Annotated in this window: 51 protein-coding genes, 1 tRNA gene and 1 riboswitch (1 of these 53 only partly in view); of the genes, 18 read left to right on the top strand and 34 right to left on the bottom strand. The window is 65.1% G+C overall.

Features of this window, described 5'->3' with window-relative positions:
• Positions 1-9 carry the start of a L,D-transpeptidase family protein gene (locus tag GPL20_RS22105; protein WP_167533151.1) on the bottom strand. Its footprint begins 561 nt before the window's first position, so 9 of the gene's 570 nt are visible here — the first part of the coding sequence; its start codon is at positions 7-9; its stop codon lies off the left edge, out of view.
• A 202-nt stretch (positions 10-211) separates the two neighbouring features.
• On the opposite strand from GPL20_RS22105, the gene GPL20_RS22100 reads away from it, so the two are divergent.
• Together GPL20_RS22100 and GPL20_RS22095 are read left to right on the top strand one after the other, a co-directional pair.
• Complete coding sequence (locus GPL20_RS22100) at positions 212-898, top strand: response regulator transcription factor (RefSeq protein WP_157331609.1); 687 nt, start codon at positions 212-214, stop codon at positions 896-898.
• 57 nt (positions 899-955) lie between these two features.
• A complete protein-coding gene (locus GPL20_RS22095) occupies positions 956-1,399 on the top strand; it encodes a cyclic nucleotide-binding domain-containing protein (protein ID WP_157331608.1) in 444 nt (147 codons plus the stop codon).
• A gap of 120 nt (positions 1,400-1,519) precedes the next feature.
• Here GPL20_RS22095 and xth read toward each other — a convergent pair whose 3' ends face one another.
• The 12 genes from xth to GPL20_RS22030 all read right to left on the bottom strand — a co-directional run bounded on the left by xth (position 1,520) and on the right by GPL20_RS22030 (position 13,405).
• Positions 1,520-2,335 carry an exodeoxyribonuclease III gene (xth, locus tag GPL20_RS22090; protein ID WP_157331607.1) on the bottom strand — a complete coding sequence of 272 codons (816 nt, stop codon included), beginning with the start codon at positions 2,333-2,335 and terminating at the stop codon, positions 1,520-1,522.
• A gap of 131 nt (positions 2,336-2,466) precedes the next feature.
• Positions 2,467-3,222: an outer membrane lipoprotein carrier protein LolA gene (locus tag GPL20_RS22085; RefSeq protein WP_157331708.1), complete on the bottom strand. Its 756-nt coding sequence runs from the start codon at positions 3,220-3,222 to the stop codon at positions 2,467-2,469.
• 152 nt (positions 3,223-3,374) lie between these two features.
• Positions 3,375-5,852 carry a DNA translocase FtsK gene (locus GPL20_RS22080; protein WP_157331606.1) on the bottom strand — a complete coding sequence of 826 codons (2,478 nt, stop codon included), beginning with the start codon at positions 5,850-5,852 and terminating at the stop codon, positions 3,375-3,377.
• 9 nt (positions 5,853-5,861) lie between these two features.
• Positions 5,862-7,076, bottom strand: a complete 1,215-nt coding sequence (locus GPL20_RS22075) for an aminotransferase class I/II-fold pyridoxal phosphate-dependent enzyme (protein WP_157331605.1) — start codon at positions 7,074-7,076, stop codon at positions 5,862-5,864.
• 235 nt (positions 7,077-7,311) lie between these two features.
• A complete protein-coding gene (locus GPL20_RS22070) occupies positions 7,312-7,716 on the bottom strand; it encodes a GFA family protein (protein WP_157331604.1) in 405 nt (134 codons plus the stop codon).
• Positions 7,717-8,022: 306 nt separating this feature from the next.
• Complete coding sequence (locus GPL20_RS22060; RefSeq protein ID WP_157331602.1) at positions 8,023-9,471, bottom strand: ammonium transporter; 1,449 nt, start codon at positions 9,469-9,471, stop codon at positions 8,023-8,025.
• A 38-nt stretch (positions 9,472-9,509) separates the two neighbouring features.
• Positions 9,510-9,848 (bottom strand): P-II family nitrogen regulator, encoded by a 339-nt coding sequence (locus GPL20_RS22055; RefSeq protein ID WP_008142813.1) that lies wholly within the window; start codon positions 9,846-9,848, stop codon positions 9,510-9,512.
• A 422-nt stretch (positions 9,849-10,270) separates the two neighbouring features.
• Entirely contained in the window at positions 10,271-10,873 is a 603-nt protein-coding gene (locus GPL20_RS22050; RefSeq protein ID WP_157331601.1) for an ATP-dependent Clp protease proteolytic subunit, read from the bottom strand.
• 40 nt (positions 10,874-10,913) lie between these two features.
• Entirely contained in the window at positions 10,914-11,270 is a 357-nt protein-coding gene (locus tag GPL20_RS22045; protein WP_157331600.1) for an SRPBCC family protein, read from the bottom strand.
• 12 nt (positions 11,271-11,282) lie between these two features.
• Entirely contained in the window at positions 11,283-11,597 is a 315-nt protein-coding gene (locus GPL20_RS22040; protein ID WP_157331599.1) for an ArsR/SmtB family transcription factor, read from the bottom strand.
• 42 nt (positions 11,598-11,639) lie between these two features.
• Complete coding sequence (locus tag GPL20_RS22035; protein WP_157331598.1) at positions 11,640-12,941, bottom strand: ammonium transporter; 1,302 nt, start codon at positions 12,939-12,941, stop codon at positions 11,640-11,642.
• A gap of 125 nt (positions 12,942-13,066) precedes the next feature.
• Positions 13,067-13,405: a P-II family nitrogen regulator gene (locus GPL20_RS22030; protein WP_028176997.1), complete on the bottom strand. Its 339-nt coding sequence runs from the start codon at positions 13,403-13,405 to the stop codon at positions 13,067-13,069.
• A 237-nt stretch (positions 13,406-13,642) separates the two neighbouring features.
• Between GPL20_RS22030 and GPL20_RS22025 the strand changes: the two genes are divergently transcribed.
• Positions 13,643-14,524: a DUF4339 domain-containing protein gene (locus tag GPL20_RS22025; protein WP_157331597.1), complete on the top strand. Its 882-nt coding sequence runs from the start codon at positions 13,643-13,645 to the stop codon at positions 14,522-14,524.
• Positions 14,525-14,677: 153 nt separating this feature from the next.
• Here GPL20_RS22025 and tesB read toward each other — a convergent pair whose 3' ends face one another.
• Positions 14,678-15,541 carry an acyl-CoA thioesterase II gene (gene tesB, locus GPL20_RS22020; RefSeq protein WP_142250742.1) on the bottom strand — a complete coding sequence of 288 codons (864 nt, stop codon included), beginning with the start codon at positions 15,539-15,541 and terminating at the stop codon, positions 14,678-14,680.
• Positions 15,542-15,763: 222 nt separating this feature from the next.
• Between tesB and GPL20_RS22015 the strand changes: the two genes are divergently transcribed.
• Positions 15,764-16,984, top strand: a complete 1,221-nt coding sequence (locus tag GPL20_RS22015) for a ubiquinone biosynthesis hydroxylase (RefSeq protein WP_157331596.1) — start codon at positions 15,764-15,766, stop codon at positions 16,982-16,984.
• Positions 16,985-17,048: 64 nt separating this feature from the next.
• On the opposite strand, the gene GPL20_RS22010 is transcribed toward GPL20_RS22015, so the two are convergent.
• Positions 17,049-17,246, bottom strand: a complete 198-nt coding sequence (locus tag GPL20_RS22010) for a Trm112 family protein (RefSeq protein WP_027554015.1) — start codon at positions 17,244-17,246, stop codon at positions 17,049-17,051.
• 68 nt (positions 17,247-17,314) lie between these two features.
• Positions 17,315-17,845, bottom strand: a complete 531-nt coding sequence (locus GPL20_RS22005; RefSeq protein WP_157331595.1) for a TetR/AcrR family transcriptional regulator — start codon at positions 17,843-17,845, stop codon at positions 17,315-17,317.
• Between the two features lie 96 nt (positions 17,846-17,941).
• Here GPL20_RS22005 and GPL20_RS22000 point away from each other — a divergent pair, with 96 nt between their 5' ends.
• The 4 genes from GPL20_RS22000 (at position 17,942) to GPL20_RS21985 (ending at position 22,090) form a co-directional block, all read left to right on the top strand.
• Positions 17,942-18,292 (top strand): hypothetical protein, encoded by a 351-nt coding sequence (locus GPL20_RS22000; RefSeq protein WP_157331594.1) that lies wholly within the window; start codon positions 17,942-17,944, stop codon positions 18,290-18,292.
• 203 nt (positions 18,293-18,495) lie between these two features.
• Positions 18,496-18,774, top strand: a complete 279-nt coding sequence (locus GPL20_RS21995) for a PepSY domain-containing protein (protein ID WP_130216017.1) — start codon at positions 18,496-18,498, stop codon at positions 18,772-18,774.
• A 19-nt stretch (positions 18,775-18,793) separates the two neighbouring features.
• Positions 18,794-19,387, top strand: a complete 594-nt coding sequence (locus GPL20_RS21990; RefSeq protein ID WP_205751194.1) for a cytochrome b/b6 domain-containing protein — start codon at positions 18,794-18,796, stop codon at positions 19,385-19,387.
• Positions 19,388-19,588: 201 nt separating this feature from the next.
• Positions 19,589-22,090, top strand: coding sequence for an EAL domain-containing protein (locus tag GPL20_RS21985; RefSeq protein WP_157331592.1), 2,502 nt, complete (start codon positions 19,589-19,591; stop codon positions 22,088-22,090).
• 12 nt (positions 22,091-22,102) lie between these two features.
• Here the strand turns inward: GPL20_RS21985 and GPL20_RS21980 are convergent, their stop codons facing one another.
• Both GPL20_RS21980 and trxA read right to left on the bottom strand, forming a co-directional pair.
• Complete coding sequence (locus GPL20_RS21980) at positions 22,103-22,780, bottom strand: LON peptidase substrate-binding domain-containing protein (RefSeq protein WP_157331591.1); 678 nt, start codon at positions 22,778-22,780, stop codon at positions 22,103-22,105.
• Positions 22,781-22,886: 106 nt separating this feature from the next.
• Positions 22,887-23,810: a thioredoxin gene (gene trxA / locus GPL20_RS21975; protein ID WP_254125919.1), complete on the bottom strand. Its 924-nt coding sequence runs from the start codon at positions 23,808-23,810 to the stop codon at positions 22,887-22,889.
• Positions 23,811-24,085: 275 nt separating this feature from the next.
• Here trxA and GPL20_RS21970 point away from each other — a divergent pair.
• From GPL20_RS21970 to GPL20_RS21955, 4 genes are all read left to right on the top strand, one after another.
• Positions 24,086-24,160, top strand: a tRNA-Gly gene (locus GPL20_RS21970).
• Positions 24,161-24,236: 76 nt separating this feature from the next.
• Entirely contained in the window at positions 24,237-25,223 is a 987-nt protein-coding gene (locus tag GPL20_RS21965) for an NAD-dependent epimerase/dehydratase family protein (RefSeq protein WP_157331590.1), read from the top strand.
• Between the two features lie 373 nt (positions 25,224-25,596).
• Positions 25,597-26,877: a PQQ-dependent sugar dehydrogenase gene (locus tag GPL20_RS21960; RefSeq protein WP_157331589.1), complete on the top strand. Its 1,281-nt coding sequence runs from the start codon at positions 25,597-25,599 to the stop codon at positions 26,875-26,877.
• A gap of 190 nt (positions 26,878-27,067) precedes the next feature.
• Positions 27,068-27,661 carry a c-type cytochrome gene (locus tag GPL20_RS21955; RefSeq protein ID WP_157331588.1) on the top strand — a complete coding sequence of 198 codons (594 nt, stop codon included), beginning with the start codon at positions 27,068-27,070 and terminating at the stop codon, positions 27,659-27,661.
• A 195-nt stretch (positions 27,662-27,856) separates the two neighbouring features.
• Here GPL20_RS21955 and panE read toward each other — a convergent pair whose 3' ends face one another.
• The 4 genes from panE to GPL20_RS21935 form a co-directional block, all read right to left on the bottom strand.
• Positions 27,857-28,780 carry a 2-dehydropantoate 2-reductase gene (gene panE / locus GPL20_RS21950; RefSeq protein ID WP_157331587.1) on the bottom strand — a complete coding sequence of 308 codons (924 nt, stop codon included), beginning with the start codon at positions 28,778-28,780 and terminating at the stop codon, positions 27,857-27,859.
• Between the two features lie 108 nt (positions 28,781-28,888).
• The gene (locus GPL20_RS21945; RefSeq protein WP_167533146.1) at positions 28,889-29,503 is read right to left on the bottom strand and encodes a 2-hydroxychromene-2-carboxylate isomerase; all 615 of its coding nucleotides are present in this window, start codon (positions 29,501-29,503) and stop codon (positions 28,889-28,891) included.
• 90 nt (positions 29,504-29,593) lie between these two features.
• Positions 29,594-30,943 (bottom strand): MATE family efflux transporter, encoded by a 1,350-nt coding sequence (locus tag GPL20_RS21940; RefSeq protein ID WP_205751191.1) that lies wholly within the window; start codon positions 30,941-30,943, stop codon positions 29,594-29,596.
• 86 nt (positions 30,944-31,029) lie between these two features.
• Positions 31,030-31,626 (bottom strand): DUF2239 family protein, encoded by a 597-nt coding sequence (locus GPL20_RS21935; RefSeq protein ID WP_157331585.1) that lies wholly within the window; start codon positions 31,624-31,626, stop codon positions 31,030-31,032.
• Positions 31,627-31,775: 149 nt separating this feature from the next.
• On the opposite strand from GPL20_RS21935, the gene GPL20_RS21930 reads away from it, so the two are divergent.
• Positions 31,776-32,441 (top strand): glutathione S-transferase family protein, encoded by a 666-nt coding sequence (locus GPL20_RS21930; RefSeq protein WP_157331704.1) that lies wholly within the window; start codon positions 31,776-31,778, stop codon positions 32,439-32,441.
• Between the two features lie 98 nt (positions 32,442-32,539).
• Here the strand turns inward: GPL20_RS21930 and GPL20_RS21925 are convergent, their stop codons facing one another.
• The gene (locus tag GPL20_RS21925; RefSeq protein WP_157331584.1) at positions 32,540-33,835 is read right to left on the bottom strand and encodes an MFS transporter; all 1,296 of its coding nucleotides are present in this window, start codon (positions 33,833-33,835) and stop codon (positions 32,540-32,542) included.
• A gap of 97 nt (positions 33,836-33,932) precedes the next feature.
• On the bottom strand, positions 33,933-35,684 hold the full coding sequence (ggt, locus tag GPL20_RS21920) for a gamma-glutamyltransferase (RefSeq protein ID WP_157331583.1): 1,752 nt from the start codon (positions 35,682-35,684) through the stop codon (positions 33,933-33,935).
• 99 nt (positions 35,685-35,783) lie between these two features.
• Here ggt and GPL20_RS21915 point away from each other — a divergent pair, with 99 nt between their 5' ends.
• Complete coding sequence (locus tag GPL20_RS21915) at positions 35,784-37,169, top strand: MFS transporter (RefSeq protein ID WP_157331582.1); 1,386 nt, start codon at positions 35,784-35,786, stop codon at positions 37,167-37,169.
• A gap of 125 nt (positions 37,170-37,294) precedes the next feature.
• On the opposite strand, the gene purH is transcribed toward GPL20_RS21915, so the two are convergent.
• The 3 genes from purH to GPL20_RS21900 form a co-directional block, all read right to left on the bottom strand.
• Positions 37,295-38,887: a bifunctional phosphoribosylaminoimidazolecarboxamide formyltransferase/IMP cyclohydrolase gene (gene purH / locus GPL20_RS21910; protein ID WP_157331581.1), complete on the bottom strand. Its 1,593-nt coding sequence runs from the start codon at positions 38,885-38,887 to the stop codon at positions 37,295-37,297.
• Positions 38,888-38,912: 25 nt separating this feature from the next.
• A riboswitch (ZMP/ZTP riboswitch) is annotated at positions 38,913-38,994 on the bottom strand.
• Between the two features lie 58 nt (positions 38,995-39,052).
• Positions 39,053-40,771 (bottom strand): heparinase II/III family protein, encoded by a 1,719-nt coding sequence (locus GPL20_RS21905; RefSeq protein ID WP_157331580.1) that lies wholly within the window; start codon positions 40,769-40,771, stop codon positions 39,053-39,055.
• Positions 40,772-40,928: 157 nt separating this feature from the next.
• Entirely contained in the window at positions 40,929-42,275 is a 1,347-nt protein-coding gene (locus GPL20_RS21900) for an RsmB/NOP family class I SAM-dependent RNA methyltransferase (protein WP_157331579.1), read from the bottom strand.
• Positions 42,276-42,463: 188 nt separating this feature from the next.
• On the opposite strand from GPL20_RS21900, the gene GPL20_RS21895 reads away from it, so the two are divergent.
• A complete protein-coding gene (locus GPL20_RS21895) occupies positions 42,464-42,670 on the top strand; it encodes a DUF1674 domain-containing protein (protein ID WP_157331578.1) in 207 nt (68 codons plus the stop codon).
• Between the two features lie 36 nt (positions 42,671-42,706).
• On the opposite strand, the gene cysN is transcribed toward GPL20_RS21895, so the two are convergent.
• From cysN to GPL20_RS21875, 4 genes are all read right to left on the bottom strand, one after another.
• Positions 42,707-44,602 (bottom strand): sulfate adenylyltransferase subunit CysN, encoded by a 1,896-nt coding sequence (gene cysN, locus GPL20_RS21890; RefSeq protein WP_157331577.1) that lies wholly within the window; start codon positions 44,600-44,602, stop codon positions 42,707-42,709.
• Complete coding sequence (gene cysD / locus GPL20_RS21885) at positions 44,602-45,567, bottom strand: sulfate adenylyltransferase subunit CysD (protein ID WP_157331576.1); 966 nt, start codon at positions 45,565-45,567, stop codon at positions 44,602-44,604. Before cysD ends, cysN begins: the two co-directional genes overlap by 1 nt.
• A 5-nt stretch (positions 45,568-45,572) precedes the next feature.
• Positions 45,573-46,592, bottom strand: a complete 1,020-nt coding sequence (locus tag GPL20_RS21880) for a sulfotransferase family protein (protein WP_157331575.1) — start codon at positions 46,590-46,592, stop codon at positions 45,573-45,575.
• A gap of 157 nt (positions 46,593-46,749) precedes the next feature.
• Entirely contained in the window at positions 46,750-48,492 is a 1,743-nt protein-coding gene (locus GPL20_RS21875) for a methyl-accepting chemotaxis protein (RefSeq protein ID WP_157331574.1), read from the bottom strand.
• A 266-nt stretch (positions 48,493-48,758) separates the two neighbouring features.
• Between GPL20_RS21875 and GPL20_RS21870 the strand changes: the two genes are divergently transcribed.
• Positions 48,759-49,349 carry a thermonuclease family protein gene (locus tag GPL20_RS21870; protein WP_157331573.1) on the top strand — a complete coding sequence of 197 codons (591 nt, stop codon included), beginning with the start codon at positions 48,759-48,761 and terminating at the stop codon, positions 49,347-49,349.
• A gap of 55 nt (positions 49,350-49,404) precedes the next feature.
• Here GPL20_RS21870 and GPL20_RS21865 read toward each other — a convergent pair whose 3' ends face one another.
• Together GPL20_RS21865 and acs are read right to left on the bottom strand one after the other, a co-directional pair.
• Complete coding sequence (locus tag GPL20_RS21865) at positions 49,405-49,920, bottom strand: L,D-transpeptidase (RefSeq protein ID WP_157331572.1); 516 nt, start codon at positions 49,918-49,920, stop codon at positions 49,405-49,407.
• A gap of 450 nt (positions 49,921-50,370) precedes the next feature.
• Positions 50,371-52,317, bottom strand: coding sequence for an acetate--CoA ligase (gene acs, locus GPL20_RS21860; RefSeq protein ID WP_157331571.1), 1,947 nt, complete (start codon positions 52,315-52,317; stop codon positions 50,371-50,373).
• A gap of 402 nt (positions 52,318-52,719) precedes the next feature.
• Between acs and GPL20_RS21855 the strand changes: the two genes are divergently transcribed.
• Positions 52,720-53,889 carry a DNA topoisomerase IB gene (locus GPL20_RS21855; protein WP_157331570.1) on the top strand — a complete coding sequence of 390 codons (1,170 nt, stop codon included), beginning with the start codon at positions 52,720-52,722 and terminating at the stop codon, positions 53,887-53,889.
• Positions 53,890-54,017: 128 nt separating this feature from the next.
• On the opposite strand, the gene GPL20_RS21850 is transcribed toward GPL20_RS21855, so the two are convergent.
• The gene (locus GPL20_RS21850; RefSeq protein WP_157331569.1) at positions 54,018-54,473 is read right to left on the bottom strand and encodes an SRPBCC family protein; all 456 of its coding nucleotides are present in this window, start codon (positions 54,471-54,473) and stop codon (positions 54,018-54,020) included.
• A 101-nt stretch (positions 54,474-54,574) separates the two neighbouring features.
• Between GPL20_RS21850 and GPL20_RS21845 the strand changes: the two genes are divergently transcribed.
• On the top strand, positions 54,575-55,654 hold the full coding sequence (locus GPL20_RS21845; RefSeq protein WP_157331703.1) for an adenylate/guanylate cyclase domain-containing protein: 1,080 nt from the start codon (positions 54,575-54,577) through the stop codon (positions 55,652-55,654).
• Positions 55,655-55,851: the final 197 nt, after the last annotated feature.

Below are 55,851 nucleotides of genomic sequence, written 5' to 3'. Positions count from 1 at the left end.
GTTTTTCATGTGAACGTGCAATGTCGAATTCATTACAGGACATTCATCGAAACGCCCTGCTATTTTGAGTTAGAGTGGTTCTGGCTTGTGAATCGGTAACAGCCCACTACTTCAACACGAACAACAATAATAACGGCGACCCCAAAACTTCCCTCGCGGCCGGGCGCGGCATGCATGCGCGCCGAGCCGGACTCCAAAAGGATGATACCCTATGGCCAATGCCCGCAAGATCCTGATCGTGGATGACGATACCGATCTGCGCGATACGTTGGTGGAGCAATTATCGCTGCACGAAGAATTCGAAGCCTCCGCCGTCGATACCGGCGCCAAGGGCGCGAGCGCCGCAAGGGCCAATTCCCCCGACCTCGTCCTGATGGACGTGGGACTGCCGGACACCGACGGCCGCGAGGTCGTCCGCTCCCTGCGCAAGGGCGGCTTCAAGGCCCCGATCATCATGCTCACCGGGCACGACACCGATTCCGATACGATCCTGGGCCTGGAATCCGGCGCCAACGACTATGTCGCAAAGCCCTTCCGCTTCGCCGTGCTGCTGGCCCGCATCCGCGCCCAGCTTCGCCAGCACGAGGCCAGCGAGGACGCGGTGTTCTCGGTCGGCCCCTACTCCTTCCGGCCCGGCTCCAAGATGCTGACCGCGGCCAATGCGCGCAAGGTGCGGCTGACGGAGAAGGAAACGGCCATTCTCCGCTTCCTCTACCGGGCCGGCCAGATGCCGGTCTCGCGCGAGACCCTGCTCCAGGAGGTCTGGGGCTACAATTCCGGCGTCACCACCCACACGCTGGAAACCCACATCTACCGCCTTCGCCAGAAGATCGAGAAGGACGCCGCCAACCCGGAAATCCTGGTCACGGAAGCCGGTGGCTACAAGCTGGTGCCGTGATACGCTCCAGGGGGCGTGCGAATCGTTTTAGATCGCGCCCTTGAGCCTCGGATCTGAATGTCAATCGACGACGACGTAGCGCTTCTCGAGCGAGTCCCGACACTGCGCCTGTTGGGAGACGCCTCGTTGCGCATGCTGGCGATCGGTTCCGAGCAGCGTAATTTCGTCCGCGGCGACGTCCTGTTCAATCTCGGCGACGACGCCGATGCCGGCTTCGTGGTCCAGCGCGGCGCCTTCCGGGTCGATGACGGCGCCGGCGCCGAGATGATCGCCGGTCCCGGCGCGCTGATCGGCGAGCTCGCGCTGGTCGTCCCGATGAAGCGGCCGTCGAGCGCGACCGCGCTGGAGCACTCCTCCGTCATCCGTGTCGCGCGCAGCCTGTTCCAGCGCGTGCTCGAAAGCGATCCCGCGGCGGCGGTTCGTCTCCGCGATGAATTCGCGGTTCGCTCCAGCCAGATCGCCAGCGATATCCTGATGGCTGGCGCGAAACTGACGTCGTAGGTTTCTCCGCCTGTCATTCCGGGGCGCGACGGAGTCGCGAGCCCGGAATCCATTGAGCGTCAGAGAAAGCGGATGGATGGATTCCGGGTTCGCGCTACGCGCGCCCCGGAATGACGGAGGCTACACCTCCAGCGTCACCGTCACCGGCACATGGTCCGACGGTCGCTCCCAGCTCCGCGCCTCGCGCAAGATATTGAAATCCTGCACTGCGTCCTTCAGCGCGCGCGAGACCCAGATGTGGTCGAGCCTGCGGCCGCGGTCGCCGACGGTCCAATCGGCGGAGCGGTAGCTCCACCACGTATAGACCTTTTCCGACATCGGGATGCGCTCGCGCGCGACGTCGATCCATTCGCCGGCGCCAAGTGCCGCCTTCAGCTTCTCGGTTTCGATCGGCGTGTGCGAGACCACTTTCAGAAGCTGCTTGTGTGACCACACGTCGTTCTCGTGCGGGGCGACGTTGAGATCGCCGACCAGGATGTGGCGGTCCTCGCCGCGCGGATGCAGCGGCTCGCACGCCTTCATCTCGTCGAGGAAGCGAAGCTTGTGGTCGAATTTTTCGTTCAGGGCAGGATCGGGAATATCGCCGCCGGCGGGCACGTAGAAATTATGCAGCACCAGCGGCTTTGCGATGTTGGCCTGCGTCCCGAAGGATACGGAAATGTGGCGCGAATCCACCTTGTCGCAGAAGGTGCGGATGTCCTTCGACTCGAACGGAATCTTCGAGACGATGGCGACGCCGTGATAGCCCTTCTGCCCGTTCAGCGCGACATGCTCATAGCCGAGCCGTTTGAAGCGCTTCAGCGGAAAGGCGTCGTCGATGCACTTGGTCTCCTGGAGGCACAGCACGTCCGGCCGCGCGCTCTTGAGGAATTTCGCGACCAGATCGATGCGCAGCCGCACCGAGTTGATGTTCCAGGTTGTCAGGGAGAGACGCATGAGGACGATCTAACAAACTCCATCCGTCATGGCCGGGCTTGACCCGGCCATCCACGCCTTTTTGTGGGCCCCAAAACGTGGATGCCCGGGACAAGCCCGGGCATGACGATCATCGGAGCAGCCATCGGGTCTCAACCCGGCGACGGGCCGTAGTTCGTGAAATCGATCTTGAACATGCCGGGATCGAGCTTCTTGCTCGAATCCAGATTGTAGATCGCGATCGTGGTGTCGTAGCCCTGCGGATCGGTGACGGTCCATTGCTTCAGCTGTCCGTCCTTGGCGCCGAACATCAGCAGCAGGCGGCTGGTGCCGACCAGCGCCTGCTTCTCCTCGATGGTGACGCTGACGAAGACGTCGTCGGCCGAGACGTTGACGACGTTGGTGTCCTTCATCAGGTCGATGCGGTCCGACAGCAGGAAGCGCAGCGGCGTCTGCGACAGCGGATAGACGTCCTGGGTCGCGAGCTTGCGGTCACGCACCACAAGCGACGATCCGTCGGCGACGATGTCGATCGGGCTCGGATCATCATATTCGAAGCGGACCTTGCCCGGTTTCTGAATGTAGAAGTCGCCTTTTGTCTTGCTGCCGTCGGGGCCGACCTGGACGAAATTCCCGACCAGCGTCTGGAGCGAGGAAAGATAAGCGCTGACCCTTGCGGCCTGCGCCTTCTGATTGGCATCGAAGGTCTGGAAGATGCTGCTCGGCACGTTGCGGCGCGGATCGGGGATGACCGGATTCGGCGGCATCTGGGTTGCGCCGGTGACCGCGGGTCCGCCGCCGGACGCTCCGCCATCACGGCCCTTCGGCGCCGGCTTCGGCACGGGCACGGTCTGTGCGAGCGACGTCGCAGTCACCATCGCGGTGGCGACGAGGACCACGCCGGCCATCCGCGCCCGTCGCGCGGCGATGGTGGCAGCGAGTCGAATGTCCGGAGATCTGATCAACGCGTCGTCCTAACGTGGCTGGGCGCCCTTTTAGCGTGATTTCGGGCAAAAGCGGATATCGATTTTGCGTGAAATTATGTGTTGAGGCCCTTGCCTCACATATGGCTGTCTTCTTCCTCGACCAGGATCTCACGCTTGCCGGCGTGGTTGGCAGGTCCGACGATGCCTTCCAGTTCCATGCGCTCCATCAGCGATGCGGCGCGGTTATAACCGATTTGCAGGCGGCGCTGGATGTAGCTGGTCGAGGCCTTGCGGTCGCGTTTGACGATCGCAACGGCCTGCGCGAACAGATCGCCGCCGCCGTCGGCACCCATGCCGGTGGCGTCGAACACCGCGCCGTCCTCGTCCTCGGTGGGCTCCTCGGCGGTGACAGCTTCGAGATATTCCGGTTGTCCCTGCGTCTTGAGGTGACGCACCACCTTCTCGACTTCCTCGTCGGAGGCAAAAGGTCCGTGCACGCGGCTGATGCGGCCGCCGCCGGCCATGTAGAGCATGTCGCCCTGACCGAGCAGCTGCTCGGCGCCCATTTCGCCGAGGATGGTGCGGCTGTCGATCTTGGAGGTGACCTGGAAGGCGATGCGGGTCGGGAAGTTCGCCTTGATGGTGCCGGTGATGACGTCGACCGACGGACGCTGCGTCGCGAGGATCACGTGCAGGCCGGCGGCGCGCGCCATCTGCGCGAGGCGCTGCACCGCACCTTCGATGTCCTTGCCGGCGACCATCATCAGGTCGGCCATTTCGTCGACGATGATGACGATGTAGGGCAACGGGTCGAGTGAGAGCTTCTCTTCCTCGTAGATCGCCTTGCCGGTCTCCTTGTCGAAGCCGGTATGCACCGTGCGCGTCGGTTCTTCGCCCTTGGCCTTCAGTTCGAGCAGGCGCGTGTTGTAGCCGTCGATGTTGCGCACACCGAGCTTGGCCATGTTCTTGTAGCGCTCTTCCATCTCGCGCACGGCCCATTTCAGCGCGACCACCGCCTTCTTCGGATCGGTCACGACCGGCGTGAGCAGATGGGGAATGCCGTCATAGACCGAGAGTTCGAGCATCTTCGGATCGACCATGATCAGCCGGCACTGGTCCGGGCGCAGCCGGTAGACCAGGCTGAGGATCATGGTGTTGATGGCGACCGACTTGCCCGAGCCGGTGGTACCGGCGATCAGCATGTGCGGCGTGCGGGCGAGATCGATGATGACGGGATCGCCGCCGATGGTCTTGCCGAGGCAGAGCGGCAGCTTTGCGACCGTCTCGGTCGCCTCCTTCGCCACCAGCAATTCGCGCAAGTAAACCTTTTCGCGATGCGCGTTCGGCAGCTCGATGCCGATGGCGTTGCGGCCGGGCACGACGGCGACGCGCGCCGACAATGCGCTCATCGAGCGGGCGATGTCGTCGGAGAGTCCGATCACGCGAGATGACTTGATGCCGGGCGCCGGCTCCAGCTCGTACAGCGTGACGACAGGACCCGGATTGGCCTTCACGATCTCGCCGCGCACGCCGAAGTCCTGCAGCACGCCTTCGAGCGCGCGTGAATTGGCCTCCAGCTCGGCCTTGCTGAGCGGCTGGCGATCGGCGGCCTTCGGCGCCGCCAGCATCGACACGGAGGGAAGGTCGAACTTGTCGGAGGATTTCTTGCCAGGAGCCTTCGCCGCAGCCTTCTTGCGCGGTGCGCGCGCGGCCGGCTCCTCCTCTTCCTCCTCCTCCTCTTCCTCGTCTTCGTGCTCCTCCTCGTAGTCCTCGTCTTCGGATTGCGGCGAGATCGAAGGCGCGGCGCGGCCGCCGCCGAGATTCGGTTCCTGGCGGCTGAACCCAACCGCCTTGGTCTTGGGTCCGCTCGAGACCAGCGAGCGATAAGCGGCACCGAAGAGCCAGATCAGCCGCGCCTTTGTGCTCATCAAGGCGTGGAACAGCCAGCCCAGCGACACCGAGCCGCGATCGCTCACCTCGTCCTCGTCGAGCGGCTTGTCGTCCTCCTCGATCTCGGCGTGCTCCTCATCCTGCTCGCGTGCACCAAGCCCGCAGGCGATCAGGAACGTCGCGGCCATTGCCACGAACAGGATCACACCGAGCACGGTGCGGTAGATCATGCCGGGCGGCCCGAAAATCACGGCCGGCGTGCGCACCAGGGCATCGCCGACCACGCCGCCGAGCCCGGTCGGCAGCGGCCAGGCGCCGCCATGCGGCCAGCAGCTGACAAAGCCCGCCGCGATCACCGTGCAGAGAATCCAGGAGCCGAGGCGCAGCGCCTCGCGGTCGAACGGGCGATGCGTCATCATGCGCCAGCCCCAGACCGCGACCGTCAGGACCAGCATGATCGCGCCGAGCCCGAGGATCTGCATCGCAAGGTCGGCGCCGATCGCGCCGGCATAGCCGAGAATGTTGCGGATCGGCCGCGAGGTGGCGTGGCTGAGGCTGGGATCCTGCACCGACCAGGTCATCAGCGCGGCCGAGGCGACGCCCGACAGCGCCACCAGGCCGAGGCCGGTGAGCTCGCGCAGACGCCGCGCCAGCCCCTCGCGGATCGAGGGCGGCAGATGGCCGACCAGTGGAATGACACGTTCGATTGCCGACATGCTCATGGGCCCCGCCTAACCCAGAGTCTCGACCAGGCGGTGCAGCGCCTGTGCCGTGGTCTCGCCATCCTGCACCAGCGCCAGGCGAATGTAGCCTGCACCGGGATTGAATCCGTTAGGCTGCTGTCGCGCCAAAAAGCTGCCGGGCACCACGCGCACGCCTGCTTCCTTGAAGAGTTTCAAAGTTACGGACACGTCGTCGCCGAGCTCGGACGTATTGAGCCAGACGCAGAAGCCGGCGTCAGGCCGGCGATAGCCGTAACGATTGCCGATGATCTGGTCAGCGAGATCGAATTTGATCCGGTAGAGCCTGCGGTTCTCCTCGACATGCGCTTCGTCGCCATAGGCAACGGTGGCGACATGCTGAAGCGGCACCGGCACCTGCGGCGCCGCGATGTTGCGCAGCTCGAGGAATATGCCGATGAATTTTTTGTCGCCGGCGGCGAAGCCGACGCGCAGGCCCGGCAGGTTGGAGCGCTTCGACAGCGACTGGAACGCCACCACGCGGGTGAAGTCGGGGCCGGCGCATTCGAGCGCGCTGCCCGGGGCCTCGCGGGTGTAGATCTCGGAATAGCACTCGTCGCTGAGGATCACGAAGCCGTAGCGGTCGGCGAGCTGCTTCAACCGCCTGAAATAGTCGGGCTTGGCAACCGAGCCCTGCGGGTTCGCGGGCGAGGCCAGATAGAACGCGACCGTGCGCGCCAGTGTCGCCTCGTCGATGGCATCGAGATCCGGCAGGAAACCGTTCTCGACCGTGGTCGGCAGATAGACCGGCTCGCAGGCCGCAGCGCCCGCGCCGGCGCCATAGACCGGATAGAACGGGTTCGGCATCAGGATGGCTGGCTTGCCGGGGCGCAGGCCGACATAGCGTGCCGCCGCGATCGCAGCGAGGAACAGCCCTTCGCGGCTGCCATTGAGGACGAGAATCTCGCTCTCGGGGTCGAGCGGCCGCGGCAACCTGAAGCGCGACGACAGCCAGGCGCCGGCAGCCTTGCGGAACGGGTCGGTGCCTTTGTTCGCGGGGTAACGGCCGAAATCGGCGATGTGCCTGGCCAGCTCCGGGCCGACGAAGTCGGGCACGGGATGCTGGGGTTCGCCGACAGCGAGCGAAATCAAGGGCTTGCCCGGTTGATGCGGGGCCAGCAGCTCGTTCAGCCGGACGAAGGGCGAGCGTTCGTTATCGGAGCTTCCACCGGCCAGCGGCGCGCGGGATGAAGCGGTCATAGCCATTCTGGGCGCCAGCACTCTTGGAACAGCCGGTCGCGCGAAAGCGCCGGCGGGAAATGGTTCAGTTCACCATAGATAGGGCGAGGTTAAGACGCGATTAACCATCGGCCGCCACCTCCGTCCAGAGCCGGAATAATGAGGCCGGATAACAACGGGACGCAGACGCCTGGGGACGTCATGGCCGGGCTTGTCCCGGCCATCCACGGCCTTTTCTGCCGCGTTTCGTGAGGTTTGGCGGCTAGCGCCCCGGCAGCTTCTCGAATGTCGCCATGCCCGCGGGAATCGCGTGGAACTCCTGCTTGTCGCAGGTGTAGATCGCCATCTGCGGATGGAACTGCGCCGGCTCGTCCAGTGTGCCAACCTTCAGGACCGCGGCGGGCAGGCCGGGAACCTTGGTTGCCAGATGCGTGCCGCATTCGGCGCAGAATTCGCGCGTGACCGCGCGCGCGAGGTCCTTGCGCGTGAATTGCTTGGGTTGCCCGGTGATGTAGGAAAAGCCGGCTGCCGGCATCGCGATGAAGGTGTTGGGTGCGCCGCCCGAGATGTACTGGCATTCGCGGCAATGACATTGCGCCTGCATCATCGGATCGCCTTCGGCCACGTAGCGCACTTCGCCGCAATAGCATCCACCTTCCAAACGCATGACGACCTCCCGGTTTGTTGTTCTTGAGGTCGATATTTCTGCGCCGACGATGCGGAATGGCAATCTTTTTCTTCGCCCTTGAGCCACTTCCGTTCCGATGGAATCGGAACGGGGCTCTAGGTTCTTGTCTTGACGCGTTTTCCTTACGCGAACCGGGATCCACTTCGCTCGAAAACGCTTTGTCGGGTCAAAAGAAAGGGGCTCCAACTTGCGCTGGAGCCCCTCAACGGTCGGGGCATTGCCGGGTATGTGCCCAAACCGTAGTTCTGGTCGCGGTCCCGGATGAGACCGCGACCGGGAGGAGAGTTACATGTTGTAGGCGCGCTCGGTGTGCTCGGTGATGTCGAGGCCTTCACGCTCGCTCTCGACATTGGCACGGAGGCCAACGATCACATCGACGACCTTGTAGAGGATCGCCGAACCGACGCCCGACCACACCAGCGTGGTGCAGACCGCCTTGAGCTGGGCGAGCACCTGGACCGTGAAGTCGTAGTCGGCAACCTTCGGCGGGATCGCGGTGTAGTCGATGATGCCGGCGCCGCCGAGCGCGGGGTTGACGAGAATGCCGGTGCCGATGGCGCCGACGATGCCGCCGACGCAGTGCACGCCGAACACGTCGAGGGAGTCATCGTAGCCGAGTGCGTTCTTCACGACGGTGCAGAAGAACAGGCAGACCACGCCGACGATGAGGCCGAGGACGATCGCACCCATCACACCGGCGAAGCCGGCGGCAGGCGTGACGGCCACGAGGCCTGCAACGGCACCGGAGATGACGCCGAGCACCGAGGGATGACCCTTGATGATCCACTCCGCGAACATCCACGACAGCGCGGCGGCTGCGGTGGCGACGAAGGAGTTGGTCATGGCGAGGGCAGCGCCGCCGTTGGCTTCCAGGTTGGAGCCGGCGTTGAAGCCGAACCAGCCGACCCAGAGCAGCGAGGCGCCGATCATCGACATGGTCAGCGAGTGCGGAGCCATCAGCTCCTTGCCATAGCCAACGCGCTTGCCGATCAGGAGAGCGCCGACGAGGCCTGCGATGCCGGCGTTGATGTGCACCACGGTGCCGCCCGCGAAGTCGATCGCACCCATCTTGAAGATCCAGCCGGCGTCGGCGTTGATCTCGTCGAGCTTGGCCTGCGCCGCGGTCTTGGCCGCCGCATCACCCGCCGCAGCGAGCGCCTTGGCAGCGTCCTGGATCATGTCCGGGCCGGGCCAGTACCAGACCATGTGCGCGATCGGGAAGTAGATCAGCGTGACCCAGAGCGGGATGAACAGAGCGATCGCCGAGAACTTCATGCGCTCGGCGAAAGCGCCGACGATGAGGGCGGGCGTGATGGCCGCAAAGGTCATCTGGAAGCACATGTAGATGAGCTCCGAGATGTTGGCGTCGACCGAGAAGGTCGCGGCCTTCGAATCGGTGGTGACGCCCATCATGAAGGCCTTGGAGAAGCCGCCAATGAAGTCGGAGCCGCCGGTGAAGGCGAGGCTGTAGCCGTACACGGCCCAGATCACGGTGACGACGCAGACGGTGTAGAACACCTGCATCAGGACGGAGAGCATGTTCTTGGAACGGACCAGGCCGCCGTAGAACAGCGCGAGGCCGGGGATCGTCATCAACAGCACCAGCACTGTCGATGTCAGCATCCAGGCGTTGTCTCCCTTGTTGACCGTTGGCTCGGCGTAGGCTGCGGTCGCAGCGAACAGGCCGGCTGCGAGAGCCGCCAATCCCGTGCCATAGGGACGCTTGAACGTCATTTTATTCACTCCTGATTGGATAAAGGTTGAGCGCGAAATCAAAGGGCCGCGGCGTCGGCCTCGCCGGTGCGGATGCGCACCGCATGGTCGAGGTTGATGACGAAGATCTTGCCGTCGCCGATCTGCCCGGTTTTCGCGGCGGACGTGATGGCGTCGATGGTCTTGTCGACCTGGTCGGAGGCGACAGCGACCTCGATCTTGATCTTGGGCAGGAAGCTCACGGCATATTCGGCGCCGCGATAGATTTCCGTATGGCCCTTCTGGCGGCCATATCCCTTGACTTCCGTCACCGTGAGACCGTGAACGCCGATGGCGGTCAGGGCGTCACGGACTTCTTCCAGCTTGAATGGCTTGATAATCGCCATAACAATTTTCATGGGTCCTATCCCCGCTTGGGCCCGGTCCGGACATGGCCGGGCGTTTCTCGACTGGTTCGCCACGAGGGAGACGTTTCACTACGCGGGCACAGCCGGACCCCTAGAATCAAATGCCGTGCCAGATCGGGCGCATTGCCTAACGGACTATGAAAACGGGGGTTTTCGCGTTTGACGGGTGTTGCGGCGCAGTGCGCTATTACGTCGCGCTTAATACGTGGTCAGCCCTGATTAAAATAAGGGCACGACAGGCTGCCGACACAATGTTGCTTACGCGTCGGGCAGCGGAAAGGTATTTTATTACGGGCGAGGCCCGAGAAACATCGAGCCTTTGCTCCCGCTGCTCACGAGATGCGCGCTAGACGACAGCCGGGGCGAGCGAACGAGCCTGGGAAAGGTATCCGGCTGAGACCCGCTATCGCACATCAGGCCGCGTCGCGCTCTGCAAAAACCCGGTCGACCAAGCCCCACTCGACCCCCTGCTGCGCGGTCATGAAGTGGTCGCGATCGAGTGTCCGTTCGACCTCCTCTTCCGTCCGCCCGCAATGCTGCGCATAGAGGCGGATGATGCGCCGCTTGGTCTCCTGCATCTCATTGGCGTGGATCAGGATGTCGGATGCCTGGCCCTGGAAGCCGCCGAGTGGCTGATGCACGTGGAGGCTCGCATTGGGCAGGGCGGCGCGGTGACCGGGCTCGCCGGCCATCAGCAGGAACGAGCCCATGGAGCGCGCCGTGCCCATGCACAGCGTATGGACCGGCGCCTTGATGAATTGCATGGTGTCGTACATCGCGAGGCCGCTGGTAACCACGCCGCCATACGAGTTGATGTAGAGATTGATCGGCTTGTTCGGATTCTCCGCCTCCAGGAACAAGAGCTGCGCGCAGACGAGGCCCGACATCGCGTCATTGACCTCGCCATTGAGGAAGATGATGCGCTCGCGCAGGAGCCGCGAATAGATGTCGAAGGATCGCTCGCCGCGGCTGGACTGTTCGACCACCATAGGGACGAGCTGAAGCATGTCGCGCATCGGCGACCTCCCATTTCTGTAGATGACGAAGTCTTTTTTGCTAGGCCGCTGCGCGCATCAGGCAGCAATTGCTGTTGTCCGGCTGCGGCAGTTTTACGCTGATAGCGCAGGCTTGCTGGATGATGCGAAAGCGCGTGCCGCCGTCTTCGTTCGGCTCGATCCTGAAGATGACGTGGCTCTCACGAAATGGCGGTTCGGAATCGCGGAGGCGGTAGCGCACCTCTTCGCCCGGGATCGATGTTTCCGGCTCGGCGCCCGCAAGGTCGCAATCCGGCAGCCAGCGCTCGCGCAGGGCCGGAATGGTCACGGCGCGCCAGACCTTTGCCGGCGGCGCATCGAGGTCGTATTCGAGCACCAGGGCAGGGTCGGAGGGATCAGGTTTCACTGCGTCGCTCATTGATCCAGATCCTTACTGATCCATGTCCTTCAAGAGACCGGCGAGCGCTTCCATGCGCTTCGGCCAGTAGGCGCGGTAGCGCGCAAGCCATGTCCCGATGGTGGCGATCCCGTCCGGGTCGACCTCGTAGTTCACAAAGCGGCCCTGCCGCTGTTCGCGTACCAGGCCTGCCGCACGCAGCACCGCGAGATGCTGCGACATCGCCGGTTGGCTGATCTCCAATCCGTCGCGCAAAGCGCTGGCATTCAGGCTTCCGCCAGCGAGCTTCTCAAAGACCTTTCGGCGCGTCGGGTCGGCCAGCGCCTTGAAGATGTCGGCTTCGATCATGCCAACACATAAGCATTTACTTATGTATTGCGCAAGTCCCGATTACTGGAGCGCTTCGCCGTGCTGCGAGATATCGAGTCCTTCCAGCTCGTGCTCCCGCGAGACGCGCAGCGGCACGAACAGGCCGACCAGCTTGAGCAGGATGAAGCTCACGCCCGCCGACCAGACGAAGGTGACGGCGACGCCGTAGAGCTGGATCAACACCTGCTGCGGATGGCCCTCGATCAGGCCGGCGGTGCCGCCGATCGCGCTGGTTGCGAACACGCCGGCGAGCAGCGTGCCGGTCAGCCCGCCGATGCCGTGGACACCAAACACGTCGAGCGAATCGTCATAGTTGAAGCGGTGCTTCAGCCAGGTGCAGGCCCAGTAGCAGACCGCCCCGGCGATGATGCCGATGACGATGCCATGCCAGGGCGCGACGAATCCGGAGGCCGGCGTGATGGTGCCGAGTCCCGCCACCGCGCCGGAGATCATGCCGAGCACCGAGGGCTTGCGCCGGGTCGACCATTCGATCGCGCCCCAGGTCAGCGCGCCGGCGCAAGCGGCGAGATGGGTGGCGATGATCGCCAGCACCGCACGCGAATTGGCTGCGCCCGCCGAGCCTCCGTTGAAGCCGAACCAGCCGACCCACAACAGGCCGGTGCCCATCACCGCGAGCGACAGATCGAACGGCGAGAGATTTTCGCTGCCGTAACCATGACGGCGTCCCATTACCTTGGCGGCGACGAGGCCGGCGGTGCCGGCCGACAGATGCACCACGAGGCCACCGGCGAAATCCAGCACGCCCATGCTGGCGAGGAAGCCGCCGCCCCACACCCAATGCGCCAGCGGAATATAGACGAAGATGAACCAGGCGACGGAGAACAGGAGATAGGCGGAGAACCGCATCCGGTCGGCGACCGAGCCTGCGACCAGCGCCACCGTGATGATGGCGAACGTCATCTGGTACAGCATGAACAGCGATTCCGGGATCGTCTTCGCCGCCGGGTTGACGCTGTCCATGGTCATGCCGGCGAGGAACCAGCGGTCGAGCGTGCCGATCCACGGGCCATCGCCGACGAAGCAGAGCGAATAGCCGAACGCGACCCAGAGGATGGAGATCAGCGTCACCGCGGCGAGGCTCTGCGCCATGGTGGCGAGCACGTTCTTCTTGCGCACCATGCCGGAGTAGAACAGTGCCAGCCCCGGGATCGTCATCATCAGCACCAGCGCGGTGGCGACGATCATCCAGGCGGTGTCGGCGGTGTTGATCTCGGAGCTTGCGGCGTGTGCCGGCGACGCAATGATGGATGCAAGTCCGATCGGCGCAGCCATGACAGCTACGCGGCGCAACAATCCCGCCATGTCATTTCCCCCAGCAGTGATGACGTCGCACGCTGTGGCGTCGTTGCCCGGTGCGATCGAAGTATCAGAGCGTTTTCGAGCGAAGCGGATACCGGTTCGCGTCAAGAAACGCGTCAGAACAAAAGTTAGAGCGCGTCGCTGTCGGTTTCGCCGGTGCGGATGCGCAGCGCGTGGTCGATCGGCGTGACGAAGATCTTGCCGTCGCCGATCTGCCCGGTCCGTGCGGTCGCGGTGATCACGCTGACGGCCTTGTCGGCGACGTCGGAAGCGACCGCGATCTCGATCCGGAGCTTCGGCAGGAAGTTCACGACATATTCGGCGCCGCGATAGATCTCGGTGTGCCCCTTCTGGCGGCCATAGCCCTTCACCTCGGTCACGGTCATGCCGTGGACGCCGATCGCCGTCAGGGCCTGGCGGACCTCATCGAGCTTGAAGGGTTTGATGATCGCGACGACGAGTTTCATGGTCAGGCCTATTCCCCGGGATGCGCCGCGCCGTATGTCCCCGGCGCTGCGTCAATCTGGCATCTTTCCGGGCAAATGGCACAAAAAAGTTGCAGATTGAAGCGGAAAAACGTTTGGCCCTATGAACGGCCGCCTCTGTACAGGGCAGCCGTTCATCCTTCACAATGCATTTTTGGCATGGATGCGATGAACCCAGGCATCCCGGCCAGTACATAAGTATGTTCAGGGGGACGCTTCATGGCGAGTTGGTTCTACGCATCCGAGGGCAAGCAGCAGGGGCCATTCCCGGAAGGGCAATTCCGCGATCTCATTGCCCAAGGCGTCGTGCGCCCGGACACGCTGGTGTGGACCGAGGGCATGGCCGGCTGGCAGAAAGCTGCCGAAATCCCCGGCCTGGTCGGAGGCGGCGGCGCGCCGCCGATGATGCCGGCCGGCGGCCCGCCGATGATGGGCTCCGGCGGTTATGGTGGTGCGAGCGCAGGATCGCTGTCGGTCGATTTCGGCATCCTCGAGTTCACCTGGCGCAGCATCGTCCTGCTGATCGGAATGATCTTCGTCATCCCGGCGCCGTGGGTGTTCGTCTGGTACACGAAATGGATCGTGTCCTGCGTCAGGGTCCCGGGACGGCCGAACCTCAGCTTCACCGGCGATGCGATGACGCTGGTCCCCTGGTATTTCGGCTTCATCGTCCTGGCGATCGCCATCGCCTTCATCGGCAGCCAGTTGCTGAGCAACCTGCTGTTCATCGTGCAGATCGTCCTCTATTGGCTGCTGGTCAAATGGTTGGTCGCAAATCTCGCGTCCAACGGGCAGCCGCTCGGGCTGAGCTTCACGGGCTCGATCTGGGCCTATATCGGCTGGAACCTGCTGTTCGCGATCTCCATCATCACCATCATCGGCTGGGCGTGGGTCGCCGCGGCCCAGATGCGCTGGTTCTGCCGCAGCATCGAAGGCACACGGCGCGAGATCGTCTTCAAGGGCAGTGGCCTCGATATCCTCTGGCGCGGGATCGTCGCCGCGATCCTGTGCGGCTTCATCATCCCGATCCCGTGGGTGTATCGCTGGATCATGAACTGGTTCGCCTCGCAGACCGAGCTCGCTCCGCGCGGCTCCGTCTAAGGCATGATCCGGACCCGAAGGGCCGCGTTAGCGCAAAGTGCGCGGCGGTTTTCCTTCGCGACAAACGCGGAACGCGTTTGCGCGGAGATCATGCTCAAACAACAACCTAAAGCGCGATGACGATTCACCTCAATCGCGTCGCGCTTCAGGTGGTCAGCTCCTCCGCTCGCGCACGGAGCCTTCCTGCGCGACGGAAGCCACCAGCGTGCCGTCCGGCTTGAAGATCGAGCCGCGGGTCAGGCCGCGGCCGCCGCGCGCGCTCGGCGAATCCTGAGCGTAAAGCAGCCATTCGTCGGCGCGGAACGGGCGGTGAAACCACATCGCGTGGTCGAGGCTCGCCGGCATCATGCGCTTGTCGAACAGCGTGCGGCCATAGCGCGCCATGATCGCGTCGAGCAGCGAGAAGTCCGAGGCATAGGCGAGCGCGCACATGTGCAGCGCCGGGTCGTCCGGCAGCGTCGCCGCGGTCTTGATCCAGACGTGAATGCGGCCGTCGTCGATTTTCTGGCCGAAGTAACGGCCAAGCTCGACCGGTCGCAGCTCGATCGGACGATCGGATTCGTAGTAGCGGCGGATGAACTCCGGCATCTCCTTGAACATCGGCTGCTTCGCCACCTCCTCCGCCGTGAGCTTTTCCGGCGGCGGCACGTCGGGCATCTTGTCCTGATGGTCGAACGCACTCTCCTCCTCGGCGTGGAAGGACACCATGATCGAGAAGATCGCGTTGCCGTGCTGGATCGCGGTGACGCGGCGGGTCGAATAGCTTTTGCCGTCGCGCAGGCGTTCGACCTGGTAGATGATCGGGATCTGCGGGTCGCCCGGCAGGATGAAATAGCAATGCAGCGAATGCGGCAGCCGGCCCTCGACGGTGCGACAGGCCGCCACCATCGCCTGCCCGATCACCTGGCCGCCGAACACCCGCTGCCAGCTCGTCTTCGGGCTGTTGCCGCGGAACAGATTCACCTCGAGCTGCTCGAGATCGAGGATCGAAATCAGGTCGATCAGGCTTTTGGACATGACAACAACTCTCTCAAATCGTCATTCCGGGATGCGCCGGAACGGCGCAGGCCCGGAATCCATAACCCCGGCTTGTGGTTATGGATTCCGGGCTCGCGACTTCGTCGCGCCCCGGAATGACACAGTCGGGCCGTTCCGCCCTTGTTTCACCGCACTGTTTCGCCCACCTCAAGTCTGCTAGCAAGACCGGGAATAGGCGAAGTTTCAGCCGGGAATCTGGGTATGTCGGTACAGGGTAGCATTGTCATTGGCGGTGGCGCGTTTGCAGGGCTGGCGCTGGCCCTGGCGCTGCGCCAGGGGCTCGGGCCCGAGATTCCCGTCATCGTCGTCGATCCCGCGCTCAACACGCGTCCGAGCCGCGACCCGCGCGCAACCGCGATCGTGGCGGCCTGCCGCCGCCTGTTCGAGGCGATCGGCGCCTGGGACGACGTCAGAAGCGAGGCGCAGCCGATCCTCGACATGGTGGTCACCGATTCCAGGCTGGAGGATGCCACCCGGCCGGTGTTCCTGAACTTCGCCGGCGATGTCGCGCCGGGCGAGCCCTTCGCGCACATGGTCGAGAACCGCCGCCTGATCGATGCGCTGGTGGTGCGCGCCGAGGCCGAGGGCATCGATCTCCGCGCCACCACCGTGTCGTCCTACGACGCGCGCAGCGACGGCATCGACGTGACGCTCGGCGACGGCAGCGTGATCGCGGCCAGCCTGCTGGTCGCGGCCGATGGCGCGAAGTCGAAGCTGCGCGAGCGTGCCGGCATCGTCACCCATGGCTGGGAGTACGACCAGTCCGGCATCGTCGTCACCGTCGGCCACGAGCGCGATCACGACGGCCGCGCCGAAGAACATTTTTTGCCGGCCGGTCCGTTCGCGATCCTGCCGCTCTCGGGAAAACGCTCGTCGCTGGTGTGGACCGAGGGCCGCACTGAGGCTGCGCGGATCGTTGCGTTGAGCGAGGAAGAGTTTCACAGCGAGCTCGAGCAGCGTTTCGGTCTGCATCTCGGCGAGGTGAAAGCGCTCGACAAGCCGCGCGCGTTCCCGCTGTCCTATTTCGTGGCGCGTTCCTTCATCGCCGAACGCCTCGCGCTGGTCGGCGATTCCGCGCATGTCATCCATCCCATCGCGGGCCAAGGTCTCAACATGGGTCTGAAGGATGTCGCGGCGCTGGCCGAGGTCGTCGTCGATGCCGCGCGGCTCGGCATGGATATCGGCGGCGGCGACGTGCTCGAGCGCTACCAGCGCTGGCGCCGCTTCGACACCATGGCGATGGGCGTTGCCACCAACTCGCTGAACTTCCTGTTCTCCAACCACTCGACGCTGCTGCGCACGGTGCGCGATATCGGCCTCGGCCTCGTCGACCGCGCCCCGCCGCTGAAGAATCTCTTCATCCGCCAGGCGGCCGGACTCACCGGCGAGGTGCCGCGGCTGTTGAAGGGCGAGGCGTTGTGAGCAGGTGAATGGTGAGTAGCGAATAGCGTCCATTCGCTATTCGCTACTCACCATTCGCCCTTCCTCAATCGATCTTGCGCGCCTCTTCCGGCAGCATGATCGGGATGCCGTCGCGGATCGGATAAGCGAGCTTTGCGCTGCGCGAGATCAGCTCCTGCCGGGCGGCGTCGAATTCCAGCGGGCCCTTGGTCAGCGGGCAGACCAGAATCTCCAGCAATTTGGGGTCGACGCTGTTTTCGGGGCGTTCGGTGGGCGCGTTCATGATGGTCTCCGGCGGTCGGGTTGCCTCTAGCACAGAAAATCGCGTCGGCCCATCGCGGCTGTCGCGGCTCACGCGGAAACCATCCGCAGGATCTCGTCCTCCAGGCGCTGAAGCCGCGCCGGCGGCACCGGCGTCCCCGACAAGGCAAAACCGAGAAAGGTCCAGTACAGTATCTGCGCCCGCGCCTGCGCCATGGCCGGGGCGAGCCCCCGCTTCTCCAAGAGCGTTTCGATATAGTCGAGCCTGCGGCGGTCGATCGCACGGACCGCGCCTTGCGCCGACGCGTCGAAGGCCGCCCAGTTGCGCACGGCACGCTCGAGGTCGAGCCGCGCGCCGAAGGATCGTCGCAACAGCGCCTTCAGCGGCTCGTCGCTGCCGGCCTCGACGTCGGCAATGATCTGCTCGGCCGCGATCTCGCGCCAGCGCTTCAGCAAGGCCGCGTGGAAGGCTCCGAGATCGGCGAAATGCCAGTAGAAGCTGCCGCGCGACACGCCCATGGCCTTGGCGAGCGGATCGGCCTTCAGCGCCGTGAAGCCGTTCCCGGCGAGCGCCTTGAGCCCCTGCTTGATCCAGTCGTCGGCGGAGAGCTGTTCGGTCATGTCGGTTCCCGGGTTCGGACCATACACGAGTGTATTGACAGACGGCCGCGCGCGGGTCCATACCATACATAACTGTATGGATAGGGAGTTTCCGTCATGCGCGACCTCCTGCTGCAATGTTCCGGCGTCGCCGCGATCGTGCTGGCGCTGATCCACGGCATGCTCGGCGAGACCAAGGTGTTCGCCCGCGCCACGATCGAACCGCCGCGGTTGCGCATGCTGATCCGGCTGGTGTGGCAGGCCGGCACGGTGGCATGGATCGGCGGCGGCGTGCTGCTGCTCGCTGCGCCCTGGATGCAGTCGAGCCTCGCCCGGCACTGGATCATCGTCACGCTCGCCATCGTGTTCGGCTTTGCCGCGCTCGCCAATGCCTGGGCGACGCGCGGCCGCCATTTCGGCTGGGTCGGCTTGGGCGCCGTCGTGGCGCTTGCGGTTGCCGGCTACTAGCGGCCGCGTCTTTCGACCCTTGAGGCGTATGGCTGCAGTGTATCCAATGCGCGCTGCATGCGGAGAGCGCTGATCTTTTGGCCTCCGTTAGAATGAATCTAAGACCGGTCGCCCCGAACCGGATTGACTTCATCACCTCCTTTGCTTCCTTCGGCTGCGCTTCGCGCTGAGCATCAGCGCACACGACAGAGGAGGAGACGTTCGTGAAGGTCATTCGTGTTGTTGCCATTGCACTGACGATCGGGATTGGTACGGGCTCGGCGGCGATGGCCGACGGTTTCAAGGACTGCACCAAGCTCGACAAGGCGTCGTGGAAGCCGGCCAGCGAAGCCGAAGCCAAGGCCAAGGCGCTCGGCTACGAGGTGCGGCGCTCCAAGATCGAAGGCTCGTGCTACGAGGTCTACGGCGTCAAGGAAGGCAAGCTCTACGAGCTGTTCTACAGCCCCGAAGATCTCAGCCTGAAGCACACGATCGCAAAGTGAGTCGCAAGGCGAATCGGGCCTGATGGCAGAAGCGGTGCCGGAACCGCGCGGGGCGTCCGACAGGACCCCCGCGAATCGATCCGTTTCGCGGACGGTCGCGGTCTGGGATCTCCCGCTGCGTCTCTGGCACTGGATTCTAGCGGCTTGCGTCCTGGTGGCGTGGTTCACGCCCACGGTCTATGACGGACCTCATCGCATCGCCGGCTATGCGGTCATCGGCCTTCTGGCCTTTCGCCTGGTCTGGGGCTTCCTGGGAAGCCGCTATTCGCGCTTTCGCATGATCGGCGTCAGGCTGCGCGTGGCGCCGGGATATCTCTGGAATCTGCGCCGCGGCATCACCGGCCGTTATATCGGGCTCAATCCGGCTGGCACGTTGATGCTGGTGGCGCTGCTGGCTTCGCTCGCCGTCTCGGCGATCACGGGAGCGATGTCGGTGACAACCACCTTCTTCGGCGTCTGGTGGGTCGAAGACACCCACGCCTACGCTTCGGACGCCGTCATCGTGCTGGTCGTCCTGCACGTGCTCGGCGTTGTGCTGATGGGGATGCTCCAGCGCGAGAACCTGATCGGCGCGATGTTCACCGGTCGCAAGCGCATCCGTCATCATCTCTAGACCTCGTTGCCCGTCCCTGAGCGCTTCGGTTGGCTCTGCAACCGAGCGCTCCATCGTCGTGCGGAGACGCTCGGAAAACCTTCAAGTTGCACGGGCAGCGTTAACCTGACGATAAGCATGCAATCAGGCGTTGCACAAAATTAACGCGAAGCACGTTTAGCCCGATCACCATCGACAACATTGACGATGGAGCGATACTGGATGTTCCGCGTTTTCTCCTGCCTTACCGTCGAGCATGATTTGCGGCTCGTCGTGCTCGCTGGCTTGGTCTGCTTCGTGGCGAGTATCGTCGCGGTCAGCATCTTCCATCGCGCGATCGCGGCGCGCGCAAGAACGCGGTTGATATGGATCGCGATTGCCGGCGCGGCCATCGGATACGGGATCTGGGCGACGCATTTCGTCGCGATGCTCGCCTACGAGCCCGGCGTTACCACCGGCTACGGCATCGTGTTGACCGCGCTTTCGCTTGCCACGGCAATGCTCCTGACATCGGGCGGCTTCGGCCTTGCGGTCGGCAATTCCGGCCGGTGGCGCGCCGCGGCGGGCGGTGTCGTCATCGGTGGCGGCATTGCCAGCATGCACTATCTCGGAATGTGGGCGCTCGAGGTGCCGGGTCGCGTCGCCTGGTCACTGGACCTGGTGTTCGTCTCGATCATTCTGGGCGTGTGCCTCGGCTATGCCGCCTTGGCCGTTGCGATCAGGTACCAGAACAACTGGGGCACCCTGACGGCGGCAGTGCTGCTGACGCTCGCTATCGTGTCGCATCACTTCACGGCCATGGGTGCGGTGCAGATCGTTCCGGATCCGACGCGTGTCACCGATACCCTGTCGCTTTCTCCGACTTTCCTCGCTCTTGCCATCGCTGGCGTAGCACTATCCGTGCTCGGGATGAGTTTGATCGGCGTACTGGCCGACCGCCGCCTGGCAACCAGAACCGGCAAATTCGAGGAGATCATCAGCCAGCTTTCGATTGCCCGGCAGCAGCTCGAAGGTTCGCAACGAGAATTGCAGGAACAGAAGCTCCGGCTGGACACGGCGATCGACCACATGGTCGAAGGCCTCTGCATGTTTGATGCCGAGAAGCGGCTTGTCGTCTGCAACGAGCGATATGCCCGACTCTACCGGCTGCCGCCGGAACTGCTGAGGACGGGGACATTGCACACCGACATCATCAGGCATCGTATCGTGAATGGAATTCTCAAGGGCGACGCCAGCGAGGGCGCCGCGGAGCAATTCATCTCGAAACTGGCCGCGCTGCCGTTCGATGCGGTCTCGAGCAGGATCGACGAGTTTGCCGACGGCCGGTTGATCTGCGTGACGCGACAGCCAATGGCCGGTGGCGGTTGGGTGGCCACGCATCTCGATGTGACCGAGCAACGCCGGTCCGAGGCCAAGATCACTCATATGGCGCAACACGATGCGCTGACCGATCTGCCAAATCGCGTGCTGCTCAGAGAGCGGATGGAGCACGCCATTGCAGTGACGCGCAACGGCGGCGTCGATCTCGCCGTGCTCCTGCTCGATCTCGACCGCTTCAAGGAAGTCAACGACACGCTTGGACATCCGGCCGGCGATTCCCTGCTGCGCGCCGTCGCCGCCCGCCTGCGCGAATGCACCACGGAAACCGCGTTGATCGCTCGACTGGGCGGCGACGAGTTCGCGGTGATCGATTACGTGACCAACCCGGCCGTGGAGGCTGCCGCCCTTGCCGAGAACATCACAAAGGCGCTTTGCAAGCCCTTCGATCTCGGTGATCACCAGGTCAGCGTCGGCACCAGCATCGGCATCGCCATCGCGCCGCGTGATGGCAGCGATTCTGACGTGATCATGAAGAGCGCGGATCTCGCGCTCTACTCGGCCAAGGGTGGTGGACGTGGTGCGTTCCGTTTCTTCGAGCCGGAGCTCGACGAGCTCATGCATGCGCGGCGGAACCTCGAGCGCGACATGCGGGACGCGCTTGCCGGCCGTCAATTCGAGCTCCACTACCAGCCGTTCGTCAGCACCGCGACCGGCAAGACCAGCGGCTTCGAGGCCCTGCTACGCTGGCATCACCCGCAGCGAGGGCTGGTCATGCCGAGCGAATTCATCCCGCTTGCGGAGGAGACCGGCTTGATCGTGCCGCTGGGAGAATGGGTCCTGAGGACCGCCTGCGAGGAAGCCGCCAAATGGCCTGCGCATGTCAGGATCGCGATCAACCTGTCTCCCGCTCAATTCAGGAGCAAGGAGCTTGTTCCGGTCATTACCGACGCGCTCGCAAGCTCGGGAGTTGCGCCGCACAGGCTCGAGCTCGAGGTCACCGAGACGGTGATCATGCATGACAGCGAGGCTGCTTTCGCAGTCCTCGCCCAACTGCGCGAGCTCGGTGTGCGAGTAGCCCTGGACGATTTCGGCACCGGCTATTCATCGCTGAGCTTTCTGCAGAGATTCCCGTTCGACAAGATCAAGATCGACCGCAGTTTCGTCAACGAACTGTCCAGCGCGAGCGCTGAGGCGCGCCATCTCGCGCGAGCAGTGGTTCGTTTCGCAGTCAGCCTCGGCAAGACGACGACCGCCGAAGGCGTCGAAACGAAGGAGCAGCTGGACATTCTCCGTGAAGAGGGATGCGTCGAGACCCAAGGCTACTATTTCAGCCGGCCGATGCCAGCGTCCGACATCGGCAGAATGCTGCGGCGAGGTGCCGGCGCAGCCGTCCGCGCTGCGTGAGCATTGAGGCCGTCACTGCAGCGGCGGATCGCCGCTGGTGCGCTTCTTGGCGAGATCCATCTCGGTGACCGCGATCAGGATCTCGGCGCGGGTCTTCAGGTCGGGCGCTTCCAGCATGGCCTGCTTCTCCGCCGGGCCATAGGGCGACATCATCGCCAGCGCGTTGACCAGCGCTTCGTTGGGGGCGCTCTCGACGCCCTCCCAGTCGACCTTGAGATTGTTGGCCTTCAGGAAGTCCGCCAGCACCGCCAGCAGCGCTTCGCGATCGACCTGGTCCTCGCCCATGCGCGCCGTGAAGTCGTCGACGAAGGCGAAGAAGTCCACCTTGCACTGCCGGTAGGCCGTGAGCACCTCGAGCTCCGCGACCACCTTGAAGCGCGAGACGCCGGTGAGCTCGAGGATGTAGCGGCCGTCGCCGGATTCGGCGAGCTGAGTGATGCGGCCGACGCAGCCGACGCGGAACAATGCCGGCTTGTCGGAATTCTTCGGCGAGTGCGCGACGTCCGGCTGGATCATGCCGATCAGGCGGTGGCCGTCGCGGAAGGCGTCGTCGACCATCGCGAGATAGCGCGGCTCGAAGATGTTGAGCGGCATCTGGCCACGCGGCAGCAGCAGCGCGCCCGGCAGCGGAAACACCGGGATGATCTCGGGCAGGTCGGCGGGTCCGCGATATTCGATGTTGATCGGCATCTGGTCCCCGCTGACCTCGCTAGAGCATGATCCGGATCCGAAGGACCGCGTCAGCGCAACATGTGAAGCGGTTTTCCGACCAAATCATGCTCACCACTCTCCGCACCTATGAAAACAGGATCGTCGACAGGCGCTTGCGTCCCTCGACGGTTGCATCATCCGCGCCGCCCCAGGCCTCGAAGAACTGCACGAGCTGCTTGCGGGCGCCGTCGTCGTTCCACTTGCGGTCACGCTTGACGATCTCGAGCAGCTGGTCGGTGGCGGCCGCCCGGTTGCCCTGCGCGTTGAGCGCGGTCGCGAGGTCGGACCGTGCCTGATGATCGAGCGGGTTTGCGGCGACTTTCTGTTCAAGCTCGGCCACCGGGCCGAGCTGTTCCGCCTGCTCGGCGAGGTCGATCGCGGCCTGCACCGCCTTCACCGCAGCGTCATTGCGCTTGGATTCCGGCACCATGGCGAGCGTCTGCTTGGCCGGCTCGATGGCGCCGACGGTGACGTGACATTTCGCGAGGCCCGCAAGCGCGGCGATATTGGTCGAATCCTGGGCAAGCACCTCGGCGTAGATCTGGGCCGCGGCCTCGGCGTCGCCTTCCGCCAGCACGGCCTCGGCCTCTTGGAGGATCTCGGCGATATTGACCTCGCCCGGCGCGGTGACGCCCTTGGTCAGCCGCTCGATGAAGGCATTGACCTGGCTTTCCGGCACCGCGCCCATGAAGCCGTCGGCCGGCTGGCCGTTGACGAAGGCGATCACGGCCGGGATCGACTGGATACCCATCTGGCCCGGGATCGCCGGATGCTGGTCGATGTTCATCTTGACCAGCTTGACTTTGCCCTTGGCGGCCTTGACCGCCTTTTCGAGCACCGGGGTGAGCTGCTTGCAGGGTCCGCACCACTCCGCCCAAAAGTCGATCAGCACCGGCTGGCGCTTCGATTCCTCGATGACGTCCTTCACGAAGGTCTGGGTGGTGGTGTCCTTGATCAGATCGGCCGCAGCCGGGCCCGCCGCTCCGTTACCCTGGTCGATGATCGTCACGGGATTCCCTCGTCTGATGTCTGGAATGGCGGGTCTTTAGCACGTCGCCAATTCATATGCTGCGCTGTCGGCCCCTAAAATTGGGCCGGGACGGCCGAATTTCAATCCATGGGCGCCGATTCGGTGGTTCCGGACCGTTTTCGGCTGATTCGGTTGGATTCGAGGTCCATATGGGGGCAGAAGAACGAATCTATGCTGCCGGTAGCTGTTGCATTCCCCTCCCGCTTTTGGCATACGACAGCCGTTGCCGGCGCGTCACGCGACCGACACAGGATGCGGGTGTAGCTCAGTGGTAGAGCACGACCTTGCCAAGGTCGGGGTCGAGGGTTCGAGCCCCTTCGCCCGCTCCAATTTTTCCCAGAGCATCCAGCCTGACCGACGCGGAAAGTGGTCCTCCACGCCGCCGGCGGCTGCATCGGGTCTGACATGACAATTCTGGTCACCGGCAGTGCCGGCCATCTCGGCGAAGCCGTTGTCCGGACGCTCCGCGGTCGCGGTTCCTCCGTGCGCGGGGTCGATCTGAAGCCCTCGCCCTTTACCGACGCGGTCGGTTCGATCGTCGATGCGGACTTCGTCCGGGGCCAGATGGATGGCGTCACCGCGGTCATCCACACCGCGACGCTGCACAAGCCGCATGTGGCAACCCACAGCAAGCAGGATTTCGTCGACACCAATGTCACCGGCACGCTCAGGCTGCTCGAGGCGGCGGTTGCTGCCGGCGTGAAGAGCTTCGTCTTCACCAGCACCACCAGCGCGTTCGGCTCGCAGCTCCGGCCGGAGGCGGGACGGGCCGCAGTGTGGGTCACCGAGGACCTGCCGCCGGTGCCGAAGAACATCTACGGCACCACGAAGCTGATGGCGGAAAATCTGTGCGAGCTGTTCTTTCGCGAGCGCGGTCTGCCGGTGGTCATCTTGCGGACCTCGCGCTTCTTTCCGGAAGACGATGACGATGCCGCGATGCGGTCTGCCTACACGCTGGACAACGCGCAGGCCAACGAGTTGCTCTATCGCCGGCTGGATATCGCGGATGCGGTGAGCGCCCATCTGCTCGCCGTCGAGCGCGCGCCGAAGATCGGATTTACGCGCTACATCGTCTCGGCCACGAGTCCGTTCGAGCAGCGCCATCTCGCAGCGCTGGCGCGCGATGCCGCCAGTGTCGTGCGCGAGCACTATCCGGATTGTGCACGGCTCTACGCGGCGCGCGGTTGGCACCTCTTCCCCGAGATCGACCGCGTCTATGTCAACGAACGCGCGCGGCGCGAACTGGGCTGGCGGCCTAAATTCGACTTCGCGCATGTTTTGATCTGCCTCAATGTGGGGCAGGATTTCCGCAGCGCGCTGGCGCGCGAAATCGGATCAAAAGGCTATCACGAGACGGTGTTTGACGACGGGCCCTACCCCGTCGCCTCGTGATCGCCGCGTTTGCTGTTTTGCCTGATGCGTCAAATGCCTGTCCGGCGTCACCGCGCGCAGCCTGGCCTGAGCCGTTCTACTGTGCATGGGGTTGTTTTCGCGATTTTTGGTTGGCTCGACGTTTGCGTTGCCTGCAAATGAGCCGCGCGCCATCCTGATTCCGCGTTGCAGCGAGGTCGCCGCGTCACCTTCAGTGAAGCCCAGTCTCATTTTCAATCGCGCACGACCGCAGTGCGCGTGGTGCGCTTCCCACCGCTGGCAGATATGCTAACCTTTTTTGGTCTGATCTCTCGACAGACTCCGAACTTCGCCTACCCGACTAGCAAAACAAAATAACGTGCAGCCCTGACGGCTGCCTTAGGGGAGTGATGCGATGAAATTCCATCGATCGGTCTTTCAATCAGCTCTGGCGCTTGCAGCGGTTGCCCTTCTTGCGGGGACCAGCGCTGGCAATGCGCAACAGCAGGACAAGAACAGGGCGTTGAAGAAATACGAATCCGGCACCAAGGAGTTCTGGACCCACCCGCCGGATGACTGGTTCCTCGGCGACGAGACCGAGGCGCAGAAGGGCCTCGCACCGCCATCGGGGCCGCCGACCGGTGCGTCCGATGCCGAACTCGCGGCGATGATGAAGAAGATCAAGCTGCCGCCGGGCTTCAAGATCGAGGTCTACGCCTCCGGCGTGCTGGCGGCGCGGCAGATGGCCTGGGGTGACAAGGGCACGCTGTTCGTCGGCTCGTTCGGTCTCGGCAACGTCTATGCCATCAAGGACAACAACGGGAAGAAGGAGGTCAAGACCGTGCTCAAGGGGCTCAACATGCCCACCGGTCTCGCCTTCAAGGACGGCGCGCTCTACGTCATCGCCGTCGACAAGCTGATCCGCTACGACAACGCCGAAGCCAATCTGGACAAGCTCGGTGACGGCAAGGTCGTCTATGACGACATGCCGTCCTACGCCGCGCATGGCTGGAAGTACATCGCAGTCGACAAGGACGGCTGGTTCTTCCTGCCGTTCGGACCGCCCTTCAACGTCGGCATCCCGCCGACCAGCGTCTCGCAGATCCGCCGCGTCGATCCCAAGACCGGCAACGCCGAAATCTATGCGCTCGGCGTTCGCAACTCGGTCGGCGGCGACGTCGATCCGCGCACCGGCAAATTCTGGTTCACCGAGAACGCCCGCGACTGGATCAGCGATGATCTGCCCTCAGACAAGCTGAACATGATCAACAAGATGGGCGAGCATTTCGGCTATCCCTATTGCCACCAGGGCAATCTGCCCGATGACAAGTTCGCGATGGGTCACAAGTGCTCCGAGTTCACGCCGCCGGTGCTGAACTTGGGGGCCCATGTCGCTCCGCTCGGCATGAAGTTCTATACCGGCGATCAATTCCCGGCCGAGTACAAGAACAACATCCTGATCGCCGAGCACGGCTCCTGGAATCGCCACAAGTACCAGGGCGGCCGCATCGTGCGCGTGATCGTCGGACCCGACGGCAAGAACCCCAAGCAGGAGGTGTTCGCCTCCGGCTGGATCGAGGGTGACCAGGGTTACCTCGGCCGTCCCAACGACATCATCCACGCCAAGGACGGATCGATCCTCGTCGCCGACGATTGGGCCGGCGCGATCTATCGCATCAGCTACAGCAAGAAGTAGCACGACCCACCATGAGAGGCTGCGACCGGGTGACGGCCGCAGCCTCTTTTCTTGAAGCTCTGGATGGTGTCGTTCCGGAGCGCGCGAAGCGCGAGTCCGGAACCCATGGCCACGAACGGGGGTTATGGATTCCGCTCGCGCCAAGCGGCGCGCCCCGCAATGACGCAGTCGACAGATCGGAATTCCCACTATGTGCCGACAGTTCATCTCGCACGCAATCACCACGGTTGCGCTCGTCGCGCTCGGCGCCCTTCCCGCGGGTGGCGCCGACAATGTCGCGATCAAGGAGAAAGCCGCGGTCTGCTCCGGCTGTCACGGCGAGAACGGCATCTCGCAGACCGAGAACATCCCCTCGCTCGCCGGTCAGCCAGATCAATTCATCCAGTGGCAGCTCGTGTTCTTCCGCGCCGGCTCGCGCAAGAACGAACAGATGCAGCCGATCGTCGAGGAGATCACCAACGAGGACATTCGCAATCTCGGCGCCTATTTCTCGCAGCTCGCGCCGCCGAAGGGCGCGGAGGACGACGATCCGGACCTGTCGAAGAAGGGCGCGCAGGTTGCCGCCGGCCGCCGCTGCGCCTCATGCCACACGGACAGCTTTGCCGGCACCAAGGGAGTCGCGCGGCTCTCGGGTCAGCGCGAGGAATATCTGGTCAAGGCGCTGTACGACTACAAGGCAGGCCAGCGCGTCGGCGGCGGCGTCGCCGCGATGGCGGATGTCGCCTATCACATGAGCGATGAGGAAATCACCGCCGTCTCGCACTATCTCGCGCATTTGAAATAGTGCTCAGTTGTCGCGGCAAGCTCTGTTGTCGTCCCGGACAAGCGCGCCTCGAGCGCGCGCAGATCCGGGACCCATAACCACAGGATCGCGTTTGGCGAAGACTCGCGGTGATCAACTCGCGCGGCGACTGGATCCTGTGGTTATGGGTCCCGGATTCGCGCTACGCGCGCCCCGGGACGACAGCGGATCGTGTCGCTACCCCACCCGCTGCTTCTCATAAGCCTTCAGATGCGTATAGGCGATGCGCAGCTTCGGCACCGGGACCTTGGCGGCATCTCCGCGTGCGATGAGATCGCCGATGACGTGGTCGGCTTCGATTGGCAGGCCCGCCTTGATGTCGCGGAACATCGAGGCGGTCATCGGTGAGCCCTCGGTGGTCAAATTGCCCTTCACGCGCTCGAAGAACGGCCCGCCCGGCGCGTAGCCCGACGCGGCGGCGATCGCGCTCGTCTCATCCAGCATGCCGAGCAGAAAATCCCTGCCGCCGGGCGCGGCGAGGATATTGCCGACGGAGGTGCGCATCAGGCTGGTGGACGCGGCGAGCGTCGAGAGGAACACCCACTTCTCCCACATGTCCTGCATGATGTTCTGGCTGGCGGTGGCGCCATTGATGCCGCTCCTGAAGGCCTCGTCGATCGCCTTGACGCGGTCCGACAGCTTGCCGTCGCGCTCGCCATAATTGATCGACTGCATCGGCTGGAGCTGCACCACTTCGCGCTTTTCGTTCAAGGTCGCGGCGATGGCGCAGAGCCCGCCCAGCACGCGCCCGGCGCCGAATGTCTGGTCGAGGATGTCGAGATGCCTCATGCCGTTCAGCATCGGAATGATGGCCGTGTTCGGCCCCACCGCGGCCGCGAACGACTTGATGGCGTCGTCGAGATCGAACGCCTTGCAGCTGAGCAGCACGACGTCGAATTTTTCCGTGAGCTTGTCCGCTTGCACGGTCGGCGGATTTTTCAGCGTCACATCGCCATTCGGGCTCTTTATGACGAGGCCGGCGCTCGCAAGCTCGCTGGCGCGCCGCGGCCGGACCAGGAAGGTGACGTCGCGGCCGGCTTGCAACAGCCTGCCACCAAAATAGCCGCCGATGGCGCCGGCGCCGACCACGAGGATACGCATTGTGGAACTCCATTGTTACTCTAGGCGAATGGCGAATAGGGAGTAGCGAATAGGATAGCAGGCGGTGAAATGCGAGTAACGTTTCCACTACTCGCTATTCGCCATTCACTACTCGCCCTTCCCCAGCACCATCTCCTCGACCTCGCGGAGCTGCTCCTTGCCGAAGAACATCTCGTTGCCGACGAAGAAGGTCGGCGAGCCGAACGCGCCGCGCGCCACCGCCTCTTCGGTGTTCTTGATCAGTCTGCCCTTCACCTCGCCCTCCTGCGCGCGGGCGAACAGTTTCTGCGCATCGAGTCCGGAAGACGCCAGCGCCTTCATCGCGACCTCGGGGTCGTCCATCTTCTTCGGCTCTCGCCACATGTGATGAAACGCCGCCTCGACGTATGCTTCGAACACGCCCTCGAGCTGCGCCGCGATCGCCGCGCGCATCAGGTTCAGCGTGTTGACGGGGAAGAACGGATTCATGACGTAGGGCTGAACCTTGAAACGCTTGACGAAGCGCTCGGTTTCGACCGCCTGAAACTCGCGCTTGTTCTTGATGCCCGCGAGCGTCTCGGCCGGGGACTTGTTGTTGGTCGACTTGAAGATGCCGCCGAGCAGGATCGGAACGTATTCGAACTTGACGCTGATCCGCTGCTCGATCGCCGGGATCGCAAGATGGCTGAGATAGGCGTTCGGGCTGCCGACATCGAACAGGAATTGCGGGGCAGTACGGGTCAAATTCGTTCTCCCTGACGGTACTTTTCGTCCATTGTGGCGCAGGGCGCGCCACAGGTCCACCGTTTAATGATGGTCATAATACTTTGGCAATCAGATCAGGCGCCGGATCGCCCGCTTGCGCCACACCAGGAAGTAATAGCCCATCTGCAAGAGGAACATGGCGCAGAACACGATCGGATAGGCGGCCCACACGCCTTTCAAGCCGACGGTCCGGCTCAGGATCACCGCTGACGGCAGCTCGATCGCGACGATCGCGAAGATCGCGAGCAGCATCGGCGTCAGCGCCACGCCGGCGGCGCGCATCGCGCCTGAAAACACCGTCGCCAGACCGAATGGCACGGAGCTCCACAGGGCGATGCGCAGCAATCCGTTGGCAAGATCGAGCACGGCGCCATCCGTGATGAAGATGCCGAGCACGGCACGTGGCTCCAGGTAGATCAGCGCCACCAGCCCACCGGTCAGGACGAGGTTGAACGCAAGACCGGTGCGCACGATGCCGTCGAGCCGGGCCCTGTCGCCGCCGCCGACGGCTTGCGCGCCGAGGATCGAGACCGCGATCGAAATCGACATCGCCGTGAACTGCGTGTAGCCCATCACCTGGTTGACGGCACCGTACGCAGCAGTCGCGTCCGAGCCGAAGCCGTTGACGAGGCCGAGCAGCACCAGCTCGGCGATCGCCATCGCTACCATGCCGACGGCGCTCGGCAGCCCGATGCCGAGGATTGTCCCGAGCACCGCGCGGTTGGGCCGGAGATGACGCAGCAGCGCAGCGTCCGGCGCCAAGGCGTGTTTCTTCCGCAGCAGGTAGGCGGCCAGCGCGATCAGCGTCAGCGCGTTGGAGATCGCAGCCGCCCAGGCCGGGCTGGTGATGCCCGTCGTCGGCAATCCGAACGCGCCACGGATCAGCATCGGCGTCAGGATCAGGCCGATCGCGGTCGACAACGCCATCGCCAGCAGCGGTGTCAGCGCATCGCCGACGCCGCGAATCATCGCCGTCGTCAGCAGGAAGACGAAGCCGAGCGGCATCGTGAGCAGCATGATGCGGGCATAGGCGCTGGCCTGGTCGAGGATGTCGGCAGGTGTGGCAAGTGCCATCATCAATTGGCGACTGAAGAGCCCGCCGACCAGCGCAATCGTGATCGAGAACAGCAGGCCGACCGCGAGCGTCGTGCCGACGACGCTTCTGATCCTGCCGTGCTCGCCCGCACCATAAGCCTGGCCGATCAGCACGGTGGCCCCGGTGCTCAGGCCCATGACGAAGGCGAACAGGAAGAACATCACGGGGAAGAAGGCCGAGACCGCGGCGAGCGCGTCGACGCCGATCATCTGGCCGAGATAGACGTTGCTGACGGTGCCGAACAGCGATTGCAGCGCGTTGCCCAGCATCAGCGGCGCAAGGAAGCGGAGGAACGTCGTCCAAAGCGGTGGCGTGGCGGACATGGATTTGCCTTTCATCAGGGCGCGCGAAGCCGTTGCCGCGCAATGCGCGGCTCGGCCGTTGATGGATGGGGGAGACAGCGCCGCGCTTAAGCGCGGTCGCTGTAGGCGAGCTTGACGACGTGGTCGCGGATGTCGGCGGGCCAGTCGGCGATCAGTCCGGCGAAGCGCCGCCGGTCATCCGCAAACAGCGCGCGCGAGGCTTCCTCGAACTGCGGCAGATTGCCGGCCATGGTCGACATGAAGTGATAGGCCGCATCGCGCGCCTGGCGCTCGCGGTCCTTGTCGCCGCTCGCGCGCCGCGCTTCGTCGACGAGCTTGCGCAGCGCGACCGAAGCGCCGCCTGCTTTTGCGTTGAGCCACTCCCAGTGCCGCGGCAGCAGCGTCACCTCGCGGGCGACCACGCCCAGCTTCGGCCGGCCGCGGCCGCGCGGCTCGCTGGTCGGTTCGGCGACTTCGGCCGGAGGCGGCATCAGCTTGGCCAGCCGCGCCAGCACCTGGTGATCCTCGCCGCGGAGGTCGAAATCGATCGACCGGCCCGTGCCGTCGTCGAAGATGACGATAGGCTGGTCCAGCGGTTGCGTCGCCCGCTTGACCGCGAGCGCGACATCGGCCGCTGACCCGGAGGCCAACCGCCGCTGGCCGACAAAGGCTGTGAAAGTCGGTTGCATTGGAATCATTGCCATATTGATTGTGTTGGCCGAATTAATACCCGGGTGAATTCCTGGCGTCAATATACCCGGGTTAAAATATCCGTCCGGATGGCTCGACATTGCCGTCCCGGGCTGGCACCAACGCGCGGCCGACCGACCAAGCCAAGCTGGGGACCTGCGCGATGCTGACCGTTCATCACCTCAACAATTCCCGCTCGCAGCGCGTGCTGTGGCTGCTCGAGGAGTTGGGCGTGCCCTATGAGATCGTGCGCTATCAGCGCCAGCCGGACATGCGCGCGCCGCAGGAGCTGCGCGCCATCCACCCGCTCGGCAAGTCGCCCGTGATCACCGACAACGGCAACACCATCGCCGAGTCGGGCGCGATCATCGAATATCTCATCGCCACCTATGGCAACGGCCGGCTGATCCCGCCGCCGAACACGCCGGAGCGGCTGCGCTACACCTATTGGCTGCATTATGCGGAAGGGTCGGCGATGCAGCCGCTGCTCCTGAAGCTGCTGTTCACGCTGATGCCGAAGCGCGCGCCCGCGCTGTTGCGTCCGCTGGTGCGCAAGGTTTCGAACCAGGCGCTCACCGCGCTGGTCAATCCGCAGCTCAAGCAGCACATGGATTATTGGGAGGCCGAGCTCGGCAAGAGCGAGTGGTTCGCCGGCAACGAGTTCACTGCCGCCGACATCCAGATGAGCTTCCCGCTGGAAGCCGCGCAGGCGCGCGGCGGGCTGGAGCAGGGCCATCCCAGGGCGATGGCGTTCCTGGATCGCATTCACGCGCGGCCGGCGTATGCGCGCGCGCTCGAGAAGGGCGGGCCGTATCAGGTGGGGCGGTAAGTCTCTCTCGCCGTCATTCCGGGGCGGTGCGCAGCACCGAACCCGGAATCTCGAGGTTCCGGGTTCACGCTTCGCGTGCCCCGGAACGACGTTGCTTGCTAATCCGCGTGCAGCACGCGCCCGCGCGTCTCCGGCAGCGCGAAGGCGGCGATGAAGAACACCGCATAGGCGACCACCGCGAAGATCGCGATTGCGTTCGCAAGCGATGTCGTCGCCGACAGTGCGCCGACCAGGAATGGAAACAGCGCGCCGATGCCGCGGCCGAAATTGTAGCAGAAGCCCTGGCCCGAGCCGCGCAGCCGCGTCGGATAGAGCTCGGTCAGGAAGGCGCCGATGCCGGAGAAATAGCCGGAGGCAAAGAAGCCGAGCGGGAAGCCGAGCACCCAGAGGATCTCGTTGGTGAGTGGCAACTGGGTGTAGAGCAGCACCACCGCCATGGCGCCGATCGAGAAGATCAGGAACAAATTGCGCCGTCCGATCCGGTCGGCAAGCCAGGCGCCGACGAGATAGCCGATGAAAGAGCCGATGATCAGCGTGAACAGATAACCGGTCGAGCCGACGATCGACAGATGCCGCTCCTTGGTCAGGAACTGCGGCACCCAGAAGGTGATGGCGTAGTAGCCGCCCTGGCAACCCGTCGCCATCAGCGACGCCAGGATCGTGGTCTTCACGATTGGACCGGAGAAGATTTCCCAAAGCGCCGGACGATCACCGCTCGCGGCCTGCTTTGCGCGGGCCTCGGCGGCGATCACGGGCTCGGTGACCGAGCGGCGGATATAGAACACCAGCAGCGCCGGCAGCGCGCCGATCACGAACATCCAGCGCCACGCCGTCTCCGCCGGCAGAACCGAGAACAGGATGGCCTGCGACAGCACTGCGAGACCCCAGCCGACCGCCCAGCCCGATTGCACCGAGCCGACCGCGCGGCCGCGATATTGCGGCCGGATCGCCTCGCCCATCAGCACGGCGCCCGCCGCCCATTCGCCGCCGAAGCCGAGCCCCAGCACGGCGCGTGCGATCAGCAGCTGGTCGAAATTCTGCACGACGGCGCAGACCAGCGAGAAGAACGAGAACCAGATGATCGTGATCTGGAGCGTCCTTACACGACCGATATGGTCGGAGAGATAGCCGCCGAGCCAGCCGCCGATGGCGGAGGCGAGCAGCGTCACGGTGCCGGCAAGCCCGGCCGAGGCTGCATCGACCTTCCACAGCGCGATGATGGTGCCGATCACCAGCGGATAGATCATGAAGTCCATGCCATCGAGCGCCCAGCCTGCCGCGCAGGCCCAGAACGTCCGGCGCTCGGCTATGTTCATGTCGCGATAGAAGGCAAGAAGGCTGGTGTCTTCGATCTCGGCGCGCTCGATAGACCCAGTCGGATCGGTCGTGGTCATGTGGGTTTTCCCGGCAGTTTTCAATGGCCGGGCGGTGGTAGCACGCGCGGCGACCTGTGCAAGCGGACGCAGGCCTTGGCGCCATGCAGCGGCAGAGCTACTGCCCCGCGGCTTCCGCGCCTCGCGTGCGCGGATCCGGCGCGCCGAGCGGCCCGTTCGGCGTCACCAGAATCGAATTGGCCGATGTCTGTCCCATCGGCTCGACGATGAGGTGGCCCATCGCCTTCAACTCGAGCAGGACATCGCCGGGGAAGCCGCCCTCGACCCGCACCTCGTCCGGCAGCCATTGGTGGTGCAGCCGTGGCGCGGCAACGGCGGCCGCGACATCCATCCTGTAGTCGAGAACGTTCACGATCACCTGGAGTACGGTCGAGATGATACGGCTGCCACCGGGCGAGCCGGTCACCAGCACCGGCTTGCCGTCCCTGAGCACGATGGTCGGCGACATCGACGACAGCGGCCGCTTGCCCGGTCCGGGCAGATTGGCCTCGAAGCCGACGAGACCATAGGCATTGGAGGCACCGACCGCTGCGGTGAAATCGTCGAGCTCGTTGTTGAGCAGCACGCCGGTGCCGTCGGCGACGAGGCCGACGCCGTAGCTGAAGTTCAAGGTGTAGGTGTTGCTGACCGCGTTGCCGCGGCTGTCGACGACGGAGAAATGCGTGGTGTTGCTGCCTTCGCGCGGCGCGGCGGCCGCGGCAACGAGCTCCTTCGACGGCGTGGCGCGATCGACGGAGATGCCCGCGCGCAGCTTGGCGGCATAGTCTTTCGCGGTCAGCGTCGCGATCGGTGCGTCGACGAAGGCGGGATCGCCGAGATAGCGCGCGCGGTCCGCATAGGCGCGCTTCATGGCTTCGATGAGGAGATGCAGCGAGGCCGGCGAACCCTGCTTCAAATCCGCGAGCTGAAACCCTTCGAGGATGTTGAGCGTCTCCATCAGCACCACGCCGCCGGACGAGGGCAGCGGCATCGACACGATGTCGTAGCCGCGATAGGTGCCGCGCACCGGTGCACGGATCACGGCCTGATAGGCTTTCAGGTCGGCAGGCGTCATGATGCCGCCGGCGTCAGTCACGGCCGTGGCGAGTTTTTGCGCCACAGGCCCTTCATAGAAGCCGCGCTGGCCCTGCGCGGCGATGGCCGACAGCGTTTCGGCGAGGTCGCTCTGCACCAGCCTGTCGCCTTCGCCGAGCGGTGTGCCGTCGGGACGCGAGAAGATCCTGGCCGAGGAGGGCCAGCGCGCAAGGCGTCGGTGCCAGCCCGGCAGGGTGTCGGCGATGTCGTCGCTGACGGCAAAGCCGTCGCGGGCGAGCGTGATCGCGGGCTCCAGCAATTGCGCCAGCGTGAACCGGCCTGAGCCGTATTTCTCCAATGCCAGCGCGAGCCCGGCGACGGTGCCGGGCACGCCGACACCGAGCGCCGTGTCGCGTGACTTCGCGGGGTCAGGCTTGCCGTCGGGGCCGAGGAAGATTTGCGCCGTCGTCGCGGCCGGGGCCGTCTCACGGTAATCGATCGTGACGTCTTCGTTGCGGTCGGCGGAATGGATCACCATGAAACCGCCACCGCCAATATTGCCGGCGCGCGGGTAGGTCACGGCCATGGCAAAGCCGGTGGCGACCGCCGCATCGACGGCATTGCCGCCGCGCCGCAAGACATCGGCGCCGACCCGCGCCGAGATCCCTTCCTGAGCCACCACCATGCCGTGCTCGGCGGCGACGGCGCGTACCGAGTCACGCGGGGGCGGGACATAGGCCCGCCGCGTATCCTGTGCGCCCGCGGGCGCAAGACCAAGCGCCAAAGTGGCGAGGAGTGCGAAAAAAGCTCGCCCTGTCGAATATGTCGACATCATCAAATTTCCGTCGCGCCCTCGGGTCAATTCAAACGCGTCGCTGCAATGCTATACGGTTTGCGCTAAGACAGGCAAAACTGTTCGTGATGGGACTGCCTGATGACGACGATCGCCTCCGATATGCGCATGGCCGGCGCGCTGCGGACCTATCCGCCGCGCGCAGCCGTCGTCAGCTGGATCTTCTTCGATTGGGCCGCCCAGCCCTATTTCACCCTGATCACGACCTTCGTGTTCGCGCCCTATTTTGCCACCAGCATCGCACCCGATCCCGCGACCGGCCAGTCGCTGTGGGGTTTTGCGATGGCGGCTGCGGGCCTCGTCATCGCGCTGTTGTCGCCGGTGCTCGGGGCCATCGCGGATGCTTCGGGCCGCAGGAAGCCGTGGATCGCAGGGTTCGGCGCATTGCTGGTGCTGGCATCGTGCACGCTGTGGATCGGCAGACCGGGCGATCACGCCATCATTCCGCCGCTGCTCACTGCGGTCGCGCTCGCCAGCGTCGGCGCGGAATTCGCCACCGTCTTCAACAACGCGATGATGCCGACCCTGGTGCCGCCGGAGCGCATCGGCCGGCTCTCCGGCACCGGCTGGGCCACGGGTTACATCGGCGGCATCGTCAGCCTGATCATCGTGCTCGGCTTCCTCGCGGCCAATCCCGAGACCGGCCGCACGCTGCTCGGCTTCACGCCCTTGTTCGGGCTCGATCCCGCGACCCATCAGGGCGACCGCGCCGCGGGGCCGTTGACCGGCATCTGGTTCATCGTCTTCGTGACGCCGATGTTCCTGTTCACGCCGGACTATCCGGCGAAGCGACCGGTGCGCGAGGCGCTGCGCGAAGGACTGTCGGAGCTGAAGCAATCGATCAAGGGCCTGCCGCAGCAGAAGTCGCTCGCGGCATTTCTGCTGGCCAACATGATCTACACCGACGGGCTGGTGTCCCTGTTCGCCTTCGGCGGCATCTATGCCGCCGGCACATTCGGCTGGCACACGATCCAGATCGGCACTTTCGGCATCATGCTCGCGATTGCCGGCACGTTTGGCGCATGGCTCGGCGGCAAGCTCGACGATCATCTCGGGCCGCGGCGCGTGATCGCCGGCAGCTTGCTGCTGCTGCTGCTGTCGGTGGCGGCGATCCTTTTGGTCGACAAGGACAGCGTGTTGTTCGTCAAGGTCGCGCCGCCGCAGCCGGGGGCTCCGCTGTTCTCGAGCACAGCCGAGCGCGCCTATCTCGTGCTGGGCTGCCTCATCGGCGCGGCCGGCGGTCCGCTGCAGGCGGCCTCGCGCACGCTGCTGATCCGCCTCGCGCCGAAGGATCGCATCGCGCAGTATTTCGGCCTGTTCGCGCTGACGGGAAAAGTGACATCCTTCATCGGCCCGCTCCTGATCGGCATGATCACTGCGGTGACCGCAAGCCAGAAGGCCGGCATGGCGGTGCTGGTGGTGTTCTTCGTCGCGGGACTGGGATTGCTGATGCGGGTGCGGGATTAGCCCGCAATTCCCCGTCATTCCGGGGGCGCGCGAAGCGCGCGCCCGGAATCTATCGTGCAGCGTGTCATGCGGAGAAATGGATTCCGGGCTCGCGCCAAGTGGCGCGCCCCGGAATGACGGCGAGATCAGTGCCTGAAGTGCCGCGTTCCCGTGAACACCATGGCGATGCCGTGCTCGTCGGCGGCCTTGATCACTTCGTCGTCGCGCATCGAGCCGCCGGGCTGCACCACGGCGGTGGCGCCGGCCTCGATGCAGGCGAGCATGCCGTCAGCGAACGGGAAGAATGCATCCGATGCCACGACCGAACCCTTGGTGAGCGGCTCGGCGAGCTTCAGCTCGTTCGCCGCATCCTGAGCCTTGCGCGCCGCGATCCGCGCTGAGTCCACGCGGCTCATCTGGCCCGCGCCGATGCCGACGGTGGCGAGATCCTTGGCGTAGATGATGGTGTTGGACTTGACGTGCTTGGCCACGCGGAACGCGAATTTCAGGTCGCGCATCTCGGCGTCGGTCGGCGCGCGCTTGGTGACCACCTTGAAGGTCATGTCGTCGACCACGGCGTTGTCGCGGCTCTGCACGAGCAGGCCGCCGGCCACCGTCTTGGCGGTGAGGCCCGGCGCGCGCGGGTCGGGCAGGCTGCCGGCGAGCAGCAGGCGGAGGTTCTTCTTCCCGCCGATGATGGCGATCGCTTCCTCGCTGGCGTCGGGCGCGATGATCACCTCGGTGAAGATCTTTGTGATCTCACGCGCGGTGTCGGCGTCGAGCGCGCGGTTCATCGCGATGATGCCGCCGAAGGCGGAGGTGGAATCGCAGGCCAGTGCCTTGCGATAGGCACTGACGAGGTCAGAGCCCTCGGCGACGCCGCAGGGGTTGGCATGCTTGACAATGACGCAGGCCGCCGTCCGCTTGGCGTCGAACTCGCCGATGCATTCATAGGCCGCATCGGTGTCGTTGATGTTGTTGTAGGAGAGCTCCTTGCCCTGGAGCTGCCGGGCGGTGGAGACGCCCGGGCGCTTGTCGGGCGTCGCGTAGAACGCCGCGGTCTGGTGCGGGTTCTCGCCGTAGCGCAGCGACTGGATCAGTCGGCCGCCGAAGGCGCGGAAGTCGGGCGCGTCGATCTCGAGCTGCCGGTTGAACCAGTTCGAGATCGCGGCGTCGTAGGCGGCGGTGCGCGCATAGGCCTTTGCGGCCAGCCGCCGGCGCAGCTTCAGCGTGGTCGCGCCGTTGTTGGCGGCGAGCTCGTCGAGCACGGCCTTGTAGTCCTCGGCCTCGACCACGACGGCGACGTCGTCATGGTTCTTGGCCGCGGCGCGGATCATCGCGGGACCGCCGATGTCGATGTTCTCGATGCAATCCTCGAAGCCCGCGCCTTTGTCGACGGTCGCCTCGAATGGATAGAGGTTGACGACGAGCAGGTCGATCGGCGCGATGCCGTGCGCCTTCATCGCCTCCGCATGCTCCTTGTTGTCGCGGATCGCGAGCAGTCCGCCATGCACCTTGGGATGCAGCGTCTTGACGCGGCCGTCCATCATCTCCGGGAAGCCGGTGAGGTCGGACACGTCCTTCACCTTGAGGCCGGCGGCGGCGATCGCCTTGGCGGTGCCGCCGGTCGAGACCAGCTCGACATCGTGCGCGGCAAGCGCCTTGGCGAATTCGATCAGCCCGGTCTTGTCGGAAACGGAAAGCAGGGCGCGGGTGACGCGGCGGGGATGATCAGTCATGAGCAAGATCCTCTGTCTGAAGGAGTGTCTATGCCCAGGCGCGCGGCAGCTATGTCCCGCGCTTCCCGATGGTGCTCCATCCAAGGTCGCCAGTCGCGCGAGCGAGGGCTCGATAGCAGTTTTCGATGCCCTTCACAACGATCGGATCGGGGCCGAACCGTGCGTTTACAGCGGAAGTTCCGGCTCGCGCCGGGCGTTGCGGCGGGCATTGGTCACAGCCGGCGAAGCGGTGGAGCGGACAAAGCTCCAGCGGATCGAGGGCGCCTGCCGCGCGTCCTGGCGGATCACGATCTGAGCGGTGCGGCGCGGGCCGTCGTTGCCGGCCAGGAACACGCTGTCCTCGAGGTCGACCTTGTCGTCCAACGCCTCGAAGGTCCAGACGTCGCGGTTCGGCAGCACCAGCATGACGCCGCGCGCATCCGACAGCCGGCTCGCCTTCACCGCCGGATGCAGATGGAAGCGCAGCGCGAAATCGGCATCCGCGCCCTTGAAGCGTCCGCCCTGCGGCGGCGACAGCGTGTCCTCGCCGTCGATGCGTGCGCCGTCATTGGCGATCATCAGCACGCGGCGATGGATCGCGCCGAATTTGGAGAGATAGCCGTCATGCGAGGCCGTCAGCAGCGTGCCGTTCTGCACGATTTCGCGATAGCTCTCGACCTCGACCGGGCCGCTGGTGACGGGCGAGCCGTGCAGGAGCCGCTTCATCGCCGACATCTCGACGAACTGGCATGTGGACGTGTCGTGATAGGTCAGCGTCGAATGCGCGGCGGTGCTGCGCGCGAACGGTCGCCAATTGTCGCGGCCCGTGGTCGGCATGCCGCAATTGGTGACGATGCGGCTGATACCGGAGGACAGTTCGAACGACAGGCAGCCGGCATGGGCGTCGTGGCTGACGCCGGCCGGCGGCGGCGGGCCGGTGTCGATGATCAGCGTGGTTTGGCCGGCATCGAGGCGCTGGAAGCCGGTATGCGGCATGTTCGCCATCGGCGCGCCGTGGGTGTCGTCATAGGCGAGCAGCGTGGCGAGCAGGTCCGAGGACGTCGCGCTCATGCCGTTGAACAGCGCGAAATTGCCGTCGCCGTGCCGGAAGAAGCGCAGCATCGGCATCATGCGGTCGATCGCGTTGAGCAGGGCCGGAGGCGGCGCGATGTTGCGCGCGGCAAAGGTCTGTCGCAGCGGCAACAGGTCGATCAGGAGCTCGATCAGCGCGCCCGGATTGCGGGAGATGTGTCCGCCGTCGGGCAGGATCTGCCGCTGCAATTCGTCGGAGAGCTTTTTCGACGCGCTGCGGATGTGGCGCGCCTGGTTGGCGAGGCACAGCGTCGTATAGCACAGCGCGATCAGCACCTGGAGCTTTGGCACGCCATCGGGGATGTCGACCATGGTGTAGCGCAGGAAGCGGATCTCGCGCGCGAGGGCGCGCAGATAACGGCGATAGAATTTGTTGTCGGTGTCGTTGAGCACCAGGGGCGCCTGCGACAGCAGCGAGATCACGCGCCGCGCCAGCACGTCGGCGCGCCGCGCGACGGGGCGGCGCTTGTTGGCGGGGTTGGCGATCCAGTCCTCGACCAGCGCGCGCGCATTCGCCCGCGTCAGTGCGGTGTCGGCGGCGCGCAAATGACGCAGCCAGCCGAAGCCGAGCAGCGCGACCTCCCAGTCCTCCGAGGGCGGATCGAGATCGAAGATCGAACGCCCATGGCAATTGACGATCTTGCCGGCGAAGACGAAACGACCGGCATAGATCTCGGCGGCGCGGGTTGCGTCCGCCGTGCGCAGGTCATGCGGCGCGATGATCAGCCGGTCGGTGCGGCCGGGCCACACCCGCGACAGCGCAACGGAACCGCCGCTCGCGCGCGCGAGCATGTTCCGCGCGAAGCGGTTCATGACCAGCGTCGAGATACGTCTGCGTTGAGCGACCGACACGCCTTGCCTTGAAGGGGGAGAGGATTAACGACGAATCCTTATTAATCCCAAAATCGGACGGCTGACACCACCTTGAACGGCGCGAATCAGGGTCGGAGTTACAAAATCCGGTGCAAAATCAGGATTTAACGAGCCGGGCTGCGAAGAACCCGTCAAGCCCGCCGAGCTTGGGATCGGCGTTCGGCAGATGGCTCGGCAGGGTGCGCAGGTCGCCTTCCCGGGTGAGGATTTCATCCAGGCCCGCGACCTCGGACGCCTCGATCGGGACGCGGCGAAGCACGGGTTCTGCGGCCAGCAGGGCGGCGATGGCCTGCTCGCCCTCTTCGGGTTCCAGCGAACAGGTGCAGTAGACCAGCGTTCCGCCGGACTTGAGCAGCGGGACGGATTTCTTCAGCAGCCGCTGCTGGAGCGCGGTCAGGGCGGCGATGTCGGATTCCTGCCGCAGCCAGGCGACGTCGGGATGTCGGCGGATCGTGCCGGTCGAGGTGCAGGGCGCATCGATCAGGATGCCGTCGAAGCCTTCGGCGGGACCGGCCCATTCCACGGCGTCAGCGACGACGGTCTCGGCCTGGAGCGACAACCGCCCCAGGTTCTCACGCAGGCGCGCCACCCGGGCGGGCGAGCGGTCGATCGCCGTGACATGCGCGCCGGCATGCGCCAGTTGCGCGGTCTTGCCGCCGGGGGCGGCGCAGAGGTCGGCAATGGATTTGCCCTTGATGTCGCCAAACAGCCGGGCCGGCAGCGCGGCGGCGGCATCCTGCACCCACCATTGTCCTTCGGCGAAGCCGGGCAGCATCGTCACCGCGCCGTGCAGCAGCATCCGCACCGTCCCGGTCGGCAGCGTCTCGCCATGCAGGCGGCTGGCCCATTGCGCGGCATCCGCCTTCACGGTGAGATCGAGTGACGGCTCGTGGCCGAGCGCCAGCGCCATGTCCCTTGCGGTCGCCTCGCCATAATGCGCGCTCCAGCGCGCGAGCAGCCATGGCGGCAGGTCCAGCGATTGTGCGGCGACTTCCTCGACCAGCGCCTTGCCTTCGCGCGCGCAGCGGCGCAGCACGGCATTGACGAGGCCGGCATAGCGTGCGGCGCGCCGGTCGGATTGCACGAGGCGGACGGAGAGATCGACGGCGGCGTGATCGGGCACGTCCATCCAGAGGATCTGGGCGGCGCCGATCAACAGCGCGCTCTGCGCGCGCGGCGCGTCGGAGGGGATGCCCTTGTCGAGCAGGCGGGACAGCACGTGGCCGAGGGTGCCGAGCCGGCGCAGCACCGTGGCGACCAGGCGGCGCATCAGCGCGCGGTCGCGATCGGCCAGCGTCTTCAATCCGGGATGGGCGCCGCCGCCGTCGAGCTGGTCGTCAAGCGTGCGATGCTTGTGCAGGACGCCATCGACGATGTCGGCGGCAATCCGACGCGCCGCAAGACCAGGCACTTCGGACGGAGGGGCGAAACGTTGAGATGGCATGCGGAAGCAAGGTTCTGAGCGAGCGGCAGTTCCGCCGCAGTGGGCGCATGCCTTAACGAGCCCATCTGTGGCATGCGAATATGCCAAATGTAAGAATGGTCTCGGGCGTTTTCAGCCCGGTACGGCCATTTCAGCAATGCGTTATTGGACGTCGTGCGTGTCGCGCCCCTGCGCTAGGAAGCCAGACGATGAGTGACCAGCCTCCCGTTCCCGATCGCAAGCCGCTTCCGCCGGCCGCCCAGCGTGCGCTTGCCGAAGCCGAGGCGCGCCGGCAGGCAGCGGCGCAGGCCAAGGACGGCGCGAAGGCGGCACCGAAGGAGTTGCAGGGTCCCAAGGGACCTGAGCCTACCCGCTATGGCGATTGGGAGAGCAAGGGCATCGCCTCCGACTTCTGAGGCCTGCACTGCTTTAGGCCGGGCGCTGCCCGGCCGTTATAGATAGTGATTGTCCCTGAGATAGCCGATGATGCGCTCGCAGGCCGCCTCGCTCGACAGTTCCGACGTGTCGATGGTGATCTCCGGCGCTTGCGGCGCCTCGTAGGGATCGTCGATCCCGGTGAAACCCGGCAGCTCGCCCGCGCGCGCCTTGCGGTAAAGGCCCTTGGGATCGCGGCGCTCGCATTCGGCAAGCGGGGTTGCGACATGGATCTCGATGAACTCGCCTGCTTCGACCCGTTGCCGCGCCAGGGCGCGTTCGTTGCGGAACGGCGAGATCAGCGCGACCAGCGCGATCATGCCGGCATCGACGAACAGCGCCGCGATCTCCGCGACACGCCGGACGTTCTCCATCCTTTCCGCGCTGGAGAAGCCGAGGTCGCGGTTGATGCCGTGGCGGAGATTGTCGCCGTCGAGCAGCGCGGCATGGCGCCCGAGCTCGGCAAGCCGCCGGTCGACGAGATCGGCGATCGTCGATTTGCCGGCGCCGCTCAGGCCCGTGAACCACAGCACGCAGGGCCGCTGCTGCTTGAGCCGCGCCCGCACCGACTTGTCGACCGCGAGCCGATGGCGGTGGATGTTGGTGGCGCGGCACAGCGAGATGTCGATCATGCCGGCCGCAGCCGTGCGATGGCTGATCGGATCGATGAGGATGAAGCTGCCCATGTCGCGATCGTCGCGATAGGCCTCGAACACCAGCGGGCGGTCGAGGCTGAGATGGACATGGCCGATCTCATTTGCATCGAGCGTCGCGGCGCTCTCTTCCGCCATGGTATCGATGGCGATGCGGTGCTTGAGCGTCGAGATCACCGCGCCGGTCGAGGCCGTGCCGCATTTGAGCACGTAGCGCCGCCCCGCGGCCATGGCCTCGTCATCGAACCAGACGAGATGGGCCGCAAGTTGATCCGAGATCTGCGGGGCGGATCCCGCCGAGAGCACGTCGCCGCGGCTGACATCGACCTCGTCGGCGAGCGTGAGCGTGATCGACTCGCCGGCCGTCGCCCGATCGCGTTCGCCGCCGGGCGTGAGAATGCGCGCGACGCGGGTCTGACGGCCCGAGGGCTGCACGGCGACCGCGTCGCCAGCCCGGATCGTTCCGCTGGCGATTCGCCCGCAGAAGCCGCGAAAATCCGCATGCGGCCGGTTGACCCACTGCACCGGCAGCCGGAATGGCCGCTGCGAGACGTCGCCTTCGACATCCACCGATTCCAGATAGGCCGTGACGGTCGGTCCGGTGTACCAGGGCATGCGCGCGCTCGCGGCGACGATGTTGTCGCCGTCGGGCGCCACGACGGGGATGCACTGGACCTGGGAGATCCCGAGCTGTCCGGCCAGCGTCAAATATTCGGCGGTGATGGCCGCGAAGCGATCGCCGTCGAAGCCGATCAGGTCCATCTTGTTCACGGCAAGCACGACGTGGCGGATGCCGAGCAGCGACAGGATGTGGCTGTGGCGGCGCGTCTGCGTGATCACACCCTTGCGGGCGTCGACCAGTACCACGGCGAGATCGGCGTTGGAGGCGCCGGTCGCCATGTTGCGGGTGTACTGCGCATGTCCCGGCGTGTCGGCGACGATGAAGCGGCGCAGCTTCGTGGCGAAGAAGCGGTAGGCGACATCGATCGTGATGCCCTGCTCGCGCTCGGCCTGGAGGCCGTCGACCAGCAGCGCGAAGTCGAGATCGCCGCCGGTGGTGCCGGCGGTCCGGCTTTCGGAGGCCAGCGCGTCGAGCTGGTCGTCGAGCAGCGTCTTGGAATCGTAGAGCAGGCGGCCGACCAGCGTGCTCTTGCCATCGTCGACGCTGCCGCAGGTGACGAAGCGCAGCGTCGGGCGGTCGTTCTGGTCCAGCCGCGGCGCATCGGAGGCCGCGATCGTGGGAGCCTCGTGATAGGACATCAGAAGTAGCCTTCCGCTTTCTTGCGCTCCATCGACGCGGGACTGTCCCGGTCGATCATGCGTCCCTGCCGCTCGGAGGTGCGCGAGGCCATCATCTCCCGGACGATCTCCGGCAGGGTTACCGCCGTCGAGGACGTCGCGCCTGTCAGAGGATAGCAGCCGAGGGTGCGAAACCTGACGGAGCGCCATCGCGGCTCTTCGTTCGGCCGCAGCGGCATCCGTTCGTCGTCCACCATGATCAGCGCGCCATCGCGCTCGACCACCGGACGCGAAGCCGCCAGATAGAGCGGAACGATCGGGATGTCCTCGAGCAGGATGTAGTCCCAGATGTCGAGCTCGGTCCAGTTCGACAGCGGAAACACCCGCATGCTTTCGCCGGGCGCAAGCAGCGTGTTGTACAGGCTCCACAGTTCCGGCCGCTGGTTCTTCGGGTCCCAGCGATGCGCCGTACTGCGATGGGAGAAGACGCGCTCTTTGGCGCGCGATTTCTCCTCGTCGCGCCGCGCGCCTCCGATCGCGGCGTCGAAGCCGTGGAGGTCCAGCGCCTGCCGCAATGCCTGCGTCTTCATGACGTCGGTGTAGCGGGCCGAGCCGTGGGTGAAGGGATCGATGCCCTGGCTCAATCCGGCATTGTTGGTATGGATGATCAGATCGAGGCCGAGTTCGCGCGCGCGCATGTCGCGAAACGCGATCATCTCCCGGAACTTCCAGGTCGTGTCGATGTGCATCAGGGGAAATGGCGGCTTGCCGGGATGAAACGCCTTCATCGCCAGATGCAGCAGCACCGAGGAGTCTTTCCCGATGGAGTACAGCATGACCGGCTTGCGGAACTCGGCGGCCGTCTCCCGCAGGATGTGGATGCTTTCCGCTTCCAGGCGCCGGAGATGGCTGGTGGTCGCGCGGGTCGGCTTGCCGTCAGCCGCTCCAGGGAGCGCTGGCCCGGTGGTCACGGGAATGTCGAGCATGGCGATCACGCGGCCGCAGCGAGCCAATCGCCGAACAGGTGTTCCGACGTCGCTGCACTCAGGCCGAGATCGCGAATGCACGCCGCAACCGAGGCACGATAGGCATCGTTGACCCCGCAGCGCTCGAGGACATCCAGCTGGGCCTGGCTCAGCGAGGCCGTTGCGCGGCGCTGGTAGCGATAGGCGCTGTCCGAGGTGTGCAGGTTGGGCACCTTGTAGATCGCCGCTTCGCTCGGGAAGATGACGCGCGCGTTGTTCGCCTGCTCTTGTCCCGGCTCCCGCCATGACGTCACGGCATTTTCGGTAAAGCTGCCCGAGATGCCAAGGCGATCGAACAGGACGCGAACCGACGAGATCGCTTCCTTGCTCACCTCATAGACGTAGTGCGTGACCGGAACGCCCTGTTGCCTGGCGTAGCTTGCCACCCGAACCGCGCCGAGCGCGGCGACGACATAGTGTGCCAGCAGCGTGCTTTCCGGAGCGCGCGAGATCAGCTTCTCGAGCCATGACGCCAGTGCGCTTGCCGGCTCGCGGTCGAGCGCGATGAGGTGCAGGCGGTGCCGCGGATAGCCTGCGTCGATCAGCAGCTTGAGCGGATTGAACAGGCTCTCGGCGAGCACGTAGGGCCCGATCGTCTCCTTGCTGAAGATGTTCGGCTCATCGCTCGCCGACGGCACGATCCACGGTGTCAGCGTCTTGCCGACGAGCGCATCGCGCAGGATCGCCTTCAGCGGCTGATAGTACGAGGGCATCCCGGTCATGCCGAACAGATTGCTCAGGGCCGTCGATCCGACCCGCGCCTTGCCGCATGCAAAATAAAGCATGGGAAAGTCTTGCGCCGCGCGATGCCGGAAGCTCTCGGCAAGGCATTCCGTCACTTCGCGCATCAGTATTTCGAGCGTGACGGTCCGGGTCTGGAATCCGTCCACCGGCGAAAGCGGCATGGTGTCCAGGGAGCTATGCTGCTGGCGAACCAGATCGGCGATCCGCGCGAGCGAATCGGGTGAAGTCACGTCGATGTTCATGTTGGGGGACTCGCTGGACGGGTTCCGCAAGCAAGTTGCTCACGTTTGCGTGCACAACCTATCGTTGCTTAGCGTGCCGGTCAAATCCGGGCAATCCCGGGGGTGCCATGACTGTCAGGCGAGCAACAGCAGCTATGCTCGCCACGTCGTTGCCGATCTAGGCGGCGCGCACTGTGTTGAGGAACTTCTCGACCTCTGCCTGCAGCAGGCCGCTTTCGCTGGACAGCGACCGCGCCGACGCCAGGACCTGTCCCGATGCCGCGCCGGTGGCGCTCGCACCGTGGCTGACCTGCGCGATCTTGTCTGCGACCTCGACCGTGCCCTTGGCGGCTTCGCTGACGTTGCGCGCGATCTCCGCTGTCGCGGCCCCCTGCTCCTCGATGGTGGCAGCGATGGTCGTCGAGATGTCCGAGATCTTGGCGATGGTCGCGCTGATCTCCTTGATCGCGCCGACGGAATCTTCCGTAGCGGTCTGCATGTCGGCGATCTGCGTGCCGATCTCCTCGGTCGCTCTCGCGGTCTGGGCGGCGAGCGCCTTCACCTCGCTTGCGACGACGGCAAATCCGCGGCCGGATTCGCCGGCGCGTGCCGCTTCGATGGTGGCGTTCAGCGCCAGAAGGTTGGTCTGTTCGGCAATCGCGGTGATCAGCTTGACGACGTCGCCGATACGGCCCGCGGCCTTGAGCAATTCGTTGATGCGGGCGTCGGTGCGCTCGGCCTGCTTCACCGCCTCGCCGGCGATGCGGCTGGAATCGTGGACCTGTCGGCTGATCTCGACCACCGACGTGCTCATCTCCTCGGCCGCGGACGCCACGGCGCCGACATTGGTGGATGCTTCCTCGGAGGCTGCTGCCACCATTCCGGAGAGCTGCTGGGTTTCTTCCGCTGTGCCCGACAGCGTGCCGGCGGCGGATTCAAGTTGCTGGGAAGCCGACGACACCGAGTTGATGATGCCACCAACCGCGGCTTCGAATGCGCCGGCGAGCCTGATCATCTCTTCCTTGCGCTGCGCGGCTGCGGCGGCTTCCCGTTGCTTCTGCTCGGCTTCCATCTGCTCGATGCGGATCAGATTGTCCTTGAAGGTCTGCGCCGCGCGCGCGTTGTCGCCGACTTCATCGCCGCGAGCCGTGTAAGGAATCTCGACGGCCTTGTTGCCGCCGGCGAGTTGCAGGAGCACGGCGCCGATGCGCCGGATCGGGCGGGCGATGCTCAACACCGAGAAGACCGCGGAGCCGATCAGCATCAGCATGACGAACACGCCAACGACGACGGCGAAGTTGGCGACGCGATCCAGCTCCACCAGCAACTCGCCTTTGCGCCGCGCCGCGAATTCGTTGGCGACGCCCACCAGGTCGTCGACGCGTTTGCCGACCTCCTTGGCTGCCGGACGCATATGCTCGGCGAGAATGCCCGCCTTCGTTGTTTCCGCCGCGGCCTTGGCGCTCCCGGCGGGAGCGTTGATGACGGCCTTTTGCGCCGCCGCCAGCTCGACGGCACTGGCCAGATAAGTGTCCACGAACTTCTTCGCCTCGCGGTAGGCATCCTGTGTGACCTTCCGCGTCGCCCGCTCCCTTGCGGCGTCGATTTCCGTGCCGGCCTCGGTCGCGTGGGTGCGGAGGGTATCGAGGAGCTTGTCAACCTCGCCGACCGACGGCGCGGAACCGAGCTCGAGCGCGGCGAGCTGCGCGCGCGCCATCGCCGTCTGCGCCGCCTGCGCATTGCCTTTGTTGAGGTAGTTGATGATGACCAGCCGGTTGGACTCCGCGATCGACTGGTTGCCGAGCATCTGGTTGGTCAGGATGCCACCGACCAGCAGAACGTTGATGCCCGTGATGATGCCGAGCTTTGTTCCAATGCGAAGCTTGAAGAATCCCACCGCTCTCTCCCTATCATTCCGCATCAGGTATTCGCAACCAAAGATTGAGATTTAGGTAAGATTCACCGATGGCCGTAGAAGTACGGCTAATGCGCCGCATGCCTGCCCCGGGGAAAACCCTGGAAGAAACGCAGAGAGGTGCTAGCGCGCGCGAGATCGTGCCCGATGCGACCACGCTCCCGTTAAACGGGATGTGAGGATCGCTGTCCGTGCAACTACAGGCCGTAACCGGAAGAAAGCGTTTGGAACGCGGCTTGCCGGTTCTGCCGACTCAGCTCTAGCGTGGGACGATGCGCTCCCGTGATCGTCTCAATCCGTATCGGCCATCATTCAGCGGCTCTCCGTTCCGTCGCCGGTTCTCCGGACTGTTGCCCTGGATGTTCGTGGTCGGCGCCGTGACGGCCATCGTGCTCGCCTTCCGGCACGGCACGACCTGGCCCGTCCCGCATGCGGCCGACGGTCAGTCGCAGGCGACAGAGATCGTCCTCCAGCAGTCCGGCGCCGCCGGCGCCCGCCAACAGGTCGAGGTCATCCGCACCGTCGATGGCGACACGTTTCTGGCGCGCGTGCATCAGCGCAACGGCGGCAATCTCGTCGTGCGGGTCCGCCTGCGCGGCATCGATGCGCCTGAACTGAAAGCATCCTGCCAGGATGAGCTGAACAAGGCCGAAGCCGCCGCCGACGCACTGCGCAATCTGCTCGGCCAGGGGGACGTGACGATCTCCAATCTCGGCCCCGACAAATACGGACGCATTCTCGCCGACGTCGCGACCCGGCGGACCGCCAACGTCTCGGCCGCGCTGCTGGCGGGTGGCTACGTGCGCAGCTACGGTGGCGGCCACCGCGACGGCTGGTGCGCGCGAGGCTGGCGCTTCTGGTAACAAGAAAGCCGCGTTGCAAGACGCGGCTCTCGCTATCCCGCTCTGATCTTCGCGATCAGCGCGTCACGACCACCGTCGTGCCCACGGAGACGCGACCGTAGAGGTCGGTGATGTCGTCGTTGAGCATGCGGATGCAGCCGTAGGAGACGAAGCCGCCGACCGAGCCCGGCACGTTGGTGCCGTGGATCGCATATTCGCCGCCGGCCAGCGTCATCGCCGCGACGCCCATCGGGTTGCGCGGCGAGCCGCCCGGAATGACGTCGGGAATGTTGGGCTTGTCGCGCTTCACCTCGGCGGGCGGTGCCCAGGCGGGATTGCGGTACTTGCCGTCGATCTTCGTCGTGCCGGCCCACTGCTTGCCGGACTTGCCGACGCCGACCGGATAGCGCACGGCGTGACCGTCATCCATGATGAGATAAAGCCGGCGTTCGTTGGTCCTGACCACGATGGTGCCCGGCGAATATTCGGCTGATCGCATCCCGACTATCTCCGGCCGCGCCTCTGCCGCCGTCGACATCAAGCCCCCAGCCGCGATGGTGGCGGCGAGCGCCACAGCAATCCTCATCGACATCAATGTTTTCCTCGCCCCGAACGGATCGTCCAAATTGACGCAAAAGCCGGCAATCGCCGCTTGCCCAGACATTCTGAACCACGCCCGTTAACCGGATGGTTTCCACGCGCGACCGCCGAGGGCCCGCCAGCAGGGGGAACAAAGGAAATGTTCGAAATAAAGTAAATGACAAGAAAACAACACTGGGCCGGAAAGATGCGGCCGTGCGGGCGCGCGCCCTGACAAGGGCGTGACGATGTGAACGGCTGTTATTTGGAGGGCGTTTCGCGGAATGCGATCTCGTGTCCCGGACGCGGTGCGGCGCCCATAAGCGCGTTTACGCGTGTCTTCGACGCGCTATGGTGCCCGCGCCGCAGAGCCGGGACCCAAGTGTGTCGCTCGGATGGGCCCCGGCCCTGCAGCGCACCGCTCAAGAAGCGTTGCGCTGCGTCCGGGGCACGAGAGGCTGCTTTACACCGACTTCCGGTTCTGCCGGTTCTTGACGAGGTCGTCGACGACGGCGGGATCGGCCAGCGTCGAGGTGTCGCCCAGGCTGCCCGGCTCATCCTCTGCGATCTTGCGCAGGATGCGGCGCATGATCTTGCCCGAGCGGGTCTTGGGCAGGCCCGGCGCGAACTGGATCTGGTCGGGCGAGGCGATCGGGCCGATCTCCTTGCGCACCCAGGTCACGAGCTCCTTGCGCAGATCCTCGGTGGGCTGGACGCCCGCCATCAGTGTCACATAGGCGTAGATGCCCTGGCCCTTGATGTCGTGCGGGAAGCCGACCACGGCCGCCTCCGACACCTTCTCGTGCGCCACCAGCGCGCTCTCGACTTCCGCGGTTCCCATGCGGTGGCCGGAGACGTTGATGACGTCGTCGACGCGGCCGGTGATCCAGTAATAGCCGTCGGCATCGCGCCGGCAGCCGTCGCCGGTGAAGTACTTGCCCTTGTAGGTCGAGAAATAGGTCTGCTCGAAGCGGGCGTGGTCGCCATAGACCGTGCGCATCATGCCCGGCCACGAGCGGGTGAGGCAGAGATTGCCGGTCGTCTCGCCGTCCAGCGTCTTGCCGTCGGCGTCGACGATCTCCGGCACCACGCCGAAGAACGGCAGCGTCGCCGAGCCCGGCTTGAGCTTGGTCGCGCCCGGCAGCGGCGTGATCAGGATGCCGCCGGTCTCGGTCTGCCACCAGGTGTCGACGATCGGGCAGCGATCGTCGCCGACGACGCGGTGATACCACTCCCAGGCTTCCGGGTTGATCGGCTCGCCGACCGAGCCGAGCAGACGGAGCGAGGCGCGCGAGGTCTTCTTCACAGGCTCATCGCCCGATTGCATCAGCGCGCGGATCGCGGTCGGCGCGGTGTAGAAGATGTTGACCTTGTGCTTGTCGATGACGTTCCAGAACCGCGAATTATCCGGATAATTCGGCACGCCTTCGAACATCAGCGTGGTCGCGCCGTTCGCGAGCGGCCCGTACAGAATGTAGCTGTGTCCGGTGACCCAGCCGACGTCGGCGGTGCACCAGTAGACGTCGCCGTCGTGATAGTCGAAGACGTATTGATGCGTCATCGACGCGAACACGAGATAGCCGCCGGTCGTGTGCAGCACGCCCTTGGGCTGGCCGGTCGAGCCCGAGGTGTAGAGGATGAACAGCGGATCCTCGGCATGCATGTGCTCGACCGGGCATTCCGTCGTCACCATCTTGGCGGCGTCGTGATACCAGAGATCGCGCGACGGGTTCATCTCGACCTGGCCGCCGGTGCGCTTGACCACGACGACCCAGTCGACACCGTCGGCTTTAGTGAGCGCCGCGTCGACATTGGCCTTGAGCGGCACCTTCTTGCCGCCGCGCAGGCCTTCGTCCGCGGTGATGATCACCTTGGATTGGCAGTCGTTGATGCGCTGGGCGAGGCTGTCGGGCGAGAAGCCGGCGAACACCACGGAGTGGATCGCGCCGATGCGTGCGCAGGCGAGCATCGCGTAAGCCGCTTCCGGGATCATCGGCAGATAGATCGTGACTCGGTCACCCTTCTGGACGTTGCGGGTGCGCAGGATGTTGGCCATCCGGCAGACCTCGTCGTGCAGCTCCTTGTAGGTGATATGCCGCGATTGCGAAGGATCGTCGCCTTCCCAGATGATCGCGGTCTGGTTGGCGCGCGTGTGCAGATGCCGGTCGATACAGTTATGGGCAACGTTGAGGACGCCGTCCTCGAACCATTTGATCGAGATGTTGCCGGGCGCGAACGAGACGTTCTCGATCTTCGTCGGCGTCTTCATCCAGTCGATGCGCTTGGCCTGTTCCGCCCAGAAGCCGTTCGGGTCGGAGACCGAGCGGGCGTACATCTCCTTGTACCTGGCCTGGTCGACCCAAGCGCGTTTGGCCCACTCGGCGGGGACGTCGTAGATCTTCTCGGACATGTCTTCCCTCCACATACGGCAAGCCGAGCGCATACGACGGGCAAGCCGACCTGATCGTTGAACTGATTATGCGTCGGGCTAACCGGGCCCGACAAGGAGGACAAGCTGGATCTTCGGCGGGTCGCCGGCCATGCGGAGGATCAAGGCCGGTTGGAGCGACTGTCGCAGATCTGAAACAGACCGACGGGGCGGCTTTCGGCGCCTTACCAACTCAGCCGAACAGGCTCGCGCAGGGCCCCATGCGGTGCCTGGAGGTATTTAGAAACCGCTGCTCACTGATTCGGGACTCGCAATACGGTTCGGAACACCCTAAATGGCCAACCCGGGTCCAAAGAGACCCCGCGGAACAAATATCAGAACAGCGGCATTGAACGGTAACAGGACAGGGCTAGGCGTAAGGCTATGATGGATCAGCAGAATCTCGGGACGATGCGGCCCGCTTCCGCCGATCCTGCAGCCATTGCGCTGGCCAAGGCCCTCGGACAATGGCCGAAACCATCCGGGTTCAGGCGCCCCAGCCCCAAAAAGGTCTTCGATACGGCGCCGGTGGCGACGGTCGAGGCGCTCGCCAGGGAACTCGGCCTGCGGCTTGGCGACCAGAACGAGCTGACCATCCGCCGCATCAAGCGCGGCAAGGGCTATTCCTTCGTCCGTCCCAACGGCGCCCATATCCGCGACGCCCGCACCATTCGCCGGCTGCACGCCATGGCAGTGCCGCCGGCCTATCGCGAGGTGCGTTACTCGGCCGATCCGAACTCGCATCTCCAGGCCGTGGGGCGCGACGCCGCGGGCCGGCTGCAATACCGCTATCACGCCGATTGGGAGAAGGTCCGCGAGCAGCGCAAGGCGCATCGCCTGGAAAAGCTCGTCGGCGCGCTGCCGAAGATCCGGCGCAAGGTCTCGGCGTTCCTGTCGGGCGACGAGCCGACGCGCGAATTCGCGCTCTCGGCCGTGATCGAGCTGATCGCGCGCACCGCGATCCGCCCCGGCAACGAATCCTATGCCCGTCTCAACGGCACCCGCGGCGCCACCACGCTGCTGAAGTCGAACGTCACGCTGGAGGACGATTGCTTCGTGCTGACCTTCAAGGCGAAGGGCGGCAAGGCGGTGCGGAAGGAATGCGACGCGGCCAAGCTGGTGCGCGCCATCGGCATTTTGCAGGGCGTCCCCGGCAAGCGCATGTTCCAGTATCGCGATTCCTACGGCATCGTGCGCGCGGTCAACACCACGCAGGTGAATGCGTTCTTGCGCGAGATCGCCGGCATCAAGATCTCGCTGAAGGATTTTCGCACCCTGATGGCATCCGCTGTCGTGGTGGAATCGCTGTCACGGATCACGCCGGCGACCAGCCAGCGCGGCCGCAAGAAGCAGGTCCTGGACGCAATCCGCGCCGCGGCCGACCAGCTCTCCAACACGCCGGCGATCTGCCGCAAGAGCTACGTCCACGACACCATCGTCACCGCCTTCGAGGAAGGTATCCTCGAGCGCTTCGCCGCGACCATGAAGGGTCAGCGCTCGCAGGCGCGGCGCGAGCAGCTTCTGGCACAGGTGGTGGCGACCGCGGCGGTGTGACCGCCAGGGAACTTGTAGCCCGGATGGAGCGAAGCGAAATCCGGGGTGTTGCAACAAGCGGTAGCGTCCCGGATTGCGCTTCGCTCCATCCGGGCTACGGCAGCGGCGACCGCAAGAGCTGCACGTCGCTACATCTTGTCGGAAACGCCCCGGTCCGGACCGGGATCGCCGCCCGCCGCTACCGTGGTGAGCCGTTCCAGATAATGCGTCCATCCCTTCGCGTGTGCGGCGGCCTGCTCTTCCGTCGGCAGCCCGCTATGGGTCATCCGCATCAGCGTGCCGCCGTCGCGCTCGATCAGGTCGATCTCGATCAGGCTCGAGCCGGGCGGCACTTCCTGGCCACCCTCCCAGCCGAAGGTGTAGGCCAGACGATGCACCGGCACGACCTCGCGGAAGGCACCGCGGGCATTGCCGCCGCGCGGGCCGACGCCCTTGACCAGATAGAGTCCGCCGGGATGCGGCTCCGTGGTCGCGTCGGAACCCATCCAGCTCAGGATCTTCTCGGGATCGGTCAGATAGGCGAAAACGGTGGCGCGCGGGGCGGCGATCTGGGTCTCGCGTCGCACTATGAACGGTTCGGTCATCGGCGATCATCCCTGGGCTGACACTCGGACATGGCGGCGCCAGAGCGGTCCGTCAAGGATTACCCGTGACAAAGACCGCCTGTCTTCGCCATCATCGGGCCATGCAACTCTCCCCGACGCTCGCCTGGCTTGTCGATGCTGCCTCAGACAGCCCCGGGGCCGACCGCCTGCTCGCGGAACTCGGCGCACATCTGGTCGCCGACGGCGTGCCGCTTGCAGCCGGCGCCCTCACGCTGGATGTGCCGCATCCCCTGATCGCGAAGCGGACCTGGCTGTGGCGCGCGGAGAGTGGCCGGGTGATCGAAGCGCTCGGCTTCGCCCCAGGCGGCCTCGCGCCCGACCCGCCCAACGACGCAGGTCGCCGCTGGCTGCGCGACATCGCGGGCGGCGACGCGCACGAAGACGTCGTCGGACGGCCGGATGGGCCGTTGCTCGGCTGGATCGGGCCGCGCCCTTTCACAACAGACGAGCACGAGCAATTGCGCCAGGCGGCGCGTTTCGCTGCGACGCCGCTTGCGGTGCTCGCTGCGCGCGCCACGCTGCGCGCGACGCTGGATGCCTATCTTGGCAAACGCAGCGCGGAACGGGTGCTGGCAGCCCCTTTGCGGCGCGATCTCGGCGAGACCATCCAGGCCGCACTGCTCTATGCGGACTTGCGCAACTTCACGGCCCTGTCGGAAACCACACCGCCCGCCGATGTCATCGCGGCGCTCGACGCCTGGTTCGACCGCATCGCCGGTGCCGTTCACGCCTTTGGCGGCGAGGTGCTGAAATTCATCGGCGATGGCGTGCTCGCGATCTTCCCGGTGGTCGAGGCATCGCCGCGCGGCGCGTGCCAGGCGGCTCTGCGCGCGGCAGGCGCGGCCCGGGCCGGGATGGCTCATCTCAACGAGGAGCGCCGCCATCTGGGGCTGCCGCCGCTGTCGTTCGGTGCCGCGCTTCATCTCGGCGAAATGCTGTGGGGCAATATCGGCGCCGCCAACCGGCTCGATTTCACCGCGATCGGTCCCGCCGTCAATCTCGCGAGCCGCCTCGAAGGATTATGCAAGCCGCTGGGGCGGACGGTGCTGATGTCGGGCGCGCTGGCTGCTGAGACGGACATGCCTCTCGTTGCGCTCGGATCGCATTCGCTGCGCGGCATTGCTTCGCCATGCGAGGTTTTTGCGCTGCCGGAGACGTAGGGCGGATCCTGTAGCCCGCATGAGCGCAGCGACATGCGGGGCCAGTCGTCCCGGATGTCGCTACGCTCATCCGGGCTTCTGTAACGGGCGGTGGTTAGTCAATCCCTTTTTGCGTCATCCACTCGCCGGGAACGTGCTTCTGTACGGGATCGGCGCTGTGGCCGTCGCCTGATGGGGTTCTGGAGAGGAGCAGGTCG

It is taken from the genome of Bradyrhizobium cajani (genome assembly GCF_009759665.1).
Classification (GTDB): Bacteria; Pseudomonadota; Alphaproteobacteria; order Rhizobiales; family Xanthobacteraceae; genus Bradyrhizobium; species Bradyrhizobium cajani.
The sequence above is the reverse complement of the archived record's forward strand: the minus strand, read 5'-3'. Positions and strand labels throughout refer to the sequence as shown.

Excerpts from the sequence above, each read along its gene's own strand:
- GPL20_RS22010 (WP_027554015.1), bottom strand. The coding sequence starts at position 17,246 with ATGAACGCGCCCACCGAACGCCCCGAAAACAGCGTCGACCCCAAATTG.
- GPL20_RS21850 (WP_157331569.1), bottom strand. The coding sequence starts at position 54,473 with ATGACCGAACCGTTCATAGTGCGACGCGAGACCCAGATCGCCGCCCCG.
- GPL20_RS22015 (WP_157331596.1), top strand. The coding sequence starts at position 15,764 with ATGTCGGTACAGGGTAGCATTGTCATTGGCGGTGGCGCGTTTGCAGGG.
- GPL20_RS21845 (WP_157331703.1), top strand. The coding sequence starts at position 54,575 with ATGCAACTCTCCCCGACGCTCGCCTGGCTTGTCGATGCTGCCTCAGAC.
- GPL20_RS21905 (WP_157331580.1), bottom strand. The coding sequence starts at position 40,771 with ATGAACCGCTTCGCGCGGAACATGCTCGCGCGCGCGAGCGGCGGTTCC.
- GPL20_RS21855 (WP_157331570.1), top strand. The coding sequence starts at position 52,720 with ATGATGGATCAGCAGAATCTCGGGACGATGCGGCCCGCTTCCGCCGAT.
- ggt (WP_157331583.1), bottom strand. The coding sequence starts at position 35,684 with ATGATGTCGACATATTCGACAGGGCGAGCTTTTTTCGCACTCCTCGCC.
- GPL20_RS21865 (WP_157331572.1), bottom strand. The coding sequence starts at position 49,920 with ATGTCGATGAGGATTGCTGTGGCGCTCGCCGCCACCATCGCGGCTGGG.
- GPL20_RS21870 (WP_157331573.1), top strand. The coding sequence starts at position 48,759 with ATGCGCTCCCGTGATCGTCTCAATCCGTATCGGCCATCATTCAGCGGC.
- GPL20_RS21955 (WP_157331588.1), top strand. The coding sequence starts at position 27,068 with ATGTGCCGACAGTTCATCTCGCACGCAATCACCACGGTTGCGCTCGTC.
- GPL20_RS22070 (WP_157331604.1), bottom strand. The coding sequence starts at position 7,716 with ATGCGTTTGGAAGGTGGATGCTATTGCGGCGAAGTGCGCTACGTGGCC.
- GPL20_RS22055 (WP_008142813.1), bottom strand. The coding sequence starts at position 9,848 with ATGAAAATTGTTATGGCGATTATCAAGCCATTCAAGCTGGAAGAAGTC.
- cysD (WP_157331576.1), bottom strand. The coding sequence starts at position 45,567 with ATGCTCGACATTCCCGTGACCACCGGGCCAGCGCTCCCTGGAGCGGCT.
- GPL20_RS22040 (WP_157331599.1), bottom strand. The coding sequence starts at position 11,597 with ATGATCGAAGCCGACATCTTCAAGGCGCTGGCCGACCCGACGCGCCGA.
- GPL20_RS22100 (WP_157331609.1), top strand. The coding sequence starts at position 212 with ATGGCCAATGCCCGCAAGATCCTGATCGTGGATGACGATACCGATCTG.
- GPL20_RS21960 (WP_157331589.1), top strand. The coding sequence starts at position 25,597 with ATGAAATTCCATCGATCGGTCTTTCAATCAGCTCTGGCGCTTGCAGCG.
- GPL20_RS21980 (WP_157331591.1), bottom strand. The coding sequence starts at position 22,780 with ATGCCGATCAACATCGAATATCGCGGACCCGCCGACCTGCCCGAGATC.
- purH (WP_157331581.1), bottom strand. The coding sequence starts at position 38,887 with ATGACTGATCATCCCCGCCGCGTCACCCGCGCCCTGCTTTCCGTTTCC.
- GPL20_RS21925 (WP_157331584.1), bottom strand. The coding sequence starts at position 33,835 with ATGACCACGACCGATCCGACTGGGTCTATCGAGCGCGCCGAGATCGAA.
- GPL20_RS22095 (WP_157331608.1), top strand. The coding sequence starts at position 956 with ATGTCAATCGACGACGACGTAGCGCTTCTCGAGCGAGTCCCGACACTG.
- GPL20_RS21930 (WP_157331704.1), top strand. The coding sequence starts at position 31,776 with ATGCTGACCGTTCATCACCTCAACAATTCCCGCTCGCAGCGCGTGCTG.
- GPL20_RS21940 (WP_205751191.1), bottom strand. The coding sequence starts at position 30,943 with ATGTCCGCCACGCCACCGCTTTGGACGACGTTCCTCCGCTTCCTTGCG.
- GPL20_RS22000 (WP_157331594.1), top strand. The coding sequence starts at position 17,942 with ATGCGCGACCTCCTGCTGCAATGTTCCGGCGTCGCCGCGATCGTGCTG.
- GPL20_RS22035 (WP_157331598.1), bottom strand. The coding sequence starts at position 12,941 with ATGGCGGGATTGTTGCGCCGCGTAGCTGTCATGGCTGCGCCGATCGGA.
- panE (WP_157331587.1), bottom strand. The coding sequence starts at position 28,780 with ATGCGTATCCTCGTGGTCGGCGCCGGCGCCATCGGCGGCTATTTTGGT.
- GPL20_RS21895 (WP_157331578.1), top strand. The coding sequence starts at position 42,464 with ATGAGTGACCAGCCTCCCGTTCCCGATCGCAAGCCGCTTCCGCCGGCC.
- xth (WP_157331607.1), bottom strand. The coding sequence starts at position 2,335 with ATGCGTCTCTCCCTGACAACCTGGAACATCAACTCGGTGCGGCTGCGC.
- GPL20_RS22075 (WP_157331605.1), bottom strand. The coding sequence starts at position 7,076 with ATGGCTATGACCGCTTCATCCCGCGCGCCGCTGGCCGGTGGAAGCTCC.
- GPL20_RS22030 (WP_028176997.1), bottom strand. The coding sequence starts at position 13,405 with ATGAAACTCGTCGTCGCGATCATCAAACCCTTCAAGCTCGATGAGGTC.
- tesB (WP_142250742.1), bottom strand. The coding sequence starts at position 15,541 with ATGTCCAAAAGCCTGATCGACCTGATTTCGATCCTCGATCTCGAGCAG.
- GPL20_RS22060 (WP_157331602.1), bottom strand. The coding sequence starts at position 9,471 with ATGACGTTCAAGCGTCCCTATGGCACGGGATTGGCGGCTCTCGCAGCC.
- GPL20_RS22085 (WP_157331708.1), bottom strand. The coding sequence starts at position 3,222 with ATGGCCGGCGTGGTCCTCGTCGCCACCGCGATGGTGACTGCGACGTCG.
- GPL20_RS21965 (WP_157331590.1), top strand. The coding sequence starts at position 24,237 with ATGACAATTCTGGTCACCGGCAGTGCCGGCCATCTCGGCGAAGCCGTT.
- GPL20_RS21985 (WP_157331592.1), top strand. The coding sequence starts at position 19,589 with ATGTTCCGCGTTTTCTCCTGCCTTACCGTCGAGCATGATTTGCGGCTC.
- GPL20_RS21900 (WP_157331579.1), bottom strand. The coding sequence starts at position 42,275 with ATGCCATCTCAACGTTTCGCCCCTCCGTCCGAAGTGCCTGGTCTTGCG.
- GPL20_RS21880 (WP_157331575.1), bottom strand. The coding sequence starts at position 46,592 with ATGAACATCGACGTGACTTCACCCGATTCGCTCGCGCGGATCGCCGAT.
- GPL20_RS22050 (WP_157331601.1), bottom strand. The coding sequence starts at position 10,873 with ATGCGCGACATGCTTCAGCTCGTCCCTATGGTGGTCGAACAGTCCAGC.
- GPL20_RS21915 (WP_157331582.1), top strand. The coding sequence starts at position 35,784 with ATGACGACGATCGCCTCCGATATGCGCATGGCCGGCGCGCTGCGGACC.
- GPL20_RS22005 (WP_157331595.1), bottom strand. The coding sequence starts at position 17,845 with ATGACCGAACAGCTCTCCGCCGACGACTGGATCAAGCAGGGGCTCAAG.
- GPL20_RS22045 (WP_157331600.1), bottom strand. The coding sequence starts at position 11,270 with ATGAGCGACGCAGTGAAACCTGATCCCTCCGACCCTGCCCTGGTGCTC.
- GPL20_RS22025 (WP_157331597.1), top strand. The coding sequence starts at position 13,643 with ATGGCGAGTTGGTTCTACGCATCCGAGGGCAAGCAGCAGGGGCCATTC.
- GPL20_RS22080 (WP_157331606.1), bottom strand. The coding sequence starts at position 5,852 with ATGAGCATGTCGGCAATCGAACGTGTCATTCCACTGGTCGGCCATCTG.
- GPL20_RS21875 (WP_157331574.1), bottom strand. The coding sequence starts at position 48,492 with ATGCGGAATGATAGGGAGAGAGCGGTGGGATTCTTCAAGCTTCGCATT.
- cysN (WP_157331577.1), bottom strand. The coding sequence starts at position 44,602 with ATGTCCTATCACGAGGCTCCCACGATCGCGGCCTCCGATGCGCCGCGG.
- GPL20_RS21935 (WP_157331585.1), bottom strand. The coding sequence starts at position 31,626 with ATGGCAATGATTCCAATGCAACCGACTTTCACAGCCTTTGTCGGCCAG.
- acs (WP_157331571.1), bottom strand. The coding sequence starts at position 52,317 with ATGTCCGAGAAGATCTACGACGTCCCCGCCGAGTGGGCCAAACGCGCT.